The sequence below is a fragment of the Streptomyces sp. CC0208 genome (assembly GCF_003443735.1).
Lineage (GTDB): Bacteria > Actinomycetota > Actinomycetes > Streptomycetales > Streptomycetaceae > Streptomyces > Streptomyces sviceus.
Map to the genome: position 1 here is coordinate 8,044,428 of NZ_CP031969.1, position 57,434 is coordinate 8,101,861.

Annotated in this window: 51 protein-coding genes (2 of these 51 cut by a window edge); 26 read left to right on the forward strand and 25 right to left on the reverse strand. The window is 71.4% G+C overall.

Features of this window, described 5'->3' with window-relative positions:
• Positions 1–348 carry the start of an FAD-dependent monooxygenase gene (locus tag D1369_RS36910; protein ID WP_007380120.1) on the reverse strand. Its footprint begins 885 nt before the window's first position, so only the first 348 of its 1,233 coding nucleotides appear in the window; the start codon lies at positions 346–348; the stop codon falls past the left edge of the window.
• A 132-nt stretch (positions 349–480) separates the two neighbouring features.
• Between D1369_RS36910 and D1369_RS43205 the strand changes: the two genes are divergently transcribed.
• Positions 481–660, forward strand: a complete 180-nt coding sequence (locus tag D1369_RS43205; protein ID WP_007380119.1) for a hypothetical protein — start codon at positions 481–483, stop codon at positions 658–660.
• Positions 661–791: 131 nt separating this feature from the next.
• The gene (gene icmF, locus D1369_RS36915) at positions 792–4,022 is read left to right on the forward strand and encodes a fused isobutyryl-CoA mutase/GTPase IcmF (RefSeq protein ID WP_007380118.1); all 3,231 of its coding nucleotides are present in this window, start codon (positions 792–794) and stop codon (positions 4,020–4,022) included.
• Between the two features lie 217 nt (positions 4,023–4,239).
• Here the strand turns inward: icmF and D1369_RS36920 are convergent, their stop codons facing one another.
• The 3 genes from D1369_RS36920 to D1369_RS36930 form a co-directional block, all read right to left on the reverse strand.
• Positions 4,240–4,602 carry a hypothetical protein gene (locus D1369_RS36920; protein WP_037899020.1) on the reverse strand — a complete coding sequence of 121 codons (363 nt, stop codon included), beginning with the start codon at positions 4,600–4,602 and terminating at the stop codon, positions 4,240–4,242.
• 106 nt (positions 4,603–4,708) lie between these two features.
• Positions 4,709–5,239 (reverse strand): AAA family ATPase, encoded by a 531-nt coding sequence (locus tag D1369_RS36925; protein ID WP_007380116.1) that lies wholly within the window; start codon positions 5,237–5,239, stop codon positions 4,709–4,711.
• Positions 5,240–5,333: 94 nt separating this feature from the next.
• Positions 5,334–6,323: a LacI family DNA-binding transcriptional regulator gene (locus tag D1369_RS36930; RefSeq protein ID WP_162951044.1), complete on the reverse strand. Its 990-nt coding sequence runs from the start codon at positions 6,321–6,323 to the stop codon at positions 5,334–5,336.
• A 215-nt stretch (positions 6,324–6,538) separates the two neighbouring features.
• Here D1369_RS36930 and D1369_RS36935 point away from each other — a divergent pair, with 215 nt between their 5' ends.
• The 3 genes from D1369_RS36935 (at position 6,539) to D1369_RS36945 (ending at position 9,006) form a co-directional block, all read left to right on the forward strand.
• Complete coding sequence (locus tag D1369_RS36935; protein WP_007380114.1) at positions 6,539–7,597, forward strand: cellulase family glycosylhydrolase; 1,059 nt, start codon at positions 6,539–6,541, stop codon at positions 7,595–7,597.
• Positions 7,598–7,743: 146 nt separating this feature from the next.
• Positions 7,744–8,445, forward strand: a complete 702-nt coding sequence (locus D1369_RS36940; protein WP_240436120.1) for a restriction endonuclease — start codon at positions 7,744–7,746, stop codon at positions 8,443–8,445.
• Between the two features lie 90 nt (positions 8,446–8,535).
• Entirely contained in the window at positions 8,536–9,006 is a 471-nt protein-coding gene (locus D1369_RS36945; protein WP_007380112.1) for a carboxymuconolactone decarboxylase family protein, read from the forward strand.
• A gap of 59 nt (positions 9,007–9,065) precedes the next feature.
• On the opposite strand, the gene D1369_RS36950 is transcribed toward D1369_RS36945, so the two are convergent.
• From D1369_RS36950 to D1369_RS36975, 6 genes are read right to left on the reverse strand one after another with little or no spacing between them, the layout of a single operon-like run.
• Positions 9,066–10,088 (reverse strand): oligopeptide/dipeptide ABC transporter ATP-binding protein, encoded by a 1,023-nt coding sequence (locus tag D1369_RS36950; protein WP_007380111.1) that lies wholly within the window; start codon positions 10,086–10,088, stop codon positions 9,066–9,068.
• Complete coding sequence (locus D1369_RS36955; RefSeq protein ID WP_007380110.1) at positions 10,085–11,113, reverse strand: oligopeptide/dipeptide ABC transporter ATP-binding protein; 1,029 nt, start codon at positions 11,111–11,113, stop codon at positions 10,085–10,087. The genes D1369_RS36950 and D1369_RS36955 overlap by 4 nt, the downstream gene beginning before the upstream one ends.
• Entirely contained in the window at positions 11,106–12,074 is a 969-nt protein-coding gene (locus D1369_RS36960) for an ABC transporter permease (RefSeq protein WP_037903064.1), read from the reverse strand. The genes D1369_RS36955 and D1369_RS36960 overlap by 8 nt, the downstream gene beginning before the upstream one ends.
• A gap of 2 nt (positions 12,075–12,076) precedes the next feature.
• Positions 12,077–13,093: an ABC transporter permease gene (locus D1369_RS36965; protein WP_007380108.1), complete on the reverse strand. Its 1,017-nt coding sequence runs from the start codon at positions 13,091–13,093 to the stop codon at positions 12,077–12,079.
• Positions 13,090–14,811 (reverse strand): ABC transporter substrate-binding protein, encoded by a 1,722-nt coding sequence (locus D1369_RS36970; RefSeq protein WP_007380107.1) that lies wholly within the window; start codon positions 14,809–14,811, stop codon positions 13,090–13,092. Before D1369_RS36970 ends, D1369_RS36965 begins: the two co-directional genes overlap by 4 nt.
• 18 nt (positions 14,812–14,829) lie before the next feature.
• Positions 14,830–15,726 (reverse strand): proline iminopeptidase-family hydrolase, encoded by an 897-nt coding sequence (locus tag D1369_RS36975; protein WP_037899017.1) that lies wholly within the window; start codon positions 15,724–15,726, stop codon positions 14,830–14,832.
• A gap of 242 nt (positions 15,727–15,968) precedes the next feature.
• Between D1369_RS36975 and D1369_RS36980 the strand changes: the two genes are divergently transcribed.
• Positions 15,969–16,724: an FCD domain-containing protein gene (locus D1369_RS36980; RefSeq protein WP_037899014.1), complete on the forward strand. Its 756-nt coding sequence runs from the start codon at positions 15,969–15,971 to the stop codon at positions 16,722–16,724.
• A 7-nt stretch (positions 16,725–16,731) separates the two neighbouring features.
• On the opposite strand, the gene D1369_RS36985 is transcribed toward D1369_RS36980, so the two are convergent.
• Together D1369_RS36985 and D1369_RS36990 are read right to left on the reverse strand one after the other, a co-directional pair.
• Positions 16,732–18,204 carry an L-fucose/L-arabinose isomerase family protein gene (locus tag D1369_RS36985; protein WP_007380104.1) on the reverse strand — a complete coding sequence of 491 codons (1,473 nt, stop codon included), beginning with the start codon at positions 18,202–18,204 and terminating at the stop codon, positions 16,732–16,734.
• Positions 18,205–18,229: 25 nt separating this feature from the next.
• Positions 18,230–19,528 (reverse strand): MFS transporter, encoded by a 1,299-nt coding sequence (locus D1369_RS36990; protein ID WP_007380103.1) that lies wholly within the window; start codon positions 19,526–19,528, stop codon positions 18,230–18,232.
• 240 nt (positions 19,529–19,768) lie between these two features.
• Here D1369_RS36990 and D1369_RS36995 point away from each other — a divergent pair, with 240 nt between their 5' ends.
• Complete coding sequence (locus tag D1369_RS36995) at positions 19,769–23,692, forward strand: glycosyl hydrolase (protein WP_007380102.1); 3,924 nt, start codon at positions 19,769–19,771, stop codon at positions 23,690–23,692.
• On the opposite strand, the gene D1369_RS37000 is transcribed toward D1369_RS36995, so the two are convergent.
• On the reverse strand, positions 23,675–24,700 hold the full coding sequence (locus D1369_RS37000) for a LacI family DNA-binding transcriptional regulator (RefSeq protein ID WP_007380101.1): 1,026 nt from the start codon (positions 24,698–24,700) through the stop codon (positions 23,675–23,677). The two genes, D1369_RS36995 and D1369_RS37000, sit on opposite strands and share 18 nt — an antisense overlap.
• 475 nt (positions 24,701–25,175) lie before the next feature.
• On the opposite strand from D1369_RS37000, the gene D1369_RS37005 reads away from it, so the two are divergent.
• The 3 genes from D1369_RS37005 (at position 25,176) to D1369_RS37015 (ending at position 27,957) form a co-directional block, all read left to right on the forward strand.
• Positions 25,176–25,373, forward strand: a complete 198-nt coding sequence (locus tag D1369_RS37005) for a hypothetical protein (RefSeq protein ID WP_007380100.1) — start codon at positions 25,176–25,178, stop codon at positions 25,371–25,373.
• Positions 25,374–25,531: 158 nt separating this feature from the next.
• Positions 25,532–26,320 carry a cyclase family protein gene (locus D1369_RS37010; protein WP_037899012.1) on the forward strand — a complete coding sequence of 263 codons (789 nt, stop codon included), beginning with the start codon at positions 25,532–25,534 and terminating at the stop codon, positions 26,318–26,320.
• Positions 26,317–27,957, forward strand: a complete 1,641-nt coding sequence (locus D1369_RS37015; protein WP_118082873.1) for a thiamine pyrophosphate-binding protein — start codon at positions 26,317–26,319, stop codon at positions 27,955–27,957. The genes D1369_RS37010 and D1369_RS37015 overlap by 4 nt, the downstream gene beginning before the upstream one ends.
• A gap of 153 nt (positions 27,958–28,110) precedes the next feature.
• Here the strand turns inward: D1369_RS37015 and D1369_RS37020 are convergent, their stop codons facing one another.
• From D1369_RS37020 to D1369_RS37040, 5 genes are all read right to left on the reverse strand, one after another.
• Positions 28,111–29,556 carry a glyceraldehyde-3-phosphate dehydrogenase gene (locus D1369_RS37020; RefSeq protein ID WP_007380097.1) on the reverse strand — a complete coding sequence of 482 codons (1,446 nt, stop codon included), beginning with the start codon at positions 29,554–29,556 and terminating at the stop codon, positions 28,111–28,113.
• 76 nt (positions 29,557–29,632) lie between these two features.
• Positions 29,633–30,862, reverse strand: coding sequence for a DegT/DnrJ/EryC1/StrS family aminotransferase (locus tag D1369_RS37025; protein WP_050789669.1), 1,230 nt, complete (start codon positions 30,860–30,862; stop codon positions 29,633–29,635).
• Positions 30,863–30,951: 89 nt separating this feature from the next.
• Positions 30,952–32,091 (reverse strand): GNAT family N-acetyltransferase, encoded by a 1,140-nt coding sequence (locus D1369_RS37030; protein WP_037899009.1) that lies wholly within the window; start codon positions 32,089–32,091, stop codon positions 30,952–30,954.
• Positions 32,092–32,298: 207 nt separating this feature from the next.
• Positions 32,299–32,946, reverse strand: a complete 648-nt coding sequence (locus D1369_RS37035; RefSeq protein WP_007380094.1) for a response regulator transcription factor — start codon at positions 32,944–32,946, stop codon at positions 32,299–32,301.
• Entirely contained in the window at positions 32,943–34,145 is a 1,203-nt protein-coding gene (locus tag D1369_RS37040; RefSeq protein WP_007380093.1) for a sensor histidine kinase, read from the reverse strand. Before D1369_RS37040 ends, D1369_RS37035 begins: the two co-directional genes overlap by 4 nt.
• Before the next feature lie 160 nt (positions 34,146–34,305).
• On the opposite strand from D1369_RS37040, the gene D1369_RS37045 reads away from it, so the two are divergent.
• From D1369_RS37045 to D1369_RS37085, 9 genes are all read left to right on the forward strand, one after another.
• A complete protein-coding gene (locus D1369_RS37045; RefSeq protein WP_007380092.1) occupies positions 34,306–35,091 on the forward strand; it encodes a class I SAM-dependent methyltransferase in 786 nt (261 codons plus the stop codon).
• Positions 35,092–35,584: 493 nt separating this feature from the next.
• A complete protein-coding gene (locus tag D1369_RS37050; RefSeq protein ID WP_118082874.1) occupies positions 35,585–36,205 on the forward strand; it encodes a TOPRIM nucleotidyl transferase/hydrolase domain-containing protein in 621 nt (206 codons plus the stop codon).
• Positions 36,206–36,363: 158 nt separating this feature from the next.
• Positions 36,364–37,476: a Gfo/Idh/MocA family oxidoreductase gene (locus tag D1369_RS37055; RefSeq protein ID WP_007380090.1), complete on the forward strand. Its 1,113-nt coding sequence runs from the start codon at positions 36,364–36,366 to the stop codon at positions 37,474–37,476.
• Complete coding sequence (locus D1369_RS37060; protein ID WP_118082875.1) at positions 37,473–38,399, forward strand: PmoA family protein; 927 nt, start codon at positions 37,473–37,475, stop codon at positions 38,397–38,399. The genes D1369_RS37055 and D1369_RS37060 overlap by 4 nt, the downstream gene beginning before the upstream one ends.
• Positions 38,375–39,145, forward strand: a complete 771-nt coding sequence (locus tag D1369_RS37065) for a cupin (protein ID WP_240436121.1) — start codon at positions 38,375–38,377, stop codon at positions 39,143–39,145. The genes D1369_RS37060 and D1369_RS37065 overlap by 25 nt, the downstream gene beginning before the upstream one ends.
• Positions 39,146–39,216: 71 nt before the next feature.
• Positions 39,217–40,500 (forward strand): ABC transporter substrate-binding protein, encoded by a 1,284-nt coding sequence (locus D1369_RS37070; protein WP_007380087.1) that lies wholly within the window; start codon positions 39,217–39,219, stop codon positions 40,498–40,500.
• A complete protein-coding gene (locus D1369_RS37075) occupies positions 40,497–41,438 on the forward strand; it encodes a sugar ABC transporter permease (protein WP_007380086.1) in 942 nt (313 codons plus the stop codon). Before D1369_RS37070 ends, D1369_RS37075 begins: the two co-directional genes overlap by 4 nt.
• Positions 41,435–42,301 (forward strand): carbohydrate ABC transporter permease, encoded by an 867-nt coding sequence (locus D1369_RS37080; RefSeq protein WP_037899002.1) that lies wholly within the window; start codon positions 41,435–41,437, stop codon positions 42,299–42,301. The genes D1369_RS37075 and D1369_RS37080 overlap by 4 nt, the downstream gene beginning before the upstream one ends.
• Positions 42,298–42,897 carry a hypothetical protein gene (locus tag D1369_RS37085; protein ID WP_118082876.1) on the forward strand — a complete coding sequence of 200 codons (600 nt, stop codon included), beginning with the start codon at positions 42,298–42,300 and terminating at the stop codon, positions 42,895–42,897. Before D1369_RS37080 ends, D1369_RS37085 begins: the two co-directional genes overlap by 4 nt.
• A gap of 128 nt (positions 42,898–43,025) precedes the next feature.
• On the opposite strand, the gene D1369_RS37090 is transcribed toward D1369_RS37085, so the two are convergent.
• Complete coding sequence (locus D1369_RS37090) at positions 43,026–45,266, reverse strand: heavy metal translocating P-type ATPase (protein WP_007380084.1); 2,241 nt, start codon at positions 45,264–45,266, stop codon at positions 43,026–43,028.
• Positions 45,267–45,425: 159 nt separating this feature from the next.
• Here D1369_RS37090 and D1369_RS37095 point away from each other — a divergent pair, with 159 nt between their 5' ends.
• Positions 45,426–46,406: a hypothetical protein gene (locus tag D1369_RS37095; protein ID WP_037898997.1), complete on the forward strand. Its 981-nt coding sequence runs from the start codon at positions 45,426–45,428 to the stop codon at positions 46,404–46,406.
• Between the two features lie 3 nt (positions 46,407–46,409).
• Here the strand turns inward: D1369_RS37095 and D1369_RS37100 are convergent, their stop codons facing one another.
• From D1369_RS37100 to D1369_RS37110, 3 genes are all read right to left on the reverse strand, one after another.
• A complete protein-coding gene (locus D1369_RS37100) occupies positions 46,410–47,285 on the reverse strand; it encodes a PhzF family phenazine biosynthesis isomerase (protein WP_118082877.1) in 876 nt (291 codons plus the stop codon).
• A 53-nt stretch (positions 47,286–47,338) separates the two neighbouring features.
• Positions 47,339–49,159, reverse strand: coding sequence for a glycoside hydrolase family 15 protein (locus tag D1369_RS37105; RefSeq protein WP_237557595.1), 1,821 nt, complete (start codon positions 49,157–49,159; stop codon positions 47,339–47,341).
• Positions 49,160–49,239: 80 nt separating this feature from the next.
• Positions 49,240–50,019 (reverse strand): DeoR/GlpR family DNA-binding transcription regulator, encoded by a 780-nt coding sequence (locus D1369_RS37110; RefSeq protein WP_007380080.1) that lies wholly within the window; start codon positions 50,017–50,019, stop codon positions 49,240–49,242.
• Positions 50,020–50,142: 123 nt separating this feature from the next.
• On the opposite strand from D1369_RS37110, the gene D1369_RS37115 reads away from it, so the two are divergent.
• Both D1369_RS37115 and D1369_RS37120 read left to right on the forward strand, forming a co-directional pair.
• Positions 50,143–51,027 carry an SIS domain-containing protein gene (locus D1369_RS37115; RefSeq protein WP_118083170.1) on the forward strand — a complete coding sequence of 295 codons (885 nt, stop codon included), beginning with the start codon at positions 50,143–50,145 and terminating at the stop codon, positions 51,025–51,027.
• 8 nt (positions 51,028–51,035) lie between these two features.
• The gene (locus D1369_RS37120; protein ID WP_007380079.1) at positions 51,036–51,887 is read left to right on the forward strand and encodes a class II fructose-bisphosphate aldolase; all 852 of its coding nucleotides are present in this window, start codon (positions 51,036–51,038) and stop codon (positions 51,885–51,887) included.
• Here D1369_RS37120 and D1369_RS37125 read toward each other — a convergent pair.
• Positions 51,865–52,629 (reverse strand): class I SAM-dependent methyltransferase, encoded by a 765-nt coding sequence (locus D1369_RS37125; protein ID WP_118082878.1) that lies wholly within the window; start codon positions 52,627–52,629, stop codon positions 51,865–51,867. The two genes, D1369_RS37120 and D1369_RS37125, sit on opposite strands and share 23 nt — an antisense overlap.
• Positions 52,622–53,764, reverse strand: coding sequence for a methyltransferase (locus D1369_RS37130; protein WP_037898995.1), 1,143 nt, complete (start codon positions 53,762–53,764; stop codon positions 52,622–52,624). Before D1369_RS37130 ends, D1369_RS37125 begins: the two co-directional genes overlap by 8 nt.
• A gap of 67 nt (positions 53,765–53,831) precedes the next feature.
• On the opposite strand from D1369_RS37130, the gene D1369_RS37135 reads away from it, so the two are divergent.
• From D1369_RS37135 to D1369_RS37150, 4 genes are read left to right on the forward strand one after another with little or no spacing between them, the layout of a single operon-like run.
• On the forward strand, positions 53,832–54,473 hold the full coding sequence (locus D1369_RS37135; RefSeq protein ID WP_118082879.1) for an alpha-ketoglutarate-dependent dioxygenase AlkB: 642 nt from the start codon (positions 53,832–53,834) through the stop codon (positions 54,471–54,473).
• Between the two features lie 37 nt (positions 54,474–54,510).
• Positions 54,511–55,755: an ROK family protein gene (locus D1369_RS37140; RefSeq protein ID WP_118082880.1), complete on the forward strand. Its 1,245-nt coding sequence runs from the start codon at positions 54,511–54,513 to the stop codon at positions 55,753–55,755.
• On the forward strand, positions 55,748–56,470 hold the full coding sequence (locus tag D1369_RS37145; protein WP_007380075.1) for an NUDIX hydrolase: 723 nt from the start codon (positions 55,748–55,750) through the stop codon (positions 56,468–56,470). The genes D1369_RS37140 and D1369_RS37145 overlap by 8 nt, the downstream gene beginning before the upstream one ends.
• A 1-nt stretch (position 56,471) precedes the next feature.
• Positions 56,472–56,921 (forward strand): RpiB/LacA/LacB family sugar-phosphate isomerase, encoded by a 450-nt coding sequence (locus tag D1369_RS37150; RefSeq protein WP_118082881.1) that lies wholly within the window; start codon positions 56,472–56,474, stop codon positions 56,919–56,921.
• 14 nt (positions 56,922–56,935) lie between these two features.
• On the opposite strand, the gene D1369_RS37155 is transcribed toward D1369_RS37150, so the two are convergent.
• Positions 56,936–57,434 carry the 3' portion of an NAD(P)-dependent oxidoreductase gene (locus tag D1369_RS37155; RefSeq protein ID WP_007380072.1) on the reverse strand. The gene runs 473 nt beyond the window's last position, so 499 of the gene's 972 nt are visible here — the last part of the coding sequence; the start codon falls outside the window, past its right edge — the gene reads right to left on this strand; it ends in the stop codon at positions 56,936–56,938.

Consider the following 57,434-nt stretch of genomic DNA (forward strand, 5'->3'; position numbering starts at 1 on the left):
GAGCAGATCGGACCGGTGCAGAACGTAGGTCCGCTCGCCGTAGAGCCGCTCGCAGACGCCGGTGAGCTTCTCCACCGAGAGCACTGAACCGTCCGCCCAGCGCCGGAACTCCCAGGCCCGCTCCAGCGCCACGGCCCGGCGCAGGAACGGCTCCATCACGTCCAGGCGCCGCAGCAGCCGTACGGCATTGGGGGCCGCCACCAGACCGGCGCCGACCTCGGCGAGCACGGCCGCCTGCTCGTGGACCGTGGCCGTCAGTCCCGCGCGCCGCAGGAACCCGGCGGCGGCCAGACCACCGATGCCACCGCCGACGACGGCGATCCGCGGACCGTGGGGGAGGGCCGGCATCCGTCCACACTATGCGGCACCCGGCGCGTCCGCAGCGTGGTGAACAAGGGGCCAACTTCCTGTGTGCGAAGAGGGTTCGCCGCTGACAGGGTTCATGTGTATCGGGTAATCTTCAAGTAAAGCAACGGTCAAATGGACTGGGAGGCAATGGTGTTCGATCTGCGGACCGAGGCCGAGATGAGGCTGTACTCGGACAAGGTGGCGAGAGAGCTCGCCGAGCGAAAGGGGCGCGAGGGGAACGGTGAGAAGGTCGGCGAGGAGCAGGCGGTCACTGCCGCGAACGTCGCCACCGAAGGGGAGCGGGGCGCCTGAGCCGCTCGGAGGGTGTCGGCCATCCGGGCATCCTCCTGTGCTTCTCCTCACTCCGACCCTCACAATTTTACTAGGACGTCCTACTATTTTCTCAGCTCGCGTTCTTCGACGTGTCCTGGGAAGGCTCCGCCATGAGCGATCTGCATCGCCCCGTCCACCCCGTCCGCCTGGTCACCGCCTCGGCGCTGTTCGACGGGCACGACGCCTCGATCAACATCATGCGGCGGATCTTCCAGTCGCAGGGCGCCGAAGTCATCCACCTCGGACACAACCGGTCCGTGCGGGAGGTCGTGGACGCGGCGCTGGAGGAGGACGCGCACGGCGTGGCGGTCTCGTCCTACCAGGGCGGACATGTGGAGTACTTCGAGTACCTGATGGCCTCGCTGCGGAAGCAGGGCGCGGAGCACATCCGGGTGGTGGGCGGCGGTGGCGGAGTGATCGTGCCGGAGGAGATCGCCCGGCTCCGGGAGAGCGGGGTGACGATCTTCTCCCCCGAGGACGGCCAGCGACTGGGTCTCGCGGGAATGGTCAACACCGTCGTCAAGGACTGCGACTTCGACCTCTGGGACGGCAGGCCCGCCGACCTCACCGCGGTGCTGGCCGGCGACCGGTTCGCGATCGCCCGCGCCCTCACCGGTGCCGAACTCGGCAAGCTGCCCGAGGAGTTCCGGCACGAGCTGCGGACCGCGGCGGCCGCCCGCACTGTGCCGGTGCTCGGTATCACCGGCACCGGCGGCTCCGGGAAGTCCTCCCTGACCGACGAGTTGGTGCGACGGTTCCGCGTCGACCAGCGGGACGCCCTGCGCATCGCCGTGATCGCCGTCGACCCGACGCGTCGGCGAGGTGGTGGAGCCCTGCTCGGCGACCGGATCCGGATGAACTCCCTCGACGGCGACCGGGTGTTCTTCCGCAGCCTCGCCACCCGGGGCAGCCGCGAGCTGCCCGAGCACCTCTCCGACGTGATCGACGTCGTGAAGGCCGCCGGCTTCGACCTGGTGATCGTTGAGACGCCGGGCATCGGCCAGGGCGACGCGGCGATCGTGCCGTTCGTCGACGCCTCCCTGTACGTGATGACTCCGGAGTTCGGCGCGGCCTCGCAGCTGGAGAAGATCGACATGCTCGACTTCGCCGACGTCGTGGCGATCAACAAGTTCGAGCGGCGCGGCGCCAAGGACGCCCTGCGGGACGTCGGCCGCCAACTGGTCCGCAATCGCGAGGCGTTCGGCAAGCGGCCCGAGGACATGCCCGTGTACGGCACCTCCGCGGCCACCTTCAACGACGACGGCGTCACCGCGCTCTATCAGTACCTGAAAAGCACTCTGGTGGAGAAGGACCTGCCGCTGTCGGAGGGGTCCCTGGACCCGGTGGACGTACGGCATTCCTCCGGCATCCGCCAGGTGGTCCCCGCCGACCGGGTGCGCTACCTCGCCGAGATCACCGATGCCGTCCGCGGCTACCACGCCGAGACCCTTCAACTGGCCGAGCAGGCACGGCGAGTTCAGCGGCTGGAGCTCGTCGAGGGCGAACTCGCCGACGCCGGCCTGGATTCCGAGGACGTACGGTCCCTGCTGACCGAGGCGCGTCGGCAGCTGCCGTACGAGATCACTGAACAGATCACGAACTGGCCCTCGGTGGTCGCCTCCTACTCCGGCGACGAGCAGGTCGTGAAGGTCCGGGACCGGGAGATCCGCACCAAGCTGACCCGCGAGTCCCTGTCGGGCAACAAGATCCCCCGCGTCGCCCTGCCCCGCTTCACCGACCACGGTGAACTGGTCCGGTTCTGGCGGGCGGAGAACCTGCCCGGCCACTTCCCCTTCACCGCCGGGGTGTTCCCCTTCAAGCGCGACGGTGAGGACCCGGCCCGGATGTTCGCCGGCGAGGGCGACCCCTTCCGCACCAACCGCCGCTTCAAGCTCCTCTCCGAGGGCCAGCCGGCGACCCGCCTGTCCACCGCCTTCGACTCGGTGACGTTGTACGGCCGCGACCCCGACGAACGCCCCGACATCTACGGCAAGGTCGGCACCTCCGGCGTCTCGGTGGCCACCCTGGAGGACATGAAGGCGCTCTACGACGGCTTCGACCTGGTGGCGCCCACGACCTCGGTGTCGATGACGATCAACGGACCCGCGCCGGCCGTCCTGGCGTTCTTCCTCAACACCGCGATCGACCAGCAGATTGAGCGGTTCCGGTCGCAGGAGGGCCGCGACCCCTCGCCCGAGGAGGCGGCCGAACTGCGCGCACACGCGCTGGCGAACGTACGCGGCACCGTCCAGGCGGACATCCTCAAGGAGGACCAGGGCCAGAACACCTGCCTGTTCTCCACCGAGTTCAGCCTGCGGATGATGGCCGACATCCAGGAGTGGTTCATCGCGCAGAAGGTCCGCAACTTCTACTCGGTGTCCATCTCCGGCTACCACATCGCCGAAGCAGGCGCGAACCCCATCAGCCAGCTCGCCTTCACCCTGGCCAACGGCTTCACCTACGTCGAGGCCTACCTCGCCCGAGGCATGCGCGTCGACGACTTCGCCCCCAACCTGTCGTTCTTCTTCTCCAACGGCATGGACCCCGAGTACTCGGTCCTCGGCCGGGTCGCCCGCCGGATCTGGGCGGTGGCGATGAAGGAGAAGTACGGCGCCGGCGAACGCAGCCAGAAGCTGAAGTACCACGTCCAGACCTCCGGACGCTCCCTGCACGCGCAGGAGATGGACTTCAACGACATCCGCACCACGCTCCAGGCGCTCATCGCCATCTACGACAACTGCAACAGCCTGCACACCAATGCCTACGACGAGGCCGTGACCACCCCCACCGAGGAGTCCGTCCGCCGGGCCCTGGCCATCCAGCTCATCATCAACCGGGAGTGGGGTCTCGCGATGAACGAGAACCCGCTCCAGGGGTCGTTCATCATCGACGAACTCACCGACCTGGTCGAGGAAGCCGTGCTCCAGGAGTTCGAGCGGATCAGCGAACGCGGTGGCGTGCTCGGCGCGATGGAGACCGGCTACCAGCGCGGCCGTATCCAGGACGAGTCGATGCTCTACGAGCAGCGCAAGCACGACGGCTCGCTGCCCCTGATCGGCGTCAACACCTTCCGCAACCCCCACGCCGACACCGCCGAGCCCGGTGTCGTCGAACTCGCCCGCGCCACCGAAGAGGAGAAGCAGTCCCAGCTGGAGCGGGTACGGGACTTCCACGCCCGCCACCACGACGAGGCCCGGACCGCCCTGGCCGCCCTCAAGGACGCGGCGGTACGCGGCGAGAACGTGTTCGCGGTGCTCATGGACGCCACCCGGGTCTGCTCCCTCCAGCAGATCACGGAGGCCTTCTTCGAGGTCGGCGGCCAGTACCGGCGCAACGTCTGACCGCTCTCGGCAGGACGGTCGTCATGACGCCGGGAGGTCACGCCTCCCGCTCATGGCGACTGTTTCATGGCCCGGCAGCCCGGCAGCCCGGCAGCCCGGCAGCCCGGCAGCCCGGCAGCCCGGCAGCCCGGCAGCCCGATCGACCGTCTCTGCCGGGCCCCGGGCACGTCGACGCCTTGCTGGTTCCGCCGCCCACCGGCGAGGAGGACGAGCGCCGCTACGCCGCCGTCAGGACACCGCCGCCCGTCACGGTCCACGGGACACCGAGGGCGGCGCCGACGGTGCCGGGCAGGAGGTCGCCCAGCCGTGGCCCTCCGGCCGCGACCACCGTGTCGATCCCCTGGAGCCGACCGCGCATCCCGTCGGGAACGGCCGTCTGCAGCACCGTCCAGCGGAAGACCCCCAGTGCGAGGAGCGCCCCGCCGGCCAGGAGCAGCCACGCCACCGCGGCGGGCAGTGAGCGTGCCGTCCCGAACCTCGCGACCGCCAGGCCCCACATCCCGGCCGACACCGCCACCGCGACACCGTGGCGGCGGAGGCCCACCCAGGCCGACGAGCCGGCGTACTCGCAGATCTGCAACGGGACGACGACCGCGGTCAGTTGAGCCCCGAGGGTGGTCAGGATCCCCGCCCAGTCGTTTGCCTCGCGCCATGCGGCGATGCTGCGGGCTCCCCCAGGGGCAAGGTCAACCGACGTGGGCGAGCACCTGGCCGGCCAGTTCCCGCGAGGTGGACTCGCCGTCGAGGAACACCGTGTCACCGGGCAGGGTGTCCACCGCGGCCGTGCACGCCTCGATGCGGGCCTTGCACCACGCTCGGACGCGTTCCTCCCGGGCCGGGTCGTCGGGGAAGAAGGTCCGTGCGTCGATCCGCCGCGCCAGGACCTCCGGCGGGACCTTGAGGAAGAAGTGGTGGACGACGACGTCCGCGTCCTTCAGGGCGCCGAAGATCTCGTCCAGGTAGCGCGGGTCGACCAATGTCATGGGGACCAGAAGCGGACGCCGGTACTCCCGGACCAGGCCGACGGCCAGGCCGGCGACCTGCCGCCGCCACAGCGGCAGATCCTGGAAGTCACCGGTCGGGACGTCCACGATCTCCCGTAGCACATAACCGACCATCTCCGGGTCGAGGACCAGCGCCTCGGGCCACCGCCCGCGGAGTTCCTCCACGAGCGTGGTCTTGCCGCTGCCGAAAGCCCCGTTGACCCACACGATCACAGCAGTTTCCCCCGGCTTCTTGTGAACACCTCGCCCCTCAGATCATGCAGGACCACTCGCCGGCGCGGGCGCCCGCCCCGCGAGCCGACCCGCATCAGCCCCGCGGCGGCGCGGTGCTGTCCCTCACCACCAGGCGCGTCGGGACGAGATCGGTTCCGGGCTGTCCGCCCCCACCCGCGCGGATCTGCTGCAGCACCTTCTGGACACAGCGGTGCCCCACCTCCGCGAAGTCCTGGTGGACGGTGGTGAGCGGCGGCACGAAGAACGCCGCGTCGGGGATGTCGTCGAAGCCGACCACGCTGACGTCGTACGGCACGGACAGCCCCCGCTCGTGGAACGCGCGCAGCAGCCCCAGCGCCATCTGGTCGTTGGCGGCGAACACGGCCGTGCAGTCCGGGGGGTCGGCGAGCACCAGCCCGGCCGCGTAACCGGACTCGGCCGACCAGTCCCCGTACAGCGCGGGCGGCACCGGCCGCCCGGCCTCCTGGAGCACCGCACGCCAGGCCTGGGCCCGCCGCTGCCCCGCGAAGGACGCCTGAGGCCCGGTGACGTGCCATACGGTCCGATGACCCAGGTCGAGCAGATGCCGCACGGCCTGCCGGGCGCCGTCCGCCTGATCGGTGTCGACCACGCTGTAGCGGTCGCCGGCGTCGGAGTCCACCACGACGACATGCACCCCGGGCGGCAGCTGCACCGTCCCGGTGTCGAGGAGATGGATCTCCATGATAACGATGACCGCGTCGACGGCCAGCTCGCCCATGCGCGTGAAGGCGCCCAGGACGTTGTCCTGCGTCGGCACGTCGATGGGGATCAGGGTGATCGCGTAGCCCTCGGCCGCCGCGTGCGTGGCGATCGCCTCCACGGTGCGGCTGTTGCCCGTGGAGGACAGGCTGAACAGGATCACGCCGATGGTGTTGAACTGGCCGTACCGCAGGGCCCGCGCGGCGCTGTTGGGCCGGTAGCCCAGTTCCCGCATGGCGGCCAGGACCTGCTCGCGCGTGGAGGCGACCACCCCGGAGTGACCGTTGGAGACCCGCGACACCGTCTGCGAGGAGACGCCCGCCAGTTTGGCGACGTCGGCCATGGACACGCGCTGCTTGCGCCGCCCCCCGGGTACACCGGAACCTCCCCGCTCCACCACTGCTGCCTCCTCCGGCCCAACCTATGGCCAACGCGACCTGTTGCGTGTCGCACCGGATGTTACGTGTGGGAAACCTTGACGGTCGCCGGAGCGGATGCCACGATTCCGGCGCCGTCATGTTTACGTAAACATGCTGTCATTCCGAAAGGGTTTGGTCGATGCGCAAGACCCCCGTCAGCACCCGTCGCGCCCCGAGGCTGCGTGCCTCGCTCGTCGCCGTCGCGATCGCCGCGATCAGCGGCGCCACCCTCACCGGCAGCCCCGCCTCCGCCGCCGCGCCGACCACCGACACGACCCAGTTCAAGGGCGTCAACTGGGCCGACCCGCGCGACAACTTCGCCGACGACGAGCTCCAGCTGTCGGGCCTGTCGACCTCCGACACCTACGCCCAGACGTACACCAAGGCGACCCGCGTCATCTCGGCCTTCCGCGCCAACCTCGGCGCGAACACCGTCCGGCTGCCGATCAACCCGTACACCGTCAACGGCTCCTACTGGAAGTCGTACCGGGGCGTCATAGACGCGGCGACGGCGCAGGGCTTCAAGGTCATCGTGTCCTACTGGGAGGGCACGGGCGACCGCAAGGACGGCTTCATCGACGACGAGGCCACCTACTGGCCGATGTGGAACACCGTCGTCAAGGCCTACAAGCACAACTCCCGGGTCTACTTCGAGCCGATGAACGAGCCGCACGGCTACACCGACACCCAGTGGGCCGACATCGCCGCGAAGTGGCTGGACACCTACAAGTCGGTGCCGCGCAACCGCGTCTTCGTCAGCGGCGCCGGCTACAACGACCACGTCACCACGGTGTGCGCCGACCCGCGCCTGAAGGGCACCTACCTGTCGCTGCACCACTACGGCTTCTGGAAGTCGTACGCCACCTACGACCAGTGGGTCGCCGACCTGAAGGTGCGCATCGGCGACTGCGCGAACCGGACCGTGGCGGACGAGTTCGGCGCGCCGATGACGACCGGCCTGAACTACAACGTGAAGACCCCGGACGACAACTTCGTCAACTACGTCCAGGCCGTCACCGACACCTTCCGCGAGCTGAAGATGGGTTCGGTGTACTGGCCGGGCCTGCGCACCGACGACATCTACTCGATGCAGAAGCTCGTCGGTCCAGCCAACCGCCCGTGGCTGGAGACCACCAACCAGACCGGTGCCGACCGCCTCGCCTGGGCCTGGGGCCGCGGCAAGCCCGTCAAGGGCTGACCCGTTCCCCGGTCGGCCGCGGTGTCTCTCGGTGCCGCGGCCGACCGGCGTCCACGGCCGCTGTTCGGACATGGCCGACTCGCGCCCTTCCCGCGCCCTCCTGAACTGCCCAGACTTCTGGACAGGGACACCGGGGGGAGGCCGCCGTGGCCAGGCGTCGACGGGGTACGGCCGCTCGCAGAAGGCGGGCGCGGAGGATCAGGTGGAGCGCGGGCGGCGGCGCGGTGGCGCTGGTCCTCCTGGTGGTGTTCTGGACGCGCGTGTGGCCGTATCTGTTGGGTTTCCTGCTGGTCGGTGTCGCGGGGGCGATCGGATGGCGGCTGTGGTGCACGGACCGGCTGCTGCGCGGCCGGGACCGTCGATGGCGCCGCGAGGACGCGGTGCAGGCGGGCCGGCGGACCCTCGCCGAGGTGGACGTCATGACGGGCACCGAGTTCGAGGAACTGGTCGCGGGACTGTGCCGCCGGGACGGCTGCACGGAGGTCCGCCGGGTGGGCGGCGCGGGCGACAACGGCGCCGATGTCCTCGGGCGGCTGCCGGACGGCCGGACGATGGTCGTCCAGTGCAAACGGTATGCACCGAGCAGGGCGATCCCCAACCGCGAGCTGCGCGATCTGCTGGGCGCGCGGGTGCACTTCCGCGCCGACGTGGCCGTGTTCGTCACGACCTCACGCTTCACCGGCCCCTCCGAGAGGTTCGCCGTGGAGCACGACATCCTCGCCGTGCACCGCGATCTCCTGGGCCTGTGGAACAACGGGGCCTCACTGATGTCACTGAGCCCCGTGAACGGCCGCGGCCAGGGTGACGCCCGGCACCGGGCTCGCTGGAAACAGGCTTACGGAGACTAGGAGACGCAGGTCACATCCGTGCGTGTCACAATCCACCGGGCCATTCAGTCATAGGTGTGTAGCCATCAACAACGGCCGAAGGAGCACACCATGGAAGCCCGACTCGACGTCTTCACCAGCCCGCTGGCCGGCAAGCTGCTCAAGCACTTCGCCATGGCGGGCAAGGTGGTCACGGACTCGGGACTGCCGATGACCACCCAGGAACTCGTGAAGATCCGCGCGAGCCAGATCAACGGCTGCGGGTTCTGCCTCGACATGCACACCAAGGAGGCCGCCGCCGCGGGCGAGACCGCGCAGCGCCTCCACATGGTCGCGGCCTGGCGTGAGGCCAAGGTCTTCACCGAGGCCGAGCGGGCCGCGCTGGAACTGGCGGAGCAGGGCACCCGCCTCGCCGACGGGACGGGCGTCCCGGACGAGGTCTGGGAGAACGCGGCCAAGCACTACGACGAGGAGCAGCTCCTCGCGCTGGTCTCCCTGATCGCCGTCATCAACGCCTTCAACCGGCTGAACGTCATGACCCAGCAGCCGGCCGGCGACTACGTGGTCGGTCAGTTCGGCTGAGCCTGACGGACCGGGTGGCCGGACCGGGGGCTGCAGACCCCGGGCCCGACCTCGGTCCCTCAGCCGGCCAACGGGAAGTGGCAGGCCACCTGGCGGCCCGAAGCCGTGGCCGCGAGGCGCGGACGCTCCGCCGCGCACCGCTCCTGGGCGTAGGGACACCGGGTGCGGAACGGGCAGCCGGTGGGCTTGTCCGCCGGACTGGGCACCTCGCCGGTCAGGACGACGCGTTCCCGGGGCGGGGCTTGCTCCGCCGGCGATCCGTCGTCGATGTCCGGCACCGCCGACAGCAGCGCCTGGGTGTACGGATGGGCGGGGGCCGAGAACAACGCCTCCGTTTCGGCGAGTTCGACGATCTCACCGAGATACATGACGGCGATCCGGTCCGACACATGACGGACCACACCGAGATCGTGCGCGATGAAGACATAGGTGAGGCCGAAGTCCTCCTGGAGGTCGGCGAACAGGTTGAGCACCTGCGCCTGGATCGACACGTCCAGCGCGGACACCGGCTCGTCGGCCACGATCAGCTTCGGGTTCGTCGCCAACGCCCGCGCGATACCGATGCGTTGGCGCTGCCCGCCGGAGAACTCGTGCGGATACCGTTCCAGATGGGCCGCCGCCAGTCCTACGACGTCGAAGAGCTCGCCGACCCGGCGGCGGACCGCGGCCGCGTCGCCGTACCGGTGCACCAGCAGCGGTTCGGCCACGATGTCCCCTGCGCGGCGCCGGGGGTTGAGCGAGGCATGCGGGTCCTGGAAGACCAGTTGCATGCCCGGCCGCACCGGCCGCAGTCGGCGCGTGGACAGCGTCGAGATGTCCCGCCCGTCGAACTCGACGCGCCCGCCCGTGAGGTCGGTGAGCCGGACCAGACACCGGCCCAGCGTGGACTTTCCGCAGCCGGACTCCCCGACGACACCGAGGGTTTCGCCGCCGCGCACCTCCAGGGAGACCCCGTCGACCGCGCGCAGCACCTGACGCCTGCCGCGTACGGGGTAGTGCTTGGTGACGTCCGTGGCACGCAGCAGGATCTCCTCGCCGGGAGGCGCCCCATCGTCCACCGTCACGATCTTCTGCGCCGTCACGACACCGCCTCCGTGTTCACGTCTTCGTCGGACGTCAGCCGCAGTCCCGCACGGTCGTCCGGCGGCAGCCAACACGCGTCCAGATGCGCGGCGTTCCCACCGCCCGCGGTGAGCGCCGGACGTTCCTCGCACCGCTCGTGCCGGAGCCGGCAGCGCGGCGCGAACGCGCAGCCCTCCGGAACCGCGCCCGGCGACACCGGCGTACCCGCGATGGTCGGCAACCGCCACAGCCGGGCCCCGCCCACCCGGGGCACCGAATCGAGCAGGCCCCAGGTGTACGGATGCCGCGGACCGTGGAACACCGCCCGCCGCGGGCCCTGTTCGGCCGCGCGGCCGCCGTACATGACGAGGACCCGGTCGGCGATCTGGGAGACCACGCCCATGTCGTGGGTGATGAGGACCATCGCGGAGCCCTGGGCGTTGAGGTCCCGCATCAGATCGAGGATCTGCGCCTGGACCGTAACGTCCAGCGCCGTCGTCGGCTCGTCGGCGATCAGCAGCGAGGGGTTGCAGGAGAGCGCCATCGCGATGACCGCGCGCTGGCGCATGCCGCCGGAGAACTCGTGCGGATAGGCGTTCACCCGCGAGGCCGCGTCCGGGATGCCGACGTCGGAGAGCAACCGGACCGCACGGGCCCGTGCCTCCTTGCGGGAGACCTGTTCGTGCGCCCGGATCTGCTCGGCGATCTGCCAGCCCACGGTGTACACCGGGGTCAGCGCGGTCATCGGGTCCTGGAAGACCATCGCGATCTCCCGGCCCCGCACCGCACGCATCTCCTTGTCGGACAGGGTGAGCAGGTCCCGGCCGCGGAAGCGGACCTCGCCCGACACGGTCACGTTCGGACTGGTCAGCAGCCGCAGCACGGCCAGCATCGACACACTCTTGCCGGATCCCGACTCGCCCACCACGCCCAGGACTTCGCCGGGACCGACGCGGAAGGAGAGACCGTCGACGGCGGTGACAGGGCCCTGTCGGGTGCGGAACCGCACTCTCAGGTCGCGTACGTCCAGCAGGGGTTCAGGCATGGCGGGCCCTCGGATCGAGTCGCGCGTACAGGATGTCCACCAGGGCGTTGGCGAGGACCACGAAGAACGCCGCGTACAGAACCGTGCCCATGATCACGGGCAGGTCCAGGTTCTGCAGGGCGTCGAAGGTGAGCTTGCCGATGCCGGGCAGACCGAAGACCACCTCGGTGAGCAGTGCGGCCCCGCCCACGAGCGCGCCGAAGTCCAGGCCGAACAGCGACACGATCGGGATCAGTGAGCAGCGCAGGGCGTGCCGGACGAGGATCCGCCGCTCCGACAGGCCCTTGGCGCGGGCCGTACGGACGTAGTCCTCGCCCAGCGCGGTGACGACCTCGCCGCGCAGCAGCCGGGCGTAGATCCCGGCGTACAGCAGGGCCAGGGTGAGCCACGGGAAGAGCATGTGCAGCGCCCACTGGCCGGGGTCCTGGCCGAGGCCCACGTAGCCGGGCGGGGGCACCCAGGAGAAGAGCGAGTCGTGCAGCTGCTTCTGGGTGAGGAGGTTGACGACCTCGCCGAGCCAGTAGGCCGGGAGCGAGACGCCGACCACGCCGACCAGCATGATCAGTGGGTCGGCGGCCTTGCCGCGCAGGGTCGCCGCGGCCGTGCCCATGAGGATGCCGGCCGTCATCCAGATCAGGGCCGCGCCGATGACCAGGGACAGCGTCACGGGGGTGGCCTGGAGGATCTGCGGGATGACCCGGGAGCCGCGGTTGACGAACGACTCCAGGTCCCGGTCGATCAACAGATGGCGCATCATCAGCAGATAGCGGATCGGCATCGGCCGGTCGAGCCCGAAGGAGTGCCGTACCTGGGCGAGCGTGGCGGGGTCGGCGTTGCGGCCCGCGATCCGGGCCGCCGGGTCGACCCCCGGGGTGGCGAAGAAGATCAGGAACACCAGCACACTGATGGCGAACATCACCAGCAGGGCCGAGCCGAAACGCTTCAGGGCGAAGACGAGCACGGTCACATCCCTCCGCGCAGCCGGGCGCTCGGGTCGAGCGCGTCGCGCACCCCGTCGCCGAGGACGTTGAGTGCGGCCGTGGTCAGCGCGATCAGCAGGCCGGGCGCGATCGTCACGGCGGGCCGGGTGTAGAGGAGCCCCAGGCCGTCCTCGATGATCGTGCCCCAGCTGGCGTCGGGCGGCTGGACGCCGACGGACAGGAAGGACAGCGCCGACTCGGTGAGCATGGCCAGCGCGGTCATCAGCGGCACGAACACGATCGCCGTGGGCACCACGTTCGGCAGCACCTCCCGGCGCAGGATGCGTACGGTGGGCGCGCCGGAGCCGACGGCCGCCTGGATGTACTCCTTGTTGCGCAGCACCAGCACCTGGCCGCGCAACGGCCGTGCGATGTACGGCACATAGATCGCCGCGATGATCGCGACGGGCAGCCAGAGACTGCCTGCGTCCACGCTCAGCGGGCCGAGTTTGAGCCCGTTGGTGAGCAGGACCACCGACAGGCAGATGGCCAGCAGGTACACCGGGAACGCCCAGATGACGTCCAGGACACGGGAGATGACAGCGTCCACGACCCCGCCCGCGTACCCGGCGACGACTCCCACGGCCGTGCCCACGACGCAGGTGAGCAGCGCCGCCGTGAACCCGATGAACAGGCTCGTACGGCCGCCGTACAGCAGGCGGGCCAGCACGTCCCGGCCCTGGTTGTCGGCGCCGAGGAAGTAGTGGGCGGGGTCCCAGGTCGGGCCGATCGGTGTGACGCCGAGGCCGAGGCCGCTGCTGCTCGGGGTGAGCACCGGCACGGTCTTTCCGTCCACGACGGTGGTGCCGGAGACATGGGACTGGAAGGGGTCGGTGTGGGCGATGTGGTCCGCGTAGAGCGGGGCGCACAGGGTTGCGAGGACGACCAGGAGCAGGACCGCCGCGGCGAAGAGCGCCGTCCTGTTGCGCAGCAGGTCGCCGGCGGCGGTCCGCCAGGGGCCCGGCGAGCGCCGGGACCCTGGCGACGGGGCGAGGGTCACTTCACCCACAACTGTCCGACCAGCATGTAGAACTGCTTGCTGAACTGGTAATTGCCGACCCGCGTCGACGTGAAGTCGATCAACTTCGGGTTGATCAGCGGTACCACCGGCGACTGGGCCATGACCGCCTGGTCCACGGCACCCCACTGCTTGTCGGCGCTCGCCTTGTCGGTCTGCGAGGTCTTCAGCGCCGCCTGCATCCTCGCGTCGACGCCCTTGTCGCAGAACCCGGAGATGTTGATGCTGGAGTCGCTGCCGGGGTGGTAACTGGCGCAGGACAGCAGCACGTTGAGGAAGTCCGAGGCCGCCGGGTAGTCCTGGTACCAGGACGTCAGGGCCAGTTGCACCTTGTTCTTGGTGTTCTGGATGTACGTGAACTGGATGTTCCCCGACAGCGGCTTGAGCGTCGCCTTGTAGCCGAGCTGGGTGAGCAGGCTCTGCAGGTACTGCCCGATCGACTTGTTGACGTCGTCGTCCTGGACGACGATGCCGACCTCCTGCCCCGCCGTACCGGACTGCTTCACCAACGCCCTCGCCTTGGCGAGATCCGCGGCCTTCCACGTCGTACCGCCGCCCTTGGTGTAGTCACAGGAGTCGACGTGTCCGGGGAAGCCCGGCGGGAGAATCGTGCACGCGGGAGAGGCGAGGTTCGTGCCGCCGTACAGGCGCACCACGGCGGACCGGTCGACGGCCCAGTTGATCGCCTGGCGTGCCAGCTTGTTGTTGAACGGCGCCATGTTGACGTTCAGCGTCGCGTACCAGAACGCGGTCAGCGGGTTCACATGCGCCTGCGAGGCGTACTTGGTGCCGATCTCGTTGAGGCGGTCGGCGGGCGGCGGGTCGTACATCCAGTCCGCCTGGCCGTTCTCGACGGCGGTCACCTCGGACTCGACGGTCTGGCCGAAGGTGTAGTCGATGACGTCCGGGTAGCCCTGCGGCTCCGCGTCTCGCGACCACTCCTTGAAGTGCGGGTTGCGGACCAGCTTGAGCGCCCGGTTGGGGTCGTAGGACGCCGCCATGTAGGGGCCGGTGGACGGCAGCGGCTTGGTGCCGGCGTCCTTCGTCGGCGAGTCCTTCGGTACGACGACGGCGTGCGGGACGGCGAGCTTGTACGCGAACTCCGGGTCCGCGGCGGTCAGGTTGACGGTGACCGTGTCGGTCTTCGCGTCGCCGATCACGCCCTTGGACAGGGTGCAGGACGCGGGCGTCTTGAGGCAGGCGTCGGCGCCGACGATGCCGTTGTAGAAGGTGCCCGCGGTGGGGCTGGAGACCTTGAAGACGCGCCGGAAGGACGCCACCACGTCGTCGGTGGTCAGGGCCTTGCCGTTGGAGAAGGTGACGCCCTTGCGGAGCGTGAAGGTGTAGGTCTTGCCGCCGTTGGTCACCTTCGGCATGGCCGCGGCCAGGTCGGGGACGACGGTGAAGGACTCCTGCCCGTTGACCTTCTTGAACGCCAGCAGCCCGTCGTACATCGACTGGAACAACTGCCAGTACTGGAGCGTGTAGTTGACCTGCGGGTCGAAACTGCCCGCAGCCGCGTGGGCGACGAGCTTGAGGGTGCCGCCCTTGTGCTGGGCCTGGAAGGCGGAGGAGCCGGAGGAGGAAGCGCTCGGGCCTGAGGAGGAGCCGGAGCCGTCGGAGGACGAACAGGCGGCCGCGGTGAGCGTGAGGGCGACGGTGGCGGCGGCGAGCGCCCCCCGTCTGCTGTTGCGGGACATGGCTGGGAACTCCCGGGATCAGTCGGTGGAGTCGAGGAACTCGCCGACGACGCGGAGGTAGAGCTCCTCCTCCTCGACGTGCGGCATATGGCTCGAGTGCTCGAACATGTGCCAGCGGACGTCGGGGATGCGGTCGGCGAAGGGGCGGACGGTCTCGGGAGTCGCCTCGTCGAAGCGCCCGGACACCAGCAGGGTCGGCGCCTCGATCAGGTGCAGCCGGTCGATGACGGACCAGTCCTTGAGGGTGCCGACGACATGGAACTCGTTCGGGCCGTTCATCGTGTGGTACACGGTCGGATCGGCGGCGATGTTGTCCCACGTCGCTTGCACTTCCGGCGGGTTGGGCGTCAGGCGGCACACATGGCGCTCGTTGAAGACCTGTTCGGCCGCCCGGTAGTCGGGGTGGTCCGTGGTCCCGGCCGCCTCGTGGGTGTGCAGGGTGCGCCGGACCTCCTCGGGGAGCTCGGCGCGCAGTTCGGCCGCCGCCTGGAGCCACAGCTCCATGGACGCGGGGGAGTTGGCGATGACCAGCCCGCGCAGTCCGGGCGGACGGCGCACCGCGTGCTCGGCGGCGAGCATGCCGCCCCAGGACTGGCCGAGGATGTGGTAGCCGTCGGCGATGCCCAACTCCTCGAGCAGAGTGTCGAGTTCGTCGAGGAAGAGCTGGACCGTCCAGAAGTCGGCGCCCTTGTCCGGCAGGTGGGTGGAGTGGCCGGTGCCGAGCTGGTCGTAGTGGATGACGGGGCGGCCCTGCTCGGAGATGTTCGCGATGCTGAGCGTGTAGTGGTGGCCGGCGCCGGGTCCGCCGTGCAGGACCACCAGCGGTGTCCTGCCCGGTTCGCCCGTGATCCGGTACCAGGTGGAATGGCCGTTGAAGTCGACGGTGCCGGTGTGGTTCGGTTCGGGGATCGCCACGGGGAAGCCTCCCGGACCGGCCGGAACCAGCCGACCGCTGTCCGAAACTAGGTGGATGTGACGGATGAGTGAGATAGTGAGGCGCTAAAAGGTCAGCCCACAAGACCTTTTAGCGGCGCGAGGGCAAGACGTAACAGCGGGTTCACGTGGCCCGCGCGCGTTTACAGAAGTGGCGACTTGCGGGAGGACAACTGACATCCGAACCCGAACCCGGTGACGAGTTCTCCCGCGTCCTCGACCGTGTGCTGCTCGGCGGCGGTCCGTCGTCCTCGCTGCGTCCGGTCCGGGTGACCTCGGCGGTCGACGAGGTCACCGACCGGCTGCTCACCGCGACCGCCGTCGGGGACTTCCTGCCCGGCGAGCGGCTGCCCGCCGAACGCGAGCTCACCGCGCTGCTGCACGTCAGCCGCCCCACCGTGCGCGAGGCCGTGGCGCGCCTCCAGGCACTGGGCGTCGTCGAGATCCGCCGGGGCCGCAACGGCGGGGCGTTCGTCCGCGACAGCTGGACGGAGTCCTCCGCCGCCGCGGTCCGCCGCACACTGCTGCCCCGCTGGACGGAGTTCGAGCAGCTCTTCGACCTGCGCGGGCTGGTGGAGGGCATGGTGGCCGCGACCGCCGCCCGGCGCCGGCGGCCCGAGGACCTGGAGCCGATGCGGGAGGCCCTGGCCGCCCACCTCTCCGCGAGCACACCGCGCGAGGAGCAGGCCGCCGACAGCGCGTTCCACCAAGCGATCTGCGCGGCCACCCACAATCCGCAGATCGCCCGGCTCAGCCGGGACCTGCTGACCCGGATCAGCCTGGGCTTCCCCGTGGAGCCCTGGGGCAAGGGTGAGCGGTCCCATCACGAAAGGGCCGGTCACGGACACACGGCACTGTACGAGGCCGTCGCCGCCGGTGCGCCCGAGCGCGCGCAGGAGATCGCCCGGGAGCACTTCATGATCAGCGCCGAGATGATCCGCGAGGTGCTGGCCCGGGTGCGGGGCGGGGAGCCTTCCTGAGCCCCGGTCACACCTCCCGGTGATCGATCCCCAGCAGGCTCGCCGCGGCCCCGAAGTCGGCGCCGTGGTGCCCCACCGCCAGTGACCAGTGGTGCCCGACCCCCGTCGCGCTCCACGCGTCCACCCACTCGCCGGGATCCCGGCCGAAGTCGACCCTGCTGGTGGTGTTGCCGATCTCCAGCAGCGGCCCCGGGACCACCGTGCCCTCCGACGTGATGAACGACAGGGTGCCGTCGGCGTCCTGGCCCAGCCCGAGCAGGGTGACGGGCCCGTGCCGGACGTCGAACTCGACGCTGACACCCCAGCCGCGTTTGCCGTGGTAGACGCCGAGGCCGCGCAGCAGCGGATCGCGGGCGCTGAGCGCGAGGTGGGCGGGACCGTCGTGGCCCATCTCCACCACCCCGTCCTCGAAGTTCAACGCCTGGATCTCCGTGAAGGAGCCCCCGGCGCCGACGCTCTGCGAGGCCAACTGGGCGAGGCTGGTGCGCAGTTCGAACTCACCGGCCGCGGGTACACCCCGGGCGGTGAGCAGGGAGGCGCCCAGGATCATGCCGGCGCCGAGCCGCTCGTGCTGCTCGCCGTCGAGTCCCCGGTGGTAGTACGCGAGGGTGTCGAGGCCGAAGTCCTCCACCAGCCGGTCGAGAGCCACCGACACGGTCGCGCCCCACGCGAAGTCCTCGTCGACCACGCTGTCGTCGACGGTGAAGATCCGCCGGGCGAGCTCCACCCGCTCCCGGGTCTCCGCCTCCGTCACCTTCTCGACCCGGTGCCGCAGATCGTCGAACTCCAGCACCTCGACGTGCGAGCCGAACGTCGCCGACAACAGCGTCGGATCGGTCTGCACGTCGAGCATCCCGGGATACACATGCCCCATGAGCCCGTGCCGGGCGTGCCGCAGCGCGGCCCGGACATGCGCGGCCCGCACCCACCGCTCGATGCGCCGCCACGCCGACTCCTGCCGCAGCCACCCCGACACCGACCGGAAGGGGATACCGGCCCGGCGGAAGACGTTGCCGACCTCCGGCACGGAGCACTGCGAGCAGTACGCCAGCCAGTCGCCCGTGTCGAAGGAGGCGTGGTCCATCCGCTCGGACGGCTGGAGGTCGACCACCAGCACCGGGGTGTTCGTGCGCTGCGCGATCGGCAGCACCATCGACGAGGTCAGATAGGTCGTCAGGAACAGCACGATCAGATCGCAGTCCACCAGCCGGAGCCGCTCGGCGGCGGCCGCGCCCTCCTGCGCGTCGGAGACGAACCCGGCGTCCGTCACCTCCGCGTCCAACTGGCCCAGCCGCTCGGCGACATAGGCCGCCGACTCCTTCAACTGGGGCAGCAGTCCGGGGAACTGCGGCCAGTAGGTGCCGAGGCCGCCGGAGACGAGTCCGATCCGCGGGCGGCGCCGGGTCACGGGCGGGAGCAACTCGCCCAGGCCGGTTTCCCGTTCACCGGCGTACGTCGTCGTGGATTCGGTCGTCGCCATGGTCGGCGCTCCTTCGGGATGCGGTTCAGGCCTGCGCGACCTTCAGGTCCGCCGGTGCGGTGGCGGCCTGGGACGCGCGGGGGACGAGGACGCGGACGATGTACAGGCCCGCGAAGGCCGACAGCGCCATGCAGCCGGTGATCACCCAGAGCAACAGGCTGGGGCTGCGGTCGAGCAGGGCGGGCGTGACGAACGCGACGCCCGCGAAGACTCCCCGCGAGACGGCGTAGGTGATCCCCTGTGTGGTGCCCCGGGTGCCGGCGGGCAGCGTCAGCTGCGACCACACCTTGTAGTTGGCCTCGCCCGCGAAGGGATAGGACAGCTGGTAGAGGACGTAGAAGACGAGGAAGCCGACGATGGCGCCCAGGGTGAGCGTGCCGATCGCGAAGGCCGCGATCTGCACGACCGTGGCGACGTAGAACATCCGGTCGCGCCGCGGGCCGTCGGCGATCCGGACGAACGCGAGCGTCAGCAGCAGGCCGATCGGCAGACAGGCGAGGTTGATGCCGGTCGCCACGCTCTGCGAGGCACCGCTGACGGTGACCAGCAGATACGTCGTGAACTGGCCCATGGTGTTGGCGCCCAGCCCCCAGGTGACGTAGAAGGCGAAGGTCGCGAGCATGGGCACCAGGGCGGCACGGGTCCAGACGTTCCTGAGCGCGACCCCCTGTTCGCCGGCCGGCTTGCCGGCCGGGACCTCGTCCTGGGCCGGATCCGGGCCGGTGGCCAGCTCCAGCCGCGAGCGCAGATGCCAGGTGAGCAGCGCGGCGACCGCCAGATGGGCGGTGATGAGCCGCGCCCCGATCATGCCGGTGTCCGACAGGGCGAACCCGGCGAAGACCACGACGATGATGCCCAGCATCCACATGACCTGCGTGAACGCGATGAGCCGCCCCCGGGCGTGGTCGGGGGACGCGTCCGAGACCACGGCCAGGGACGTCGGCAGGTCGGCGCCGGCCGCGAGACCCGCGAGCAGGACACCCACCAGAAGGGTGATGTCGTCGGGCGCGAGCGTGATGATGATCGCCCCGACGGCGTAGCAGAGGATGTCGAGGTTGTAGAGCCGGCGGCGGCCGAACACGTCGGCGAGCCGTCCGCCGACGAGTGAGCCGACGGCGATGCAGATGGTGACGATCGCGCTGATCGCACCGGCCATCCAGACGCCCATGTCGTAGGCGTCGCGGTAGATGGCCAGGTTGACGCCGATGCTCACGATGAGAGCGGCGTCGAGGTAGGACGCCATGCCGGAGAGGGTCGCGACCTTCCACAGGCGCTTCTCGATGGGCGGTTCCGGTTGGCTGGGGGCAGGCGAGGTTCGGGCCATGATGCGGCTCCGTCTGGGGAGAGGGGGTCCGAGCGGAGGGGGACGTCGCTGTTCTCGGCCGATGTCCAGCGACTATAGGAGGGTAAAAACGTTCCAACAAGACGTCATGCGGCCATCCGTGGAAACGACCTGACGACCCCGCAGCTCTGGTGGGCGCCGTGGGCGTGTCCTACCGTGAGGCTGACGTAAAACGTTTTTGATCGGTGAGAGTGTCCGGGCCGTAGTCGGAAGGACCCATCCGTGATCTCTCCAGCCCTGCGACAGCTGTTCGACAACCCGCCCCGGGACTTCGGTCCCACCCCGCTGTGGTGGTGGTCCGGCGCGAAGGTGACCCGCGACCGCCTGGCCTGGCAGCTGCGCCGGTTCGCGGACGGCGGCGTCCACAACCTCGTGGTGATCAACCTGGCGCCGGCCGGCCCCACCTTCGGCGCCCGCACCGACGACCCGGTGTGGTTCGGCGAGGAGTGGTGGGCCCGCTTCACGGACGCCTGCGAGCTCGCCGGGGACCTGGGCATGCGCCTGTGGTTCTACGACCAGATCGGCTTCTCCGGCGCCAACGTCCAGGGGAGTATCACCCGAAGGCACCCCGAGTCGGCGGGCCGCGCCCTGCGCTCGCGCCGGACGGTCGTCTCCGGCGGCACCGTCGCCCTGCAGGGCACGGAGACACTGCTGGGCGCGTACGGCAGCTCGGGCGCCCGCCTGCCGGTCACCGGCCCGGCGCGCGTCGAGGCCCCCGACGGCACCGAGGTGCGCCTGGCCCTCGCCGTCCCCACGGCCTTCGACTATCTGAACCCGGCATCCGTCGGCCTCCTGTTCGACGCCATCCACCACGAGTACGACCGTCGCGTACCCGGGTTCCTGGGCAACGTCATCGCCGGCAGCTTCCAGGACGAACTGCCCGCCACCAATTCCTGGACCGCCCGCTTCCCCGAGGAGTTCCGGACCCGACGCGGCTACGACCTCCTCGAACACCTTCCCGCCCTCTTCGCGGGGGACGACTCCGACCGGGCCCGGAGGATCCGCGCCGACTACTACGCCGTCCGCGCCGAACTCACCGAAGAGGCCCTGTTCCGTCCCCTCGCCGCCTGGCACGAGGAGCGCGGCCTGCTCCTGGGCTGCGACCAGAGCCACCCCGCGCGCTCCGGCTTCCCAGCCCAGTCGACGCAGCTCTACACCGACTACTTCCGCACCCACCGCTGGTACAGCGCCGCCGGCAGCGACCACCACGGCGACGCCAAGGTGCACTCCTCGATGGCCCACCTCTACGGCCACGAGCGCGTCTGGATCGAGTCGTTCCACTCCTCCGGCTGGGGCGGCACCCTGGAGGAGACCTACGACTGGCTGCTGCCGTTCCTGCGCAGCGGCGCCAACCTCTACAACCCGCACGCCAGTTACTTCGGCACCGCGGGCGGCTGGTTCGAGTGGGCGCCGCCGTCCACCGACTGGCGCCAGCCGTACTGGCGGCAGTACCCCGCCTTCTCCCGTGCCGTCGCCCGGATCTGCTCGATCCTCTCCTGGGGCACCTACAGCGCCGACGTGGCGGTCCTGCACCCCACCGCCACCATGCAGGCCCTCCTTCCCCTGGACGCTCCCGTCCAGCACTTCGGCGACGGCCGCCTCGGCGCGGCCCACGCCGACGTCGACGAGACCCAGCGCCACTACCTGGAGCTGTGCGGCACCAACAACTGGCTGGAGCCCGCCGTCGGCGCCCTCGACCGCCACCGGATCTCCTTCGACGTCATCGACGACGCCTCGATCCAGACCGCCAAGACCGGCGACGGGGCCCTGCGCATCAGGGACCTGGCGTACACCGTGGTCCTGCTGCCCTCGGCGAGCGTCCTGGAGCACGAGACGGCCCGCCGCCTGGCCGAACTCCTCGACGCCGGGGGGCGGGTCGTGGTCGTCGGCCGCCCGCCGACCCAGGCGGCTGGGCTCACCGGTGACGACTCCGTGGTGGCCGCGCTGCTGGACCATCCCCGCCTGGAGCGGGTGACCGAAGCCGAGGCCGGTGCGACGGCGGTGGCCGACGCCGCCGGATACGCCACGGGCGAGGTGCCGCTGCTCGTCAGGAGGAACGGCGACGCGGCGGTCGCGCTGGTCACGGGGGCGTTCCCCGACGCCCGTACGCATCCGCCCAGGGGCCGCCACGGGATCGACCCAGCGCGCTACGCCCGCACCTCCTCCGTCACCGTGCGGGCCCCGGTCGCCGAGGCCGAGATCTGGAACCCGGCGACCGGCACCCGCCGCCCCGGACGCGTCACCGTCACCGACGGCGTCTCGATCATCGAGGTGCCGCTGGAGGGCGCCCCCGCCGCCCTCGTCGTATGGCGCGAAGGCCCGCCGACGGACGCCGTACCCCCGTCCTCCACGGTCTCGACGGAGTCCATCGACCTGTCCACCGGCTGGGAGGGCCGGCTCGCTCCCACCATGGACAACACCTGGGGCGACCTGGCCCTGCCCGCCGGAACCCCGCTCACCGAGCCGCAGATCTGGACCATGCGGTGGACCGAGACCGGGGACAACTGGGAGCCGGTACGGGCGACCTACGGCAACCGTGTCCGCGTCCTTGCGCCCGTGCCCACCGCGCAGGCGCCGGCTCCCCTGGACCCTGTCGGCGTCGAGGAAGTCCTGTCCGGTGAGCGGGAGTTGGCTGCCGCGGACTGGGGTGTCTCGCTGTACTCGTCGAGTCGTGGCATCCCGGATCCGGACGGTCTGCTCGGCAACAAGGGCCTGGTGCCGGAGGAGTTCGTGCGCGTCCCGGTGCCCGTGAGCGGGATGGTCGCCCGGGTCAGGACCGTCGTGGAGACCGACCATCGCGGGGCTGCCGACCTGCACATCGGCGCGGCGGCGGGCAAACGCGTGTGGTGGAACGGCAGTCCGCTGGAGACGGGCGGCGGCTATCTGGCGTCGGCCCGGGTGGAGGTCGAGCGGGCCCGCAATGTGCTGGAGTACGAGCTGACCGACGCCCAGGACCGGCCGCAGACCATCTCGGGGGCCGCCGACACCCCGCTGGGCAGCTACTTCTGCCTGTCCCGCCCGGACGGGTTCGCGCCGCGCCCCCTGTTCATGCGCCTGCCCGACGGCGTACGGCCGGACGGCAGCGTGACCTACCGCGGCCGGATCACTGCCCCGGGCCGGGGAGCGGCGGCGGTCCTCGTCGTGGGCGCCGCGGTCGGGGTGACCGTCCTGCTCGACGGAGCCGTCGTCGCACGGCAGGAGAAGGTGGAGTACTACGAGTCCGACTGGGGCGCGGTACCCATGTTCTTCCGGCACGAACTGACGCTGAGCGGCGGCGATCACGTGCTCGATGTCGTGGCGGACAGCGTCGATGCGCGCGACGGGATCTATGTCGACCTCGTGGCGGACACGACCGCCCTGGTCAGCGGCCCGGGCTGGGAGGCCCGGACGGGAGAGTGGCACGGCCCGACCGTCGAACACGAGGGCCGGTGGGGGGAGTTGCAGCACTGCGGTGCCGCGGTACGGCCGCACCCGCTGCCCGGGGCGGAGTGGCTGGCCGGCGCCCCGGTGCTCGGCTCCTCCGTACTGTCCCTGCGGTCCACCGACGATCTGCGGGAGGCCGAGCAGCGCTTCCGGTTCACCGTGCCGGCGGGAACCGTGTCACTCGAACTGCCACTGGCGCTCCCTGCGCGGGTGAGGATCGACGGCAGCCCGGAACGGGGCTTGCAAGAAGACGAGTTGATGTTGGATGAGCCGCTCGGCAAGGCGGCTGGGTGTGAAATCGTCACCGCTCCCACGGCCGTTCTGCGCGGTGGCTCCGCCTGGCGGGGACCGGTACGGGTGCGCACGGTACCGGCACCCCTTCCGCTGGGGGAGTGGGGTGAACTGGGCCTGGGCGGTTGGAGCGGGGGTGTGACGTACGCGCGGACGCTGGAGGTGCCGGCCGGACCGGACCCGGTGCTGGATCTGGGGCGGGTGCGCGGCAGCGTCGAGGTGTGCGTCGACGGTGAACTCGTCGGCGAGGCGTTCTGTGCGCCGTACCGCTTCGCACTGCGCGGCACCGCGGGGCGTACCGTCCGCCTCGACGTGACCGTCCACAACACCCTGGCGCCGTACCTCGCCGAGGCCACACCGACCGCCTGGGCCTTCCCCTCCCAGCTTCCGTCGGGGCTGCTGGGGCCGGTACGGCTAGAAAGGCGCGTCTGAGACAGCCCGCGTGGAGTCCCGCAGGACCAGTGCCGGGGCGAACACCCTTGCTTCGTGGGCGTGTTCCGTGCGGGCCTCCACCTCGTCCAGGAGCATCTCGACGGCCGCCCGGCCGAGTTCCTCGACCGGCTGGCGGACCGTCGTCAGGGTGGTGCCCACGAAACTCGCGATGTCCAGGTCGCCGTAACCGACCACCTGCACGTCCTCCGGGATCTTCACACCGCGCTCGCCCAGCGCCCGGCACAGCCCCGCCGCGAGGAAGTCGTTGGTGCAGAACACCCCGTCGGGCAACTCGTCGAGGCCGTGGGCGATGTCGCTGCCGTACGCCACCGTCATCTCCTCGGCGACGACCTGGCCGAGGCGGGCCTCCCGCCGGGTGCGCACGGCCTGGCGGGCGCCCTGGTAGCGGTCGGCGCACTGACGGATCGTGCGCTCGCCGTTGACGACGAGGATGTCGCGCGCCCCTCGGTCGAGGAGGTGCTGTACGGCGACACGGCCGCCCGCGATGTCGTCGACGGAGACCGAACAGCCCTCCTGGGCCGGCATCGCGCGGTCCGCCAGCACGAGCGGGATGCCGCGCTCGCGCAGCCGCGACAGCCGGGTGGGGTCGGCGCTGAGCGGGACCACCACCGCGCCGACCGCCCGCTGTTCGATGAGCATGGTGAAGTAGCCCTGCTCCCGCTCCGGCGCGTCCCCGCTGTCGCACAGGACGAGGGAGTAGCCGTGCTCGTACGCCGCGTCCGCGGCCCCGCGCGCGATGCGCGAGTAGAACGAGTTGGCCACGTCCGGCAGCACCAGACCGATCGACGACGAGTGCCCGGTGCGCAGACCGGCGGCTCCCGGATGCGGGACGTAGTCGAGAGCGGCGACCGCGTCCCGGACCCGCTCGGCGGTGCGCGCGTTGACCCGCTCGGGCCGGTTCAGGACGTTCGACACCGTGGAGACCGAGACCCCGGCGGCGGCCGCGACGTCCTGGATACGGGCGGGGCGAACCGAAATGGCGTCCACCCCCTCGCTGTTGCCGTACGACCAGGCAGGACGTAGTCCTCGGACGCTCACTCCCATGGGCGACGCAAGTCTACCCCGGCACAGAAAAAAACGTTTTCCGTGCCGAGAACCGAGGAGTCCTGAGGGCTTCGGCCGAGCCGCATCGAAAAACCGGCGAACCCGCACACCGTTCACCGGTCGGTCACGCGGAAACCGAACGGTAGTCATGGCCGCACCATGGCCGCACGGGCGCACGGCTTTTTGGTGGTGGAGTGTCCGTCTTGGGAACCGCACGGCCATGAAGGGCCGGACACCGCCACAGCAAATCCTGTGAAGAACCCGGTGGATTCGGTGACCGTGTTGCGACGCCGGTGAAGCCGGGAACCGACCTGCACCGTGGGGCCCGGTCGGCCGACTGGCCGTGTCCATGCCTGGCGTGCTTCCATCCGGTGTCCCCCCTCCTCGAGGATTGCTCTTGCGAAAGGAACCGCGCGCCATGAACGTCGCCCCCCTCATCGAGGCCGCCGAGATCGACGACGCCGCCCTGGACGCCATCTCCGGCGGTGTCGCCGCCGCGACCACTGCCGGTCTCCACCTCCAGGTGGCGCACCTCGAGGTCTGCGCCGACGCCGGTGCCTCCGTCTCCGCCGAGGGTGTCGCGCTCGGCGTCAACGCGCACGTCGGCGTGAACTGACCGAACACCCCCACGGGCCCCGGATCCTGCGATCCGGGGCCCGTCGTGGTTCCTAGGGCGCACTCCGCGCCGCGCCTGCGGCTCCTCGGGAGAGACGGTGACGCCGACGGCCGACGCGGTGCCATGCTGGCGGCCTCGGAGCGTTTCAGGAGGCCCTCATGCACGAGCAGCCGTCCCTTCTCGCCGCGCTGGTGTCCGCGCTGCGGGCCGGTTCGATCGAAGTCGTCGACCTCACCTCGCCGTTGTCCTCGTCCACACCGGTGATCCAACTGCCGCCGGAGTTCGGCCAGACGGCGATCTTCGAGCTGGAGGAGATCAGCCGGTACGACGACCGCGGACCGGCCTGGTACTGGAACAACTTCCGCAGCGGAGAGCACACCGGCACCCACTTCGACGCCCCGAACCACTGGGTGACCGGAAAGGACCTCGCCGACGTGGCGTCCGTCCCGGCGCAGCGGCTGATCGCCCCCGCCGCCGTCCTGGACTTCACCGCCGAGGCGGCCAAGGACCCCGACTTCCTCGTCGAGGTCGACCACATCAAGATCTGGGAGGAACACAACGGGCCGCTGCCGGACGGGGGCTGGCTGTTCCTGCGCACCGGCTGGGACGCCCGCTCGCACTCCCAGGAGGCCTTCCTGAACGCCGACGAGAGCGGCCCGCACACCCCCGGTCTGTCCCCGGAGTGCGCCCGCTGGGTGGCCGAGGAGTCGCCCGTCATCGGCCTCGGTGTGGAGACGGTCGGTACGGACGCCGGGCGCGGGCACTCCTTCGACCCCGCCTTCCCCTGCCACTCCTATCTGATGGGCAGCGACAAGTACGGCCTGACCCAGCTCCAGAACCTGGCCGCACTGCCCGCCACCGGGAGCGTCGTCGTCGCGGGACCGCTGCCCATCGTGGCGGGCTCCGGCTCGCCCGCGCGCGTGCTGGCACTGGTGGAGCGGTCGTGAAGGTCGCCGAGGCCGTCGGACGGGCCCTGCACGCGGCCGGGGTCGAGCAGGTCTTCGGCGTCGTCGGATCCGGGAACTTCCATCTGACCAACGCCATGGTCGCGGCCGGCGCCCGCTTTGTCGCCGCCCGCCACGAGGGCGGTGCGGCGACGATGGCCGACGCCTACGCGCGCGTGAGCGGCACGGTGGCCGCCGTCAGCGTCCACCAGGGGCCCGGGCTGACCAACGCGCTGACGGGGATCACCGAGGCGGCCAAGAGCCGTACGCCGCTCGTGGTGCTCGCGGCCGAGGTCACCAGGCCGACCTCCAACTTCTACGTCGACCAGGACGCGCTCGGCGCCGCGGTGGGCGCGGTGCCGCTGCGGATCACCTCGGCCGAGGATGCCGTGGAACAGGCGTGCACGGCGGTACGGCGGGCCCTGCACGAGCGGCGGACGGTGCTGCTCAACCTCCCTCTGGAAGTGCAGGCGTCGGACGCCCCCGACGGCGCCCTCGCTCAGGCGGCAGCCCCGCCGCCGCGACCGGCGGTCGAACCGGCCGCAGCCGAAGTGGCCGCCCTGACACGGCTGTTGGAGCAGTCCCGGCGACCGGTCTTCGTGGCCGGCCGCGGCTCACGCTCACCCGCCGCCCGGGACGCCCTCGAAGCCCTCGCCGAGCGCTGCGGCGCGCTGCTGGCGACCTCGGCCGTGGCGCGCGGCCTGTTCCACGGCAACCCCTGGTCGCTCGACGTGTCCGGAGGCTTCGCCTCGCCCCTGGCGGCCGAACTCATCGGTGGCGCCGACCTGATCGTCGGCTGGGGCTGCGCACTGAACATGTGGACCATGCGACACGGCGCCCTCATCGGCGCCGACGCGACCGTGGCGCAGGTCGACGACGACCCCTCGGCACTCGGCGCGCACCGGGAACTGCAGCTCGGGGTCACCGGCGACGTCGAACGCACCGCGCGGCACGTCCTCGCGGCCTTCGGCGGGACACGGCAGGGCCTGCGGACCCCCGACATCGCCGAGGCCGTCGCCACGCGCGTGCGCTGGCGTGACCTGCCGTACGAGGACACGAGCACCCGTGACCGGATCGACCCCCGCACCCTCAGCATCGCCCTCGACGACATCCTGCCCGCGGAGCGGGTCATCGGCGTCGACTCCGGCAACTTCATGGGCCACCCGAGCATGTTCCTGTCCGTGCCCGACCAGGACGGCTTCTGCTTCACCCAGGCCTACCAGTCGATCGGCCTAGGCCTCGCCACCGCGATCGGCGCGGCCCTGGCCCGGCCGGACCGGCTGCCGGTGGCCGCGCTCGGCGACGGCGGCGCGCTGATGGGCGCCGCCGACCTCGACACCGTACGAAGGCTCGGGCTCCCCATGGTCGTCGTCGTGTACAACGATGACGCCTACGGAGCGGAGGTCCACCACTTCGGCCCCGACGGACACCCGCTCGACACCGTCGAGTTCCCGCCGACCGACATCGCGGCGGTGGCCCGCGGCTACGGCTTCGAGGCGGTGACCGTGCACACGCGGACGGATCTCAAGGCCGTGGCGGACTGGGTCGCCGGCCCACGGTCCGTCCCGCTGCTGATCGACGCCAAGGTGGTGCGGGACCGCGGGGCGTGGTGGCTGGAGGAGGCGTTCCGCGGGCACTAGAACCGAGGACCGGCGGAGGGGGCCCGGCAACGGGCCCTGGCCACCGGCCCCGGTCACCGGCACTGGTACCGGCGGCGACGGGGTGCGGGTGGGACACCGCGCCCCACCCGCACCGCGCCCCTTCGCCGTTCACGACCCTCACCCGCGGCGGAATCAGACCGCGGGCGCCGGATACGTCGGGTACTCCACGCCGGTCACGTGCTGCACGACCCGGACCACCTGGCAGGAGTAGCCGAACTCGTTGTCGTACCAGAGGTAGAGGATCGCGTTGTCGCCGTCGACCTTGGTGGCGCCGGCGTCGACGATCGAGGAGTGGCGCGAGCCGATGAAGTCGCTGGAGACCGCGTCGGGGGCTGTGGTGAAGTCGATCTGGCGCTTGAGCGGGGAGGTCAGCGAGACGTCCCGCAGGTGGTCGAGGACCTCCTCGCGGGTGGTCTCGCGGCCCAGGCGCAGGCTCAGGATCGCGATGGAGACGTCCGGCACCGGCACCCGGATCGAGCTGCCGGTGATGGGGGCCTTGAGGTCGGGCAGCGCCTTGGCGACGGCTGAGGCGGCGCCCGTCTCCGTGATCACCATGTTGAGCGGCGCGGAGCGGCCCCGGCGGTCGGCCTTGTGGTAGTTGTCCAGCAGGTTCTGGTCGTTGGTGAACGAGTGGACCGTCTCCACGTGGCCGCGCAGCACGCCGTACTCGTCGGCCATCGCCTTCAGCGGCGGCACGATCGCGTTCGTGGTGCAGGACGCGCAGGACAGGATCTGCTCGTCCGGCTTGATGGTGTCGTGGTTGACGCCGTGCACGATGTTGGGGACGTCGCCCTTGCCCGGCGCGGTCAGCACGACCTTGTCGATGCCCGGGCGCAGGTGCTGCGAGAGGCCCTCGCGGTCGCGCCACTTGCCGGTGTTGTCGATGAGGATGGCGTTCTTGATGCCGTACGCCGTGTAGTCGACCTCGGAGGGGTCGTTCGCGTAGATCACCTTGATGGTGTTGCCGTTGGCGACGATCGCGCTCTCGGCCTCGTCGACGGTGATCGTGCCCTGGAACTGGCCGTGGATGGAGTCCCGGCGCAGCAGCGAGGCCCGCTTCACGATGTCCTGCTCGCCGCCCCCGCGGACCACGATCGCGCGCAGCCGCAGCCCGTTGCCGGAGCCCGCCTTCTCGATCAGCAGCCGGGCGACCAGGCGGCCGATGCGGCCGAAGCCGTAGAGGACCACGTCCCGCGGCTCACGGCGGTCGATCTTGTTGCCGCCCGTCGCGCCGGCCACGGCCTCCGCGGTGAACTCGGCCACCGACAGACCGCGGTCGTCGGTCTTGTAGATCTCGGCCAGCCGGCCGATGTCGATCTGCGAGGGGCCGAGGTCCAGCGCGGTCAGGGCCTGTACGAAGGGCAGGGTGTCGGTGACGGAGAGCTCCTCGCCGGCGATCTGCCGGGCGAACCGATGGGTCTTGAGGATGCTGACCACCGACTTGTTCACCAGGGAACGGCTGTGGAGAAGAACCGTTACATCACGCTCCCGGTGCAGCCTCCCGATCATCGGGATCATCGATTCCGCGATCTCCTCGCGGTTCTTCCAGTCGGTGAACGAGTCGTCCTTGACAGTCACAGAATTCTCTTTCGAGCTAGGCGGCGCTCATATGCTAACCCCCTGATGTTTTGATCGATCGTCGGGGTGGCACAGTTCACTGCCCCAGCAGCCGGGGCGATGTGGCGTCCGGTACCGGACGCAGCAGCGCGGGGTGCGCGTCGGCCACCCGCTCCTTCGTGAACGCGGCCACGATCCTGCGGGCCAGCAGGGGATCGGCCGGGAGCGTGTGCGCGGCGAACCAGCGCGCGGGCGCCGGATCGGGGGAGGGCTCGACGAACTCCGCACCCGCGTAGTCGTCCAGCGGCGGGTCGTAGAGGTAGCCGCAGACCACGTCGTGCCGCACCAGCCGCCGGACGAGGGCGTCGCGGTCGTGGACCAGGAGCGGCACCCGGAACAGCGGGAGGGGGCCGTCGTGCGCCGTGCGGTCGCGCAGCGCCGGCGAGGCCCACGGGGTGGTCGCCAGCAGGGCGACCCCTGCCCTGCGCCGGGCCAGGTCCTCGTCGAGCCGGGCCATCCGCAGCGCCAACTGGCCGCGGACCAGCGCACCGTGCCGGGAACGGTAGCCGTGCAGATCGACCCGGACCCACCGCTCGTAGGCGGTCAGGCTCGGGGCCTCCCGGGCGGAGGCGGCCAGGCGCGGTGCGTGCAGGGCCATCCGGAACGCGTCGCGCTCCATCAGCCCGAGGCGTTCCATGGTCCGCCACACCGGGCGCACCAGATGGAGCGACCGGACGGCGGACCGGGCCAGTGGGCGCAGGGTGGTGGTCAGGTCCTCCCGCAGCCGCCCGGGGACCAGCAGGTCGTCCCGCAGCAGCTCCAGCTCGCGGCGCGTGCGGGCGTCCTCGACGGCGAGGAAGCCGCCCGCCATTCCCGCCACGTGCTTGGACAGGCTGAACGCCGCCGCCTTGCCGAAGGTCCCGACCGGCTGCCCGTCGACATGGCTGCCGATCGCGTGTGCCGCGTCCTCGAACAACGGGATCCCCAGCTGCGCGCAGCGGCGGCGTAGTTCGAGCACTTGGTCGGGCACGCCGTACAGGTTGGTGGTCAGGACCGCGTCCACGTCGCGCCAGGTCGACTCCGGCACGGCGGCCGGGTCGATGTTGCCGTCCCACACGGACACGGGCGCCATGACGGGGCGCAGTCCGGCCGCGAGGACCACGAACAGGATCACGTCGTCGTTCACCGGTGACATCAGCACCCGTGCGCCCGGCCGGCACCAGCGCCGGAGCGCCAGGTACAGGGCCAGCCGGGCCGAGGGCGTGTAGACGCATTCGCGTCCCAGTCGCCGGGTCATCGTCGCGGCCAGCCGCGAGCCGTACGGCATCGGCACCCCTTGTGTCGACGGTCCAGGAAAGGGCTGTGAGGGCTGTGGAGGAGAACAACGCGCCGTCGGCGGAAGCCGAGCCGACGGGCTCAGCTCGCCCGCGGTCCCGCGCTGTCGGAGTCCGCGTGGAGCGCGGACGTGCGCAGGGTGCCGACGGTCTTCAGGAGGCGGTCCGCGGGCTCGCGCAGCGCCGGGTGGGCGTTGACCGTGTTGCGCAGCCCCCGCACCGGCCGCCGCCACAGGCGGTGGGCCGTCGCGACCGGATGGGCACGGGTGGCGAATCCTTCCGCCACGCGCAGCTCACGGGTCTTGAGCCAGTCCTTCCACTCCTTGTCGCCGCGCCCCATGTCCATGACCCGGGCCCCGCGCCGGCCCGCGGCCTCGGCCATCCGCAGATGCATGATCAGGCCGGGGGAGTAGTAGCGCAGCTCCGGGTCGTACGCGGTGAACCAGGGGGCGAACACCGTGCGCGAGGTCGGCCCGAAGTGGGCGGCCACCGGCCGGTCACCGGCGTACACCACCGAGAGGAGCCCGGTGAAGTGCTCCTCGCGGACCTGGAACAGGTCCTCCACGAGATGCACGATCCACGGCCGCGCGAACCGGTCCATCCGGCCCGTCCTGCGGTACTGGGCGGACTTCCACCGCATCAGCGTGCGCAGCGCCGTCGGGTCGCGCTCGTCGAACACGAACCGCATCTCCCCCAGGTCGCGGGTGAGCCGGCGCTCCTTCTTGAGGGTCGTCTTCGCGAGCCCCGGGTACGCGCCGCGCAGCCACTCCGGGTAACTGTCGCTGCCCACCTTCAGATCGATCACCGGGGAGGCGAACGTGCCCGTGACGTAGGGGGCGAAGGGTCTCTGCTCCTCGACGAGGTGGTCGAACTCGAACACCGAGAGCCGGCACGCCTTCAGCAGCGCCCGGGTGTCCCAGGTGACCCCGGGGAGGTGCACCAGGCCCTGGCAGTCGGACAGCCCGAGCCCGATGGCCCGGCCGACGCCGAAGGAACCCTGTTCGTACGGGAGGAAGCCCACGGCCTCGCCGCGTTGGTGCAGGACCGCCACCCGGGCGCCGCCGCGGTGCCTGCCGATCCCGGCCGCGAACTCCGGTGCCAGGAACGGGTTGGCGTAGTCGGGCGTCTCGTCCATCGCCCGGTGCCAGGCCTCGCGGAGCGAGGTGTCGAGCTCTTCGGGTCTGTGGATCGATATGTCCGTGTCACTGCTCATTGATCGCATGGGCGATCGTTCCCCCCCAATTCCCCCCACGACGCGGCGTCCGCGTCCCGCCGATCGAAGTGTCGGCAAGGATCAAACGTCGCCAAACAGTACGCATGCTGTCAAGGGTGCCTGCCGTAACGGAAGAGTGCGGATCGGACGTCCCTGGTTCCCGCCGCCGGACGTCCCTGGTTCCCGCCGCCGGACGTCCCTGGTTCCCGCCGCCGGTCACGGCAGCAGCCGCCGTTCCTTGGCCACGGCCACCGCGCCGGCCCGGGTCTCGACGCCCAACTTGCCGTAGATCCGCCCCAGATGGGTCTTGACCGTCGCCTCGCTGATGAACAGGGCCCGGGCGATCTCCCGGTTGCCGAGGCCACGGGCGAGTTGCGCGAGGATCTCGTGCTCACGGGCGGACAGGGCGGGGCGCGGGCTGCGCAGCCGGGTCAGCAGCCGGTCGGCCACCGGCGCGGACAGCGCGCCGCGGCCCGACGCCGCGTCACGGATGGCGGAGAACAGCTCCTCGGGCTGTTCCGCCTTGAGGAGATAACCGATGGCGCCCGCCTCGACGGCGCGGGTGATGTCGGCGTCGGTGTCGAACATGGTGAGCACCAGCACCCGAGGGCCCCGCTCGCCGCGGGCGGTCAGCCGCCGGGTGGCGGTCACCCCGTCCATGCCGCCTTCGAGTTGAAGATCCATCAGTACGACGTCGGGGTTCAGGTGCGCCGCCATGGCGAGCGCCTCCTCCCCGGTCGCGGCCTCCCCGACCACGTCGATGCCGTCCGCGCTGGAGAGCAGGGCGCGCAGCCCGGCGCGTACGACGGCATGGTCGTCGCAGAGCAGGAGCCGTACGGGGGAGGAGGGCGGCAACGTGCTCACAGAGCGGGCTCCTTGACGACGAGCGGGACGGCGGCCGACACCACGGTGCCCTCTCCCGGGGTGGACTCCACGGTGAGCGTGCCGCCCACCTGGCGGGCCCGGATCCGCATCGCGGGAAGCCCGTGCCCCCGCGTCGACCCCTCGGCCCCCGGGGACCCGGCCTGCTCGAACCCCCGCCCGTTGTCGGCGACGTCCAGCGAGACCTGCTCGTCCAGCCAGGTCAGCGTGAGCGCGGCCCGGGTCGCCGCCGCATGCTCCCGTACGTTGGCCAGCGCGCCCTGGGCGATCCGCAGCAGCGCCGCCGCGACCCGTTCCGGCAGCGGGCCCTGTTCCCCGTCGAGCCGGAACTCCACGGTCAGCCCCGGGCCGCTCTCCCGCCGGGCCAGCTCGCCGAGCGCCTCGGCGAGGGAACGCTCCGCGAGGTCGGCCGGGGCCAGGTCGTGCACGAAACGGCGGGCCTCGGCGAGACTGCGCGAGGCGATCTCCGCCGCCGCTCGCACGTGCTTCCGGCCCGCGCCCTGGTCCGTGCCCCACACCCGCTCGGCGGCCTGGAGCAGCATCCGCTGGCTGGACAACTCCTGGGCGAGGGTGTCGTGGATCTCCGCGGACAGCCGCTGCCGCTCCGCCAGGACACCGGCCCGCCGCTCGGTGGCGGCGAGTTCGTGGCGGGTGCGCACCAGGTCCCCGATCAGCACGCGCTGCCGGGCGCCCTGCCGTTGCAGATGCACGAGTACGGCGGTGGCGACCGCGGCGACGGCCGGCGGGGCCACGACCATGTTGGGGTTGAGCGGCCCGTCCGCCACCCGTATCTCCGAGAGCACCACCAGCGCGGTGAGCACGGCCGCCGCAGGTACCGCGATCCTCGGCGGCAGCGCGTGCAGCCCGGCGAACAGCAGGGGCATCACACACCAGGTGGCGCTCGGCGCGAGCACCAGCAGGACGACCCAGACGGCGGTGACCGAGCCCAGCCAGACCAGATGACGCCGGGTGGGCGGCAGCCCTGGGCGGGGCGGCGGAGCCAGCAGATGTCCGAGGACGTACAACAGACAGAAGAAGGCGAACAGCGCCGTCACCCAGCCGGTACGCGCCCCGCCCTGGTCGCGGCTCAGGAAGCGGGCGAACGACGAGCCGAGCAGCAGGAAGAACGCGCCGTGCACGATCGCGCCCAGCCAGCGCTCGTCCGGATCGGTGTGGTCCATGCTCCGTGTCTAACGTGCCGGGCACGGGACCGCATCAACCGATCGGCTGACATGGCGGTCGCCCGAACCTCCCCGGGGCCAGAGCCTGTTGGCCGAGCCGGACCGTCGGCCGCCGCACCGAGGCTTGGCAGCAGAGCCAAGACCTCCGAAAGGCCTCCCGATGCCCGCCAGGAACCTCACCGCCAACCGTGCCGCCCTCGGCCACCGGGTCGGATACGCCCTGCGCCATCCCGACCGCGTGCCCCGCCATCTGGCCCGCGCCGCCCGCGACCTGTGGCTGCGCCGCCGTCACCCGGACCACATCTCCTACTACCGCGCCGTGATGCGCTCCGACACCCGCACCGACCCGGACGCGGCCGTCGGCAGCCGCAGCCGGGAGCGCTGGCTGGCGCTCGGTGCGATGCAGTTCGACTACCTCATCGGCCACGGCCTGCGTCCCGAGCACCGCATGCTGGAGATCGGCTGCGGCAACCTGCGCGGCGGCTGGCGCTTCATCCGCCACCTGGAGCCGGGCAACTACCACGGGATCGACATCTCGCCCGACATCCTCTTCGCCGCACAGGACACGATCGTCGAGATGTCCCTCCAGAAGCGGCTGCCGAACCTGACGCCGGTACGCGACCTGACGCTGCGCTTCCTGCCGGACGCCCACTTCGACGTCGTCCACGCGCACAGCGTCTTCTCGCACTCGCCGCTGCCGGTGATCGAGGAGTGCCTGGCCCACGTCGGCCGGGTCCTGGCCCCGGGCGGCTGGTTCGACTTCACCTTCGACCGCACCGAGGGTGAGGAACACCATGTGCTGCGGGAGGACTTCTACTACCGCGTCGAGACGCTCGTGTCCCTCGCCGAGAAGCACGGGCTGCGAGCCCGCTTCATGGCCGACTGGGAGGACCTCCCGCACGGCCAGTCCAAGATCCGGGTGACGCATGGGGAGGCGGGGCGGTGAGGCCGGTGGGCGTTGTGTCCCGTCGGGGCTGGTGAGGCTGGTGGGCGTTGCCCCCGACAGGCCGGTGGACGTGGCCTCGCGTCGGAGCCGGTGTGGCCGGTGGACGTTGCCTTCCGTCCGGGCTGGTGTGGCCGGTGGGCATGCCTTCCGTCGGGGCTGGTGTGGCCGGTGGGCATGCCTTCCGTCGGGGCTGGTGTGGCCGGTGGGCATGCCTTCCGTCGGGGCTGGTGTGGCCGGTGGACGTTGCCTTCCGTCCGGGCCGGTGCGGCCGGTGGACGTTGCCTTCCGTCCGGGCCGGTGCGGTCGGCGGACATCGCCTCCCGTCCGGGCTGGTGTGGCCGGTGGACGTTGCCTTCCGTCCGGGCCGGTGTGGCCGGTGGACGTTGCCTTCCGTCCGGGCCGGTGCGGTCGGCGGACATCGCCTCCCGTCCGGGCCGGTGAGCCCCGTGGAAATTGCCTACCGTCGGGGCAGCTGAGGGCACAGACTCGTCCCATGGCTGACATGGGGGAGTTCCGGGACGCGGTCACGGCGTGGGCGGCCGGTGGCCCCGGCGACCCGGCACGCGAACTGGCCGCACGGCTGTCCGTCCGGACCGTGGTCCTGCTCGAAGGACCGAGCGACGTGGCGGCGGTCGACGCGCTGGCCGCGACCCGGGGCCGGGACCTGGCCGCCGAGGGGCTTTGCGTCCTGGCGATGGGCGGGGCGATGGGCGTCGGCCGCTACGCCGGCCTCCTCGGCCCGTCCGGCCTGGGCCTGCGTCTGACGGGACTGTGCGACCAGCGGGAACAGCCCTTCTACGCCCGGGGCTGGGAACGGGCCGGCGCGGCACCGGACGGGTACTTCGTCTGCGCGGCGGACCTGGAGGACGAACTCATCCGCGCGCTGGGTGTGCCACGGGTGAAGGAGCTCGTACGCGAGGAGGGCGACCTGCGGCCCCTGCAGACCTTCCTGTCCCAGCCGGCCCAGCAGGGCCGCCCCGCGCACCAGCAGTTGCGGCGCTTCCTCGGCACGAAGAAGGGGCGCAAGATCCACTACGGCCGCGTCCTCGTCGAGGCCCTCGCCCCGGACCGGGTGCCCGCCCCGCTGGACGATCTGTTCGCCGCGCTCTCCTGAGTCAGGCAGGTGGGCGAACGGTGTGCGTGGCGTGTTCACCGATATCACCGCCCGGGGTCTTGTTAGGACAATCGCCGGGCATCTAGGGTCGTCCCCGGGAGAGCAAGCGCTTTCCCCGCACGTCAGCGTCCCCTCGCCGGACGTCCCAGGAGGACCGTATGCCCCGTCCAGCCCGCCGCCGCGTCGCCGTGGTCGGCACCGGCGCCATCGTCAGCGGCAGCCATCTGTCCGCGCTCAGGGCCCACGCCGAGCGCACAGAACTGGTCGCCGCCGTCGACGTGGACCAGGGCAGACTCGACGCCTTCCGCGAGCTCGCGGGCGGCGAGGTCGCCGGGTACACCTCGATGGCCGCGATGCTGGACGCCGTACGCCCCGATCTGGTCCTCATCGGCACTCCGCCGTCGCTGCACCGGGAGCAGACGGTGGCCGCCCTCAAGGCGGGCGCCTGGGTGCTGTGCGAGAAGCCGCTGACGCTGTCGCTCGCCGAGTACGACGAGATCGCCGCGGCCGAGGAGGCGTCCGGCGCCTACGCGTCCGTGGTCTTCCAGCACCGCTACGGCTCCGGCGCCGTCCACGCGCGCGAGCTCATCGCCGGCGGCGAGCTGGGCGCCCCCCGGGTCGCGCACTGCCAGACCACCTGGCACCGGGATGCCGCCTACTACGCCGTACCGTGGCGCGGGACCTGGGCCAGCGAGGGCGGTGGCCCGACCATGGGCCACGGCATCCACCAGTTCGACCTCCTCCTGCACCTGCTCGGCCCGTGGACGGAGATCCGCGCCATGGCCGCCCGGCTGGTCCACGACACCGAGAGCGAGGACGTCTCCACGGCCCTCGTCCGGTTCGAGAACGGCGCCCTCGCCACCGTCGTCAACAGCGTGCTGTCACCCGACGAGGTGAGCCGCATCCGCATCGACTGCGCCGACGCGACCGTCGAACTCACCCATCTGTACGGGCACCGCAACGAGGACTGGACCTACACGCCCGCCCCCCACGTGGCCGCCGACCGCGTCGACGTCTGGCGCACCCCCGCCGCGGACGTGCCCAGCTCGCACACGGCCCAGCTCGCCACACTCCTCGATGCGTACGACAACGGTGTCAGGCCTCCCGGCAGCGGCGCCGACGCGCGTGCCACCCTCGAGTTCGCCGCCGCGCTCTACAAGTCCGCGTTCACCGGGCGGCCCGTGCACGCGGGCGATATCGCGCCGGGCGACCCCTTCTACCCGGCCATGCACGGCGACCACCCCCACTGGGCCCCCAAGGAGCGCGCATGAGCATCCGCGTCAGCCACGTCCACGGCGAGCACATCGCCGTCGAGGCGGCGAACGGCACGGAGATCCTCCGCTACGTCTACCGACCCGATCCCGAGGCCTTCGAGGCCCAGAAGCCCTACGCCCACCCGGTGCGCACCCTCGGCGGCCGCACGGTGACCGGCTACAGGCCCAACGACCACCGCTGGCACAAGGGCCTGCAGATGACGGCGAGCCATCTGTCGGGGCAGAACTTCTGGGGCGGCAACTGCTATGTCCACGGCCAGGGTTATCTCTCCCTGCCGGAGCGCGTGGGCTCCATGCGGCACGACGGCTTCACCGCGTTCGCCGTCTCCGAGGCCCGGCTGGACGTCACCGAGACGCTGACCTGGGTGGAGAACGGCGGCGAGGAGTGGGCCCGGGAAGAGCGGGGACTGGCCGTCCACTCGGTCGACGAGGCCGCCGGCTCCTGGGCGCTCGACTGGTCGATCCGGCTCACCAATCTGCGCGCCGAGCCCCTGGCCTTCGGTTCCCCCACCACCGCTGGCCGTGAGATGGCCGGCTACACCGGACTCCAGTGGCGCGGCCCCCGCGACTTCACCGGCGGGGCGGTCTTCGCCCCGGACACCGACGGCGACGCGGACAAGCTGATGGGCAGCCAGAGCCCCTGGCTCGCCTTCACCACCGAACACGACGACGTGGACGCCCACTCCACGCTCGTCTTCGCGCACGCCCCCGAGAACCTCGACGCGGGGACCGCGATCCACGAGTCGCACTGGTTCGTGCGCTCCCAGCCCTTCCCGACGGTCGCGTTCTCCTGGGCGTTCTTCGAGGAGTTCGAGCTGCCGCCGGGGGAGTCCTTCGAGTACCGCTACCGGCTGGTCGTCGCCGACGGCGCCTGGGACGAGGAACGCGTCTCCTCGTGTCTGGAAGGCCTGTCCTGGTGAAGCCCGGCCTTCCCCACCCGCTGCCGGGCGCCGTGGGCCTGTCCCACCTGAGCGCCTACGACTGGGAGGCCGCTGACGGCGTGTGCGGCGGCAGCCCGCATCTGCACCTCGTGTGCACCGAGGCGTACGTCGTCACCGGCGGCCGGGGTGCCGTGCAGACGCTGAGCCCGGACGGCTACCGCGAGATCCCTCTGGAGCCCGGCTCGATCGCCTGGTTCACACCCGGCACCGTGCACCGCATGGTCCAGGGCGGCGACCTGCGCATCACCGTGCTGATGCAGAACAGCGGCCTGCCCGAGGCCGGGGACGCCGTCTTCACCTTCCCGCCGGAGGTGCTCGCCGACCCCGAGCGCTACGCCGCCGCGGCCCAGCTCCCGCCCGGCACCGGGCCGGACACGGCGGACGCCGCCCGGCGCCGCAGGGACCTCGCCGTCGAGGGCTACCTCGTGCTGCGCGAGGCCCTGGCCGCCGGCGACAACGGCCCGTACCTGGAGTTCCAGCGGGCCGCCGCCCGGCTGGTGCGGGACAAGGTGCCCCGCTGGCGCGAGCTGTGGCAGGCCGGCGCCCTGGCCACCGCCGAGCGCACCGGCGACCAGCTCGACGCGCTGGCGTCCGGCGAGCCGTCGTATCTGGGCGAGGCGACCGCCCACGAGGCCGCGCCGACCCGGTTCGGCGGCTTCGGGATGTGCGGCAGACGCGACGAGTACAACCTGCCGGGCACGACACTGCCGTACGGCGGCGAGTAACACCGTTCGTTCTGGAGGGAGTTCCGAGGGGGGCCGTAGAAAGTCCGAGGAAGGGATGAGGTGACCTCGGCATGCCCGGACACAGGACAAAGGGGTTCTGCGCTTCGGCCGTCGCACTCGTGCTCTGCGCGCTGGCGGCCGGTTGCGGGGACTCCGGGGAGTCGGTCGGCGGCGGCAAGGCCGTGCTGCGCTACACGTGGTGGGGCAACCCCGACCGCGCGGAGCGCACCGAACAGGCCGTCGCCCTGTTCGAGAAACAGCACCCGGACATATCCGTACAGACGTCGTTCTCGGGATACGACGCCTACAAGCAGAAGCTCGCCGTCCAGGCCTCGGGCGGCGACGCACCCGACGTGATGCAGCTCGACTACCGCCAGATCGACCAGTACGCCTCGGGCGGGGTCCTGCTCGACCTGGCGAAGCAGAGGGCCGTTCTGCGCACCTCGGAGATCGACTCCGGGCTGCTCGCCACCGGCCGCGTGGACGGCGTCCAGTACGCGATCCCGCAGGGCCGGGGCACCGAGACCGTCGTCTACGACGTCAAGGCATGGAAGGACTCCGGAGTCCCGCTCCCTCGCGCGGGCTGGACCTGGGACGACTGGGCCGAGGCCGTGCGCGCACTGCGGGACAGGACCGGCAAGCCCGGTGCCACCGACCCCGGCCAGAGCGAGGACGCCTTCGAGGTCTGGCTGCGTGGCCGGGGCAAGGCCCTCTACACGAAGAGCGGCGGACTGGGCTTCACCGCCGACGACCTCGCCGAGTGGTGGACCTTCACCGACACGTTGCGGCGTGCGGGGGTTGTTTCCCCGGCCGAGCAGACCACCCAGCTCGACGGCTCCGTGGAGAACACCCCGCTCGGCCGCGGCAAGGCGGTCTCCGACACCAACTGGGACGCCCCGTCGAGCGGTTACCTCGCGATCGTCCCGACCGGGATCGCCCTGGCGCCCATGCCGTCCGACTCCGACGGCACACCCGGCCAGTACTTCAAGCCGTCGATGTTCCTCGGCGTCTCCGCCCACACCGGCCATGCGAAGGAAGCGGCCCAGCTCGTCGACTTCCTCCTCAACGACCAGGAGGCGGCGAAGATCCTCGGCGCCACCCGTGGCATCCCCGTCAACGAGACCGTCCGCAAGGAGACCGCGCCCCTCCTGAAGGACTTCGACAGGACGGTCGCCGACTACCAGGCGTCCCTGGAAGGAAAGTTGAAGGATCCGCCGCAGGCCCCGCCCTCCGGCGACAACGCCCTCCAGACCACCTTCCAGCGCGACTACGACCAGGTGTCCTACGCGCGCATGTCGCCCCGCGAGGCGGCCGAGAACTACGTCACCGAGGCGAAGGCGGAGCTGAGGTCATGACCACCACCACCGCGATCCCCGCTGGGAAGAAGCGAGCCCCCGCCGCCACCCCGAAGCGCCACCCCAAGCGCGAACGCGAGGGCGCCGCCTGGGTGTTCCTCTCCCCGTGGGTCCTCGGCGCGAGCGTCCTCACCCTGCTCCCGATGGCCGTCTCGCTGTACCTGTCCTTCACCGACTACAACCTCTTCGACCCGCCCCACTGGGTGGGCCTGCGCAACTACACGCAGATGTTCACCGAGGACCCGCGGTACTGGCGCTCCGTCCTCACGACCGTGACGTACGTCGTCATAGCCGTGCCCCTGCAGCTGGCGCTGGCCCTGCTCGTCGCGCTCGCCCTGAAGTCCATGAAACGCGGCAAGGCCTTCTACCGGTCCGCGTTCTACGCCCCCTCGCTGCTCGGCGCGTCCATGTCGATCGCGCTCGTCTGGCGGGCCGTCTTCAACGACGGCGGCACCGTGGACAACCTGTTCGGCACCGGCGGCTGGGTCAACAGGCCCGGCTGGGCGCTGCTCGCCGTCGCGCTGCTGACGGTGTGGCAGTTCGGCGCGCCGATGGTCATCTTCCTGGCGGGTCTGCAGCAGATCCCCGCGGAGCTGTACGAGGCGGCGGCGGTCGACGGTGCCGGCCGGTGGCGGCAGTTCGTGTCCGTCACCGTGCCCATGCTGTCCCCGGTCCTCTTCTTCAACCTGGTCCTCCAGACCATCCAGGCCTTCCAGGTCTTCACACCCGCATTCGCGGTGAGCGCGGGCAAGGGCGGCCCCGCCGACTCCACCCTCGTCTACACGATGTACCTCTACGACCGAGGCTTCGTCGCCTCCCACATGGGTTACGCCTCCGCCATGGCCTGGGTGCTGCTGCTGGTCATCGGCGTCGTCACGGCGGTGCTGTTCCGTACCTCGCGATCCTGGGTCTTCTACGCGTCCGAGGGGGACCGATGACCTCCATGTCAACTGCCGCCGCCCGCAAGCCCGTTCGGTGGAGCCGCGTCGCCCTGCACCTGGGCTGTCTGGCCGCCCTGCTCGTGATGCTCTACCCGTTGGCCTGGCTCCTTGCCACCTCGCTCAAGCCCGCCGACGAGGTCATCGCGAGCCTCGACCTGCTGCCCAGCCACCTGGAGTGGTCCAACTACCGGACCGCCTTCGGAGGCGTCAACGACGTCTCCGTCTGGCGGCTGCTGTCCAACTCCCTGCTGATCGCGGGCGGCGCGGTCCTCGGCAACGTCATCAGCTGTTCGCTGGCCGCCTACGCCTTCGCAAGGCTGCGCTTCCGCTTCCGTGGCCCGATGTTCGCCTTCATGATCGCCACGATCATGCTGCCGCACCACGCGATCCTGATCCCGCAGTACATCATCTTCAACCAGCTCGGCCTGGTGAACACCTACTGGCCGCTGATCCTGCCCAAGTTCCTGGCCACGGAGGCGTTCTTCGTCTTCCTCATCGTGCAGTTCATGCGTGGTCTGCCGCGTGAACTGGAGGAGGCCGCCCGCATCGACGGCTGCGGTCCGTTCCGCAGCTTCTTCCAGATCGTGCTGCCGCTGACCAGGCCCGCGCTGATCACCACGGCGATCTTCACCTTCATCTGGACCTGGAACGACTTCTTCACCCAGCTCATCTACCTCTTCGACCCGGACAAGTTCACGCTCACGCTCGCCCTGCGGTCGTTCGTGGACGCCTCCAGCCAGTCGGCGTTCGGCCCGATGTTCGCGATGTCGGTGATCGCGCTGCTGCCGATCGTGCTGTTCTTCCTCGCCTTCCAGCGGTTCCTGGTGGAGGGCATGGCGAGCTCGGGACTCAAGGGATGACCGGGATGCGTGCTCGTGAACCCGGCGAGGTCTTCGGACCCCGGATGACCCTGTTCGCCGACATGCTGAGCGTCGGCCTGGCAACAGCCGTGGTGTGCCTGCCGGTTGTGACGGCCCCGGCCGCCCTGTCCACCGCGTGCGCGGTCCTGCGGGGTGCGGGGGAGGGGCGACCCGCCACCGCGGGACGGTACTTCGCGGCGCTACGGCGACGGTCGCGGGCCGGCGACCTGGCGGCGGGCGCCGTAGCCCTGGCCGGTGCGCTGCTGTTCCTGGCGGACCTCGCGCTCGTCGGGGCCGGGCTGCCGGGGGCGCCGCTGTTCGCGGTGGTGGCCGCTGGCATCGGCACGGCCGCCCTGGTGGTGGGCCTGAGGGCCTGCGCCCGCCCCGAGTCGGTCACCGACTGGCCGGCCGCCGTGCGTGAGGCCGCCCACGATGCCGTACGGGACGTGGGCGGGAGTGCCCTGGTGCTGCTCGCTGTGGCAACGGCGGCTCTGTGCGCCTGGATGCTGGTGCCGCTGGCCTTCCTGGTCCCCGGACCGTTGGCGCTCGCCCTCACCGCCGTTCACGTTCGACTGGCCACCACATCCCAGAGCTGAGGGGATCACCGCGGCCTGGAGCGCGCACGCCTTTTGGCGGGGCGGCCAATTACCGCTCCTTCTCGCCGCACGGCCCGGCTGAGCCGGGCGGGCAGGGCCTCCTGAGTTGGGAGTCCCTGCCCGCCGGGTCATGCCGCTCGGAACGCCCGCAGCCGCAGCGAGTTGCCGACCACGAACACCGATGAGAAGGCCATCGCCGCACCGGCCAGCATCGGGTTGAGCAGCCCCGCCGCGGCGAGCGGCAGCGCGGCCACGTTGTAGGCGAAGGCCCAGAAGAGGTTGGAGCGGATCGTGCCCAGGGTCCGGCGGGCGAGCCGGATTGCGTCCGCCGCGGCCCGCAGGTCGCCCCGGACGAGGGTCAGGTCGCCCGCCTCGATCGCGGCATCGGTGCCCGTGCCCATCGCCAGGCCCAGGTCGGCCTGGGCCAGCGCGGCGGCGTCGTTGACCCCGTCGCCGACCATCGCGACCGAACGGCCCTTCGCCTGAAGCCGCTTGACGACGTCGACCTTGTCCTGCGGCAGCACCTCGGCGATCACCTGCCCGGGGTCGATGCCGACCTCGCGGGCCACCGACCCGGCCACGGCCCGGTTGTCACCGGTCAGCAGGATCGGGGTGAGCCCGAGACCACGCAGCCGGGTGACGGCCTCACGGCTGGTGTCCTTGACCGCGTCGGCGACTTCGAGCACGGCCCTTGCCTCACCGTCCCAGGCGACCGCGATGACGGTACGACCGGCCGACTCCGCGGCGTCCTTCCTGAGCCTGAGCTCCCCGGGCAGCTCCATTGCCCAGTCGGCGAGCAGCCGCTCACGTCCGACGAGGACCGCGTGACCGTCGACGATTCCCTGCACGCCGAGCCCCGGAACGTTGGCGAAGTCCTCGGGCACGGGCAGTGAACCCAGCTTCTCCAGCGCTCCGTCGGCGACCGCGCGGGCCACCGGGTGCTCCGACGCGTGCTCCAGAGCGCCTGCCAGGCGCAGGACTTCGGCCTCGTCGGTCCCGTGGGCCGTGTGCATGGCCAGCAGGGTCATCCGGCCGGTGGTGACGGTGCCGGTCTTGTCCAGGACGACGGTGTCGACCTTGCGCGTGGACTCCAGGACCTCAGGGCCCTTGATGAGGATGCCGAGTTGAGCACCGCGACCCGTCCCGACCAGCAGCGCGGTCGGCGTGGCCAGGCCCAGGGCGCACGGGCAGGCGATGATCAGCACGGCGACGGCGGCGGTGAACGCGGCGGCCGTACCGGCGCCGTTGCCGAGCCAGAAGCCCAGGGTGCCCAGCGCGAGCGCGATCACCACCGGCACGAACACCGCGGAGATCCGGTCCGCGAGCCGCTGCGCGGCCGACTTGCCGTTCTGCGCGTCCTCGACCAGCCTGGCCATCCTGGCGAGTTGGGTGTCCGCGCCGACCCGGGTCGCCTCGACCACGAGCCGTCCGCCCGCGTTGAGGGTGGCACCGGTGACGGCGTCGCCGGGCACCACCTCCACCGGCATCGACTCACCGGTGAGCATCGAGGCGTCCACGGCGGAGGAGCCTTCGACGACGGTCCCATCGGTGGCGATCTTCTCGCCGGGACGGACGAGGAAGCGGTCTCTAACCTTCAACTCCCCGACCGGCACGGTCTGTTCGTGACCGTCCGCGTGCACCACGGTCACGTCCTTCGCGCCCAGCTCCAGCAGCGCCTTCAAGGCCGCGCCCGCCTTGCGCTTCGAGCGGGCCTCGAAGTACCGCCCGGCCAGGATGAACGCGGTGACCCCGGCCGCGGCCTCCAGATACAGATTCCCGCCGCCCTCGCCGCGGGCGATCGTCAGCTCGAAGGGATGCTTCATGCCCGGCGTGCCGGCGGTCCCGAGGAACAGCGCCCACAGGGACCAGCCGAAGGCAGCCGTCGTGCCGACCGAGGTCAGTGTGTCCATGGTGGCCGCGCCATGCCGGGCGTTGGTGAACGCCGCCTTGTGGAACGGCCATCCGGCGTACGTCACCACGGGCGCCGCCAGCGTCAGGGACAGCCACTGCCAGTACTCGAACTGCAGTGCCGGAACCATCGCCATCGCGACGACGGGTACCGCCAGCACGGCGGCAGTCGTCAACCGCTCGCGCAGGGACCGCAGTTCGTCGGATTCCCCGTCCTCAGGCGCGGACGGTTGCGGTGGTGCCGGTTCCCGGGCCGTGTATCCGGTCCTCTCCACGGTCGCTATGAGGTCCTGGACCGACACACCTGCGGCGTGGGTGACCCTGGCCTTCTCGGTGGCGTAGTTGACGGTGGCGGTGACCCCGTCCATCCGTTTGAGCTTCTTCTCGATGCGCGCCGCGCACGAGGCACAGGTCATGCCGCCGATGGCGAGCTCGGTCTCAGCCGCTGCGGTGATGGTCATCGGCGCTCCTCTTGGATACCGGGTGGGGGTATTCTGCGATGCGACTCCTGTATACCCCGGGTAGGTATTCAGAGCAAGCGATCGAGCGGGTTGACTTCATACCCCCCAGGGGTATGGTGAAGTGCATCGGGAGCCCCTGTCGAGCCGGAGGAGCCGGTCATGCACGCTGGACTGAAGATCACCGCATTCGCCGCCGCGCTGGCCGCGACGTTCGGCACTGCCTACGGCGTGGGCCAGGGCATGGGCCCGGTCGTCGACGACGAGCCGCCCGCCCGTCACGACGCGCACATGGGCGCCGCCTCAGGGCAATCGGAGCACCCAGGAGAACCGGGGCGCCCGGGACACTCGGGGCACGAGAGGGCCCCGGCCGGCGGCCTCCAGATCTCCGAGAACGGCTACACCCTCGATCTGCGGACCCCTCGCCTCGCGGCCGGACGCACCGCCGCTCTCCGCTTCGCCGTCCGGGGCGACGACGGCCGCGTGGTCACCGCGTTCCGTCGGGAGCACGACAAGGAACTCCACCTCGTCGTCGCCTCACGCGACCTGAACACCTACCGTCATCTGCACCCCACCCGGGCCGCCGACGGAACGTGGAGCATCCCCGTGTCCCTGCCCCGGGCGGGCGACTACCGGGTGTTCGCCGACTTCACCCCGGCGAAGAAGGGCGCCGAGAACCTCACCCTCGGTACGGATCTGGCCGTGTCGGGCAGCTACGCGCCTCAGAACCTGCCGACGCCGAACACCACCACCACGACCGACGGCTACGAGGTGAAGCTCGGCGGAGCCCTGCGCCCCGGCGCCGCCCACGAGCTGAAACTGGCCGTCTCCCGAGGCGGCAGGCCGGTCACCGACCTCCAGCCCTACCTCGGCGCCTACGGCCACCTGGTCGCCCTGCGCTCCGGCGACCTCGCCTACCTCCACGTCCACCCGAACGGCGAGCCCGGCGACGGCACCACTGCCGCCGGTCCGGGCATCTCCTTCACGGCCACGGCGCCCAGCAGCGGCACCTACCGGCTCTTCCTCGACTTCAAGCACGACGGCGAGGTGCACACCGCCGCGTTCACGGTCAGCACGGGAGGAGCGGCCGCCGCGCCCATGGACGAGGCTCCCCACGAGTCCTCCGGCGCACACGGCCACTGACCCTCAGCCGATGAGGGCCCCCGCGCCCCCGACCCGCACCCGGGGGTCGCCCGCGCGCAGGGTCACCGTGAGCTCGCCCGGGCGCCCCAGGTCCTCGCCCTGGTGCAGGGTGAGGACGGCGTCCTCCGGGACAAGCCCGAGCTCGCGGGCGTACGCACCGAACGCCGCGGCCGCCGCACCGGTCGCCGGGTCCTCGACGACACCGCCGACGGGGAACGGGTCACGGACGTGGAAGACGGTGGCCGACTCCCGCCACACCAACTGCACCGTGGTCAGGTCCAGTCGGTGCATCAGGGCTTCGAGGCGCGCGAAGTCGTACGCCAGCTCCGCGAGGCGCGTGCGAGTAGCCGCCGCCAGGACGAGATGACGGGCACCCGCGAACGCGATCCTGGGCGGGAACGCCGGGTCGAGATCGGTGGCCGGCCAGTCGAGCGCGGCCAGCGCCTCCGCGAGGTCGGCCTCGGAGACCTCCTCGACATGCGGTGCCACGCTGGTGAGCGTGGCCCGGACCGTCCCGCCCTCCTCGGCCACCGACACCGGCACGGTCCCGGCAGGGGTGGCGAACACCAGCTCTCCCGGGCCGATCCGCTCGGCCAGCGCGACGGCGGTCGCGACGGTGGCGTGCCCGCAGAACGGCACCTCGGCCTTGGGGCTGAAGTAGCGGATGGTGAACGTCCGCCCCTCGGGCCCGTCGAGGTCTTCGGGCGGCGCGGTCAGGAAGGCGGACTCGGAGTACCCGAGCTCGGCGGCGATGGCCAGCATGTCCCCGTCGTCCAGGGTGGAGGCGTCCAGTACGACGCCGGCGGGGTTGCCGCCCTCGGGAGAGCTGGAGAAGGCGGTGTATCGCAGGACCTCGGGTCGCGGCGCGTTCGTCGTCATGCTGACGGCAACGCGGGACCGGCCGATGGCTATTCCGTCTGTGACGAGCCTGGTCAGCCGAGGGCCCGGTCCAGGTTGAACGCGGCGCTGATCAGGGCGAGATGGGTGAACGCCTGCGGGAAGTTGCCCTGTTGCTCGCCGGTGTTGCTGATCTCCTCGGCGTACAGGCCCAGATGGTTGGCGTAGGTGAGCATCTTCTCGAACGCCAGGCGCGCCTCGTCGATCCGGCCGGCGTGCACCATCGCCTCGACGTACCAGAACGAGCAGATCGAGAAGGTGCCCTCGTCGCCGCGCAGTCCGTCGGGGCTGGCCGTCGGGTCGTAGCGGTAGACGAGGGAGTCCGACACCAGCTCCTCGGTCAGCGCGTCCAGCGTGGACAGCCACTTCGGGTCGGTCGGCGCGATGAACTTGGTCAGCGGCATCATCAGGACGGCCGCGTCCAGCACATCGCCGTCCTCGTGCTGCACGAACGCCTGCCGGGTCTCCGACCAGCCGCGGTCCATGATCCGCCGGTAGATCGCGTCCCGGCACTCCCGCCAGCGGTTCAGGTCGGCCGGCAGACCGCGCCGGTTGGCCATGCGGATCGCCCGCTCGATCGCCACCCAGCACATCAGCCGGGAGTACAGGAAGTTCTTGCGGCCGCCGCGGGTCTCCCAGATGCCCTCGTCGGGCTGGTCCCAGTGTTCGCACACCCACTCCACGAGCGTGCACACGTCGTCCCACTGGCCGCTGGAGATCGGCTTGGCCCACTTGTCGTAGAGGTAGATCGAGTCGATCAGGGCGCCGTAGATGTCGAGTTGGAGCTGGTCGGCGGCCGCGTTGCCGACCCTGACCGGCGCCGAGCCCCGATGCCCTTCCAGGTGGCCGAGTTCACGCTCCGTCAGATCGGTGCGGCCGTCGATGCCGTACATGATCTGGAGCGGCCCCGAGGGGCCGTGATCGACCGGACTGACGTGCCGGATGAGGAAGTCCATGAACGCCTCGGCCTCGCTGGTGAAGCCGAGCCGCAGCAGCGCGTACACGCAGAAGGCGGCATCCCGCACCCACACGTACCGGTAGTCCCAGTTGCGCTCGCCGCCGAGCTGCTCGGGCAGGCTGGTGGTCGGCGCGGCCACGATGGCGCCGGTGGGCGCGTAGGTGAGCAGCTTGAGGGTGAGGGCGGAGCGGTGCACCATCTCCCGCCAGCGGCCCCGGTACTTGGAGGCGGACAGCCAGTGCCGCCAGTAGGCGACCGTGCTGTTGAACTGCTCCTCGGCCTCGGTGCGCGCGCACCGGCGCGGGGTCACCTCGCCGCCGACCTGGTCCAGCGCGAACACCGCCGACTCGCCCTCGGAGAGCTTGAAGTCGGCCCGCGCGTCCGGGCCCTCGGTCTCCAGCGGCACGGTCGCGGTCAGGCCCAGCGACAGCTTCGGGGACTCGAAGACGGCCACGTCACCGACCATGCGTACGGTGTGCGGCTGGGCGCCGTAGTCGAAGCGCGGCGCCACGCGCGTGCGGAACGGGATGGAACCGCGCACGCACACCACCCGCCGGATCAACCGGTGCCGCTCGCTCTCCACCGTGTCGCCGTCGACCGGCATGAAGTCCTGGACCTCGCCCACACCGTCCTCGGTGTAGAACCGGGTGATCAGGACGTTGGTGTCGGGGAAGTAGAACTGCTTCGTCCGCGCCGGCACGGTCGCCGCCAGCTCGAAGCGGCCGCCGCGCTCCGAGTCCAGGATCGACGCGAAGACACTCGGTGCGTCGAAGGACGGGCAGCAGTACCAGTCGATGGTGCCGTCGGTCCCGACCAGTGCCACACTGCGCAGGTCGCCGATCAGACCGTGCTCGGCGATCGGCAGGTAGCCCATCTGATCTCTGGCTGATCCGTTCATCGCAGCCTCCTGCGGATCAGCCTAGGCAGGATCGGCCACGGGTGTCAGGGGAACGGCCCGCACACCGTGTCGCCCGGCCTTCACACGGTGAGGACCCGCAGCCCCGCCTCCTCGAACCGCCGGACCGTCTCCGGCGCCGCCGCCGCGTCCGTGACCAGTGTGCCGACCTTCTCGGCGGCGCAGATCCGGGCGAAGGCGCGCTGCCCCAGCTTGCTGGAGTCGGCGGCGACGACCACCCGCTCCGCGCGCTCGCACAGCAGCCGGTTGATCGCGGCCTCCGCCTCGTCGTGGGCGGCGGCACCGTGCGTGACGTCGAAGGCGACGACACCGAGCACCGCCACGTCGAGGGTGATCTGGCTCAGCACGCCGTCCGCGAGCGGCCCGACGAGCTCGTACGACTGCGGGCGTGCGACCCCGCCCGTCAGCACGATCTTGAACTGGGGGCGTACGGCCAGCTCATTGGCGATGTTGAGGGCGTTCGTGACGATCGTCAGCGCGGGGGAGCCGCTGGCGAGATCCCCGCGCACGGCGAGCGCCCGCGCCACCTCGGTCGTGGTCGTGCCCCCGGTCAGCCCCACCGCCTCACCGGGCGCGATCAGCTCCCCGACCGCCTTCGCGATGCGCTGCTTCTCGGAGGCGTGGCGGGCCGTCTTGTACCGCAGCGGCAGCTCGTACGACACCCCGTGCACGACCGCTCCGCCCCGGGTGCGCACCAGCATCTGCTGCTCGGCCAGCTGGTCGAAGTCACGGCGGATCGTGGCGGCCGAGACCTCCAGATCGGCGGCCGCCTCCTCGACGTCCAGCCGGCCCCGCTCGACGAGCAGTTCCAGCAGCGTCTTCCACCGGGCGTCCCGGGACATCCCTACCCTCCGCTCCTCCACCTCTGGCGACCATAGCGCACCGTCCTTGCGTGCGAATGCTTGATTGTGCTCGAAAGTGCGCTGTATCTTGCAAGAACAATCAAAATGACGGAGGCGTACGGCATGACCCATGTCGAGGACGAGCTGACCAGCCAGCCCGAGTGCTGGACCCGTGCGGCCACGGAGGCCGCACGCCACGCCGACGCGCTTCCGGCAGCGGGGGAGCGGGTCGCCCTCGTCGGGTGCGGCACCTCGTACTTCATGGCGCAGGCGGTGGCGGCGCTGCGCGAGGGCGCGGGCCAGGGCGAGACGGACGCCTTCGCCGCGTCGGAGTTCCCGCACGGCCGCTCGTACGACCGGGTCGTCGCCCTCACCCGCTCCGGTACGACGACCGAAGTCCTCGACGTGCTGGACCGGTTGAAGGGGCGCACCCGCACCACCGCCCTCACCGCCGACCCCGCCACCCCCGTCATGGCCGCCGCCGACGAGGTCGTCGTCCTCGACTTCGCCGACGAACGCTCCGTCGTCCAGACGCGGTTCGCGACCACCGCCCTGACCCTGCTCCGCGCCCACCTGGGCCTGCACACCGATGCCGTCGTCGCCGACGCCCGCACCGCGCTCTCGACACCCCTGCCCGAAGGGCTCGTCCAGTGCACGCAGTTCACCTTCCTCGGCCGCGGCTGGACGGTGGGGCTGGCCAACGAGGCCGGACTGAAGATGCGCGAGGCCTCCCTCGCCTGGACCGAGGCCTACCCGGCGATGGAGTACCGGCACGGCCCCATCAGCATCACCACCCACGGCACCGCCACCTGGATGCTCGGCGATCCCCCCGAGGGACTGGCCGAACAGGTGCGGGAGACCGGTGGACTGTGGGTCCCGGGCGCCCTGGACCCGCTCGCCGAACTGGTCCGCGTGCAGCGCCTCGCGGTCGCCGTCGCCGCGGTCCGCGGCCTCGACCCGGACCGGCCCCGCCACCTCACCCGCTCGGTGATCCTCGCCCGCCCCTAGGAGACCCCGTGCCCCTGGCCACCACCGGCGAGCTCGTCACCCGGGCCGCCACCGCCCGCTCCGCCGTCGCCGCCTTCAACGTCATCACCCTGGAACACGTCGAGGCCGTCATCGCCGGCGCCGAGTCCCTGGACACGCCCGTCGTCCTCCAAGTCAGCGAGAACGCCGTCAAGTTCCGCCAGGGCCGCCTCCACCCGCTGGCCCGCGCCGCCGTCACCGCGGCCGAACGGGCCGCCGTACCGGTCGCGTTGCATCTCGACCACGTCCAGAGCGACGACCTGCTCCGCCAGGCGGCCGACGCCGGCTTCGGCTCCGTGATGTACGACGCGGCCCACCTGCCCTACGCCGAGAACCTCGCCGCGACCCGGGCCGCGGCCGACTGGGCACACTCCCAAGGACTGTGGATCGAGGCCGAGTTGGGGGAGGTGGGCGGTAAACAGGGCCGGCCTCCGCTGGACGCCCACGCCCCCGGCGCCCGCACCGACCCCGCCGAGGCGCGCGCCTTCGTCACCGATTCCGGTGTGGACGCCCTCGCCGTGGCCATCGGCAGCGCCCACGCGATGACCGAGCGCACCGCGACGCTCGACCACGACCTCCTCAAGCGTCTCGCCACCACCCTGGACGTCCCTCTCGTCCTGCACGGCTCCTCAGGAGTCCGCGACGAGGAACTCACCGCGGCCGTCGCGGGCGGTATCGCCAAGGTCAACGTCGGCACGGCGCTGAACGTCGCCATGACCGGCGCGATCCGGGAGTACCTGGCCGCTCACCCCGAAGCGGTGGACCCGCGCACGTACCTGAGTGCCGGGCGGGACGCCATGGTCGAGGCGGCCCGGCGGATCATCCGGCTGCTCGGGCGGTGAGGACGGGCTGGTAGAACCCGCTGGACACCGGATCGTGCCACCGCAGGTCGACGAAACCGGCCGCGGCCACGAACTCCGTCAACTGCGCACGCGTCAGCGCCCAGGAGGTCGTACGACGGACACGGACGGCCCAGTCGTCCCCGCCGCCGGGCCTCAGCTGGAAGTACTCCTGGTCGTAGCGCTCGCCGTCCTCGTGCCAGTGCCACAGCTGGAAGGTGATCACCCGGCCGTCGGAGCTCTCGGAGACCTGTGGAGGCGCGGCCCCGGGCCTGGTCCGGCGGATCTCGTCGTAGTCCCTGAGGGGGAGCAGCAGCAGCCCCCCGTCCCGCAGCACCCGCCGCATGTCCGCCAGCGCGGCCGCCACATCGGGGGCCGTCAGCAGATGAGCCATGGAGTTGTCGGCGCAGACGACCACGTCGAAGACGGACGACACGAACGGCAGCCGCCGCATGTCCGCGGCGGCCGTCGGCAGCCGGGCGCCGCGCGCCGCCGCCTCCGCTGCGGCGCGCGTGGCCGCGACGGGACTGAGATCGCTGCCGACGACCTGGTGCCCGGCCAGCGCCAGCCCGATCGCCTGGGTCCCGATCCCGCACGAGCAGTCCAGAACCCGGTGCGGGCCCGGCCCGAGGAGGGCGCCCAGTGCCCCCGCCTGATGGGCGATGCTCGCGTCCCAGTCCGCGAAGATCCGGTGGTAGTCCGGAGCCAGCGAGTCGTAAAAGTCCCGCGTCGAGGAATCAGTCACTCGACCTTCTTACCGCCTTGAGCACCACGAACTTGGGGTCACTGGCCACCAGTTGGCTGTTTCCGAACAGCTTCCGCAGCTTCACGTGGTACCCGAGGTGCCGGTTCCCGATCACCCACAGCTCACCGCCGGGCCGTAGCGTCCTGCGCGCATCGGCGAACATCCGCCAGGCCGTCGCGTCGGTCGTGGCCTGGTGGGAGTGGAACGGCGGGTTGTTGAGCACGAGGTCGACGCTGTCCTTCGGAACGCCCGCCAGACCGTCCCCGACCCGGAACTCCGCGTGCCCCGGCACCCCGTTCGCCTTGTACGTCCCCTCCGCCGAGGCCACGGCCTGGAAGGACTCGTCGACGAACAGCACCTCGGCCTCGCGGTTGGCCAGAGCCACCGCCGTACCGACGATCCCGTTGCCGCAGCCCAGGTCCACGACCCGCTGGGAGCCGCGGCTGTCCGGGAGGTGCTGGAGGAAGAACCGGGTGCCGATGTCGAGCCGGTCCGCGCAGAAGACGCCCGCGTGGTTGACGACGGGCCGTCCGGAGGCGGCACCGATGCCGTCCGGGAGCGTGTAGCCGTACGGCCAGGGATTCTCGGGCCGTACGAGCGACGGCTCCGGCGCGCAGAAGATCAGCCGGGCCTTCTTCTCGGCGAGCGAGGTGCGGGTCGGGCCGAGGATCCGCTCGAACAGCTGGAGCGTGGAGGTGTGGATCTCCTTCACCATGCCGGTGCCGACGACGACCGTGCCCTCGTGCACCGCGGGCGCCAGCCGCAGCAGCTGGTCCTCCAGCAGGGCCAGGCTCTTCGGCACGCGCACCAGCAGGACGTCGACCCGGCCGGGCGGCGGGTCCTGTGTGGTGAGCAGCCGCACGGTGCCGGGTTCGACGCCGGCCCGTCCGAGGTTGGCCCGGGTCGCCTCCTGGCTGAGGAAGGAGTCGGTGATCTGCACCGGCCGGTGCGCCGCCAGCGCGGTGACCAGGGCGCCCCAGCGGTCCCCGACCACGACGACGGTGCCGGACAGCGCCACCTGCTCGTCCGCGAGATGCCTCAGCAGATACTCGTCGGAGGCGTCCCAGGCACGCAGCCGGTCGCGCGGGTCCTCGGGGAAGCGGGTGAGGGCGAGCTCGCCCCAGGGCGTCGTCATTCGGTCGTCCATCGTGCGTCCAGGCTATCGGAGCCGCAGCTCAGGCCCCTCGGGCAGGATGGAACCCATGGAAGCCGAGCTGTTCCCCAGAGCGCGTACGGAGGTCGCGCCGGGCGCGGTGCACGTGCCGGACTGGCTGGCTCCGGCGCGGCAGCGCGAACTGCTGGAGGCCTGCCGGGAGTGGGCACGGCCGCCCGCCGGACTGCGCACGGTGCGCACCCCGGGCGGCGGCACGATGACCGCACGGCAGGTCTGCCTGGGCTGGCACTGGTACCCGTACGCCTACGCCCGCACGGTCGTCGACGGCGACGGGGCACCGGTGAAGCCCTTCCCGCACTGGCTGGGTGAGCTGGGCCGGGCAGCCGTGCGGGACGCGCTGGAGGCAGAGGCCTCCGGATACGACATCGCACTGATCAACTTCTACGACCAGGACGCCCGCATGGGCATGCACCGCGACAGCGACGAGAAGTCGGACGCCCCCGTGGTCTCCCTGAGCCTCGGCGACACCTGCGTCTTCCGGTTCGGCAACCCCGAGACCCGGACCAAGCCGTACACGGACGTCGAGCTGCGCAGCGGCGACCTGTTCGTGTTCGGCGGCCCGTCGAGACTCGCGTACCACGGGGTACCCCGGGTGCATCCTGGCACCGCGCCCCCGGAGTTGGGGCTGACGGGACGGCTGAACATCACGCTGCGGGTCAGCGGTCTCTAGACGGGGGTGACGAGCGGATCATGGGAGACTCGCCCTCATGAGCGGCAAGGCGGACCCCCGGCCGGCGGGGGAAGGGACCACCTCGAGGGCGCGGCTGGACCGGGGGCGCGGTGCGCTCGGGCCCGCGCTGGAGCTCGTGCACACCGGGCGCGCGCCCACCCGGGCCGTGCTCACCGCCGAACTCGGGGTGACTCGGGCGACGGCCGGCGCGGTCGCCGCGGAACTGGAGGCGCTCGGGCTGATCCGGGTCGATGCCCGGCCCACCGCGGCCGCCGGTTCGCAGGGCAGGCCCTCGCACCGGCTCGCGGTCGCCGAGGACGGTCCCGTCGTACTGGCCGCGCAGGTGCACGCCGACGGCTTCCGGGCCGCCCTGGTCGGTCTGGGCGGCCGTATCGTCGCCACCGCGCCCGGCTGCGAGACCGTCGACGCCGACCCGGCGAAGGTCCTCGGCTCCGTCGTGGAGGCGGGCGCCGACCTGCTGCGCACGACCGGCCGGCGCTGCGTGGGCGCCGGACTCGCCGTGCCGTCCGCGGTCGCCGAACCCGACGGGCTCGCCCTCAACCCCCTGCACCTCGCGTGGCCCGCGGGCGCCCCCGTCCGCCGTATCTTCGACGAGTGCGTGCGCGCCGCCGGCATCACCGGGGCGGCCTTCGCGGGCAACGACGTCAACCTCGCCGCGCTCGCCGAGCACCGGCACGGCGCGGGCCGCGGCGCCCGTGACCTGCTGTGCGTGGCGACCGGACACCGGGGTGTGGGCGGCGCGCTGGTGCTCGACGGGCGTCTGCACACGGGCAGTTCGGGACTGGCCCTGGAAGTCGGCCACCTCACCGTGAACCCCGAGGGCCGCCCCTGCCACTGCGGCAGCCGCGGCTGCCTGGACGTCGAGGCCGACCCGCTGGCCCTGCTCACGGCCGCCGGACTCGAGCCCGGCCCCGAACAGTCCCTGCTCCGGCAGGCCGACGACCTCGTCCGCGACCACTACGACGACCCCGCCGTCCGTACGGCGGCCGAGTCGCTGATCGACCGCCTGGGCCTGGGACTCGCCGGTCTGGTCAACATCCTCAACCCGGACCGGATCATCCTCGGCGGCCTCCACCGCACCCTCCTGGACGCCGACCCCGGGCGCCTGCGCGCGGTCGTCGCCGACCGCAGCCTGTGGGGACAGAGCGGCGGTGTCCCCATCCTGGCCTGCACCCTGGACCACAACAGCCTTGTCGGAGCGGCGGAGTTGGCGTGGCAGCCGGTGCTGGACGATCCGCTGGGGGCACTGACCCGTGGCTGAACTGCTGGAAGCCGGGGGGCTGCGCCTGGTCGAGGTGGCGTCCCCGGTGGTCCCGGCCGAGGCACGGACAGCCATGGACCGCGAGTGGGACACCGCGGTCCTGGCCAACCCGGCCCTCTTCGACGGTCCCGTGGCGGTCTGCGCGGGACTGTCCCGGGAAACCCCGGACACCCTGCTCGTCTCCTGGTCCCGCGCCACCTACCGCTACTTCGCCCTGCGCCGCGTCCCGGGCGCCACCGTCCTGCGGTCCCTGTTCGTGAGCATCGTGCAGCCGACCGAGGACGGACGGGTACTGGTGGGCCGTATGTCCTCGTCCACCGCCGCGCCCGGCCGCTGGCAGTTCCCCGGCGGATCGGTGGAACCACCCGCAGGTGACGAGCCGCTCGACGAGCACGCGCTGCGCCGCCACGCGGCGGTGGAGCTGGCCGAGGAGACGGGCGTGGACCTCCCGGCCGCCGACCTCACCCGCTGCCTGGTCACCCACGGCGAGGACGGACAGATCGGCGTCCACTACCTGGCGCCGCCCCTGCCCGCGCCCCTGCTCCACGAGCGGTTCGAGGCACTCGTGGCCGCCGAGACGGTACGAGGGCGCGCCCCGGAGTTCGACCGGATCGCCCTCGTCGGCTCACCGGCCGAACTGCCGGACCTCGCCGGTCCGCACGTCGTCTACCTGGAACCCGTCGTCCGCTGGGCGGCCCGCCGAGTAGGCTCGTGACATGCGGATCTCCGTCTCCTCGGACATGGACGAGCCAGTGGCGCGCACCCTCGTCGACGAGCTGCGCGCGCGGGGCCACGAGGTGGTCGCGTACGGCGCCCTGAGCCCCGGCGCCGACCCGCAATGGGCCGTCTGCTCCGAGGCCGCGGCCCGTGAGGTCGCCGCGGGGACCGCGGACCAGGCCGTCGTGTGCTGCTGGACCGGCACCGGCGCCTCCATCGCCGCCAACAAGGTCCCCGGCGTACGGGCCGCCCTGTGCACGGACGCCTGCACCGCGGACGGCGCCCGCCGCTGGAACGACGCCAACGTCCTCGCCCTCAGCCTCCGCCTCACCTCCGCGCCGCTCCTCAAGGAGATCCTCGACGCCTGGTTCACCGCGGAGGCGAGCGAGGACGCCGAGGACCGGGAGAACGTGGCCCGGGTGGGGCGCCTGGACGCCGGCCGGGCCTAGCAGCGCGTTTCCGGTCAGACGACGAGCGGTCCGGCCGGCTTCAGCTCCTCGTGGCCGATCAGCCAACGCACCGACTCCAGTACGGCGGCCTCCGGCTCGTAGCGCGGGGCGTAGCCGAGGAGGGTCCTGGCCTTCTCGATGGTGAGGCACTGACTGCGGTGCAGATGTTCCCAGCTCGCCTCGGCGTGTTCCGGGGCCGTGATGCTGCGGAACTCCTCCCAGGTCACCGGCTCCAGCGACGCGGTCCGACCGAACCAGCCGGCCGCGATACGGGCGTACCCGCGCACGTTCAGCGCGGTGGGGGCCACGATGGTGAAGTCCTCGCCCGCCGCCGCGTCCCGGTGCTCGACCGCCCGCTCGAAGGCCTGCGCCACGTCGTCCGCGTGCACATGGTGCATCAGCTCGACACCGCTGCCGGGCACCTTCAACGACTGTCCCGCCGAGAGCGTGTACCAGACCGCGGGATCGAGGCTCCCCAGCGGACCGATCGGATGCCAGCCGGGGCCGACGATG

Bases quoted from the DNA above. Each gene is read 5' to 3' on its own strand.
- D1369_RS36945 (WP_007380112.1), top strand. From the start codon at position 8,536: ATGGAAGCCCGACTCGACGTCTTCACCAGCCCGCTGGCCGGCAAGCTG.
- D1369_RS37040 (WP_007380093.1), bottom strand. From the start codon at position 34,145: ATGGACCACACCGATCCGGACGAGCGCTGGCTGGGCGCGATCGTGCAC.
- D1369_RS37070 (WP_007380087.1), top strand. From the start codon at position 39,217: ATGCCCGGACACAGGACAAAGGGGTTCTGCGCTTCGGCCGTCGCACTC.
- D1369_RS37135 (WP_118082879.1), top strand. From the start codon at position 53,832: ATGGAAGCCGAGCTGTTCCCCAGAGCGCGTACGGAGGTCGCGCCGGGC.
- D1369_RS37050 (WP_118082874.1), top strand. From the start codon at position 35,585: ATGGCTGACATGGGGGAGTTCCGGGACGCGGTCACGGCGTGGGCGGCC.
- D1369_RS37005 (WP_007380100.1), top strand. From the start codon at position 25,176: ATGAACGTCGCCCCCCTCATCGAGGCCGCCGAGATCGACGACGCCGCC.
- D1369_RS37075 (WP_007380086.1), top strand. From the start codon at position 40,497: ATGACCACCACCACCGCGATCCCCGCTGGGAAGAAGCGAGCCCCCGCC.
- D1369_RS37025 (WP_050789669.1), bottom strand. From the start codon at position 30,862: ATGCCGTACGGCTCGCGGCTGGCCGCGACGATGACCCGGCGACTGGGA.
- D1369_RS36990 (WP_007380103.1), bottom strand. From the start codon at position 19,528: ATGGCCCGAACCTCGCCTGCCCCCAGCCAACCGGAACCGCCCATCGAG.
- icmF (WP_007380118.1), top strand. From the start codon at position 792: ATGAGCGATCTGCATCGCCCCGTCCACCCCGTCCGCCTGGTCACCGCC.
- D1369_RS37060 (WP_118082875.1), top strand. From the start codon at position 37,473: ATGAGCATCCGCGTCAGCCACGTCCACGGCGAGCACATCGCCGTCGAG.
- D1369_RS37150 (WP_118082881.1), top strand. From the start codon at position 56,472: ATGCGGATCTCCGTCTCCTCGGACATGGACGAGCCAGTGGCGCGCACC.
- D1369_RS37115 (WP_118083170.1), top strand. From the start codon at position 50,143: ATGACCCATGTCGAGGACGAGCTGACCAGCCAGCCCGAGTGCTGGACC.
- D1369_RS36935 (WP_007380114.1), top strand. From the start codon at position 6,539: ATGCGCAAGACCCCCGTCAGCACCCGTCGCGCCCCGAGGCTGCGTGCC.
- D1369_RS37085 (WP_118082876.1), top strand. From the start codon at position 42,298: ATGACCGGGATGCGTGCTCGTGAACCCGGCGAGGTCTTCGGACCCCGG.
- D1369_RS37140 (WP_118082880.1), top strand. From the start codon at position 54,511: ATGAGCGGCAAGGCGGACCCCCGGCCGGCGGGGGAAGGGACCACCTCG.
- D1369_RS37110 (WP_007380080.1), bottom strand. From the start codon at position 50,019: ATGTCCCGGGACGCCCGGTGGAAGACGCTGCTGGAACTGCTCGTCGAG.
- D1369_RS37010 (WP_037899012.1), top strand. From the start codon at position 25,532: ATGCACGAGCAGCCGTCCCTTCTCGCCGCGCTGGTGTCCGCGCTGCGG.
- D1369_RS37090 (WP_007380084.1), bottom strand. From the start codon at position 45,266: ATGACCATCACCGCAGCGGCTGAGACCGAGCTCGCCATCGGCGGCATG.
- D1369_RS36985 (WP_007380104.1), bottom strand. From the start codon at position 18,204: ATGGCGACGACCGAATCCACGACGACGTACGCCGGTGAACGGGAAACC.
- D1369_RS37095 (WP_037898997.1), top strand. From the start codon at position 45,426: ATGCACGCTGGACTGAAGATCACCGCATTCGCCGCCGCGCTGGCCGCG.
- D1369_RS37055 (WP_007380090.1), top strand. From the start codon at position 36,364: ATGCCCCGTCCAGCCCGCCGCCGCGTCGCCGTGGTCGGCACCGGCGCC.
- D1369_RS36970 (WP_007380107.1), bottom strand. From the start codon at position 14,811: ATGTCCCGCAACAGCAGACGGGGGGCGCTCGCCGCCGCCACCGTCGCC.
- D1369_RS37105 (WP_237557595.1), bottom strand. From the start codon at position 49,159: ATGAACGGATCAGCCAGAGATCAGATGGGCTACCTGCCGATCGCCGAG.
- D1369_RS37030 (WP_037899009.1), bottom strand. From the start codon at position 32,091: ATGCGATCAATGAGCAGTGACACGGACATATCGATCCACAGACCCGAA.
- D1369_RS37080 (WP_037899002.1), top strand. From the start codon at position 41,435: ATGACCTCCATGTCAACTGCCGCCGCCCGCAAGCCCGTTCGGTGGAGC.
- D1369_RS43205 (WP_007380119.1), top strand. From the start codon at position 481: ATGGACTGGGAGGCAATGGTGTTCGATCTGCGGACCGAGGCCGAGATG.
- D1369_RS37130 (WP_037898995.1), bottom strand. From the start codon at position 53,764: ATGACGACGCCCTGGGGCGAGCTCGCCCTCACCCGCTTCCCCGAGGAC.
- D1369_RS36930 (WP_162951044.1), bottom strand. From the start codon at position 6,323: ATGGCCGACGTCGCCAAACTGGCGGGCGTCTCCTCGCAGACGGTGTCG.
- D1369_RS37045 (WP_007380092.1), top strand. From the start codon at position 34,306: ATGCCCGCCAGGAACCTCACCGCCAACCGTGCCGCCCTCGGCCACCGG.
- D1369_RS37100 (WP_118082877.1), bottom strand. From the start codon at position 47,285: ATGACGACGAACGCGCCGCGACCCGAGGTCCTGCGATACACCGCCTTC.
- D1369_RS36955 (WP_007380110.1), bottom strand. From the start codon at position 11,113: ATGCCTGAACCCCTGCTGGACGTACGCGACCTGAGAGTGCGGTTCCGC.